The organism is Dyella sp. 333MFSha (assembly GCF_900102405.1).
GTDB lineage: Bacteria > Pseudomonadota > Gammaproteobacteria > Xanthomonadales > Rhodanobacteraceae > Luteibacter > Luteibacter mycovicinus.
This window is the reverse complement of the sequence record NZ_FNBR01000004.1, coordinates 2,501-60,171: the sequence shown is the minus strand read 5'-3', so window position 1 is coordinate 60,171 and position 57,671 is coordinate 2,501. Positions and strand designations below refer to the sequence as shown.

40 protein-coding genes and 1 riboswitch (2 of these 41 running past the window's edge) are annotated in these 57,671 nt (G+C 65.5%); of the genes, 23 read left to right on the top strand and 17 right to left on the bottom strand.

Annotated elements, in window-relative coordinates; genetic code table 11:
* From BLT40_RS15280 to BLT40_RS15265, 4 genes are all read left to right on the top strand, one after another.
* Positions 1-247 carry the final stretch of a RelA/SpoT family protein gene (locus BLT40_RS15280; RefSeq protein ID WP_051944027.1) on the top strand. The gene continues 1,940 nt to the left of window position 1, outside the view, so only the last 247 of its 2,187 coding nucleotides appear in the window; its start codon lies off the left edge, out of view; it ends in the stop codon at positions 245-247.
* Between the two features lie 130 nt (positions 248-377).
* On the top strand, positions 378-761 hold the full coding sequence (locus BLT40_RS15275) for a RidA family protein (RefSeq protein ID WP_036116206.1): 384 nt from the start codon (positions 378-380) through the stop codon (positions 759-761).
* A 31-nt stretch (positions 762-792) separates the two neighbouring features.
* Positions 793-2,898, top strand: a complete 2,106-nt coding sequence (gene recG / locus BLT40_RS15270) for an ATP-dependent DNA helicase RecG (protein WP_090354956.1) — start codon at positions 793-795, stop codon at positions 2,896-2,898.
* 47 nt (positions 2,899-2,945) lie between these two features.
* On the top strand, positions 2,946-5,543 hold the full coding sequence (locus BLT40_RS15265) for a glycoside hydrolase family 31 protein (RefSeq protein ID WP_090354676.1): 2,598 nt from the start codon (positions 2,946-2,948) through the stop codon (positions 5,541-5,543).
* Between the two features lie 8 nt (positions 5,544-5,551).
* Here the strand turns inward: BLT40_RS15265 and BLT40_RS15260 are convergent, their stop codons facing one another.
* Complete coding sequence (locus tag BLT40_RS15260) at positions 5,552-6,544, bottom strand: mitochondrial fission ELM1 family protein (RefSeq protein ID WP_255364031.1); 993 nt, start codon at positions 6,542-6,544, stop codon at positions 5,552-5,554.
* A gap of 98 nt (positions 6,545-6,642) precedes the next feature.
* Here BLT40_RS15260 and BLT40_RS15255 point away from each other — a divergent pair, with 98 nt between their 5' ends.
* The 6 genes from BLT40_RS15255 (at position 6,643) to BLT40_RS15230 (ending at position 11,476) form a co-directional block, all read left to right on the top strand.
* A complete protein-coding gene (locus BLT40_RS15255) occupies positions 6,643-7,236 on the top strand; it encodes a malonic semialdehyde reductase (protein ID WP_079520584.1) in 594 nt (197 codons plus the stop codon).
* Positions 7,237-7,306: 70 nt separating this feature from the next.
* The gene (locus BLT40_RS15250) at positions 7,307-7,897 is read left to right on the top strand and encodes a YceI family protein (protein WP_079520583.1); all 591 of its coding nucleotides are present in this window, start codon (positions 7,307-7,309) and stop codon (positions 7,895-7,897) included.
* Between the two features lie 107 nt (positions 7,898-8,004).
* Entirely contained in the window at positions 8,005-8,211 is a 207-nt protein-coding gene (locus BLT40_RS15245; protein ID WP_036116202.1) for a zinc-finger domain-containing protein, read from the top strand.
* Positions 8,212-8,272: 61 nt separating this feature from the next.
* Positions 8,273-9,412, top strand: coding sequence for a glycosyltransferase (locus tag BLT40_RS15240; RefSeq protein WP_036116201.1), 1,140 nt, complete (start codon positions 8,273-8,275; stop codon positions 9,410-9,412).
* The gene (locus tag BLT40_RS15235; RefSeq protein ID WP_176809193.1) at positions 9,409-10,689 is read left to right on the top strand and encodes an O-antigen ligase family protein; all 1,281 of its coding nucleotides are present in this window, start codon (positions 9,409-9,411) and stop codon (positions 10,687-10,689) included. The genes BLT40_RS15240 and BLT40_RS15235 overlap by 4 nt, the downstream gene beginning before the upstream one ends.
* Positions 10,679-11,476, top strand: a complete 798-nt coding sequence (locus BLT40_RS15230; RefSeq protein ID WP_090354674.1) for a glycosyltransferase family 2 protein — start codon at positions 10,679-10,681, stop codon at positions 11,474-11,476. Before BLT40_RS15235 ends, BLT40_RS15230 begins: the two co-directional genes overlap by 11 nt.
* Here the strand turns inward: BLT40_RS15230 and BLT40_RS15225 are convergent.
* A complete protein-coding gene (locus BLT40_RS15225) occupies positions 11,420-12,337 on the bottom strand; it encodes a VirK/YbjX family protein (RefSeq protein WP_090354672.1) in 918 nt (305 codons plus the stop codon). The two genes, BLT40_RS15230 and BLT40_RS15225, sit on opposite strands and share 57 nt — an antisense overlap.
* A gap of 246 nt (positions 12,338-12,583) precedes the next feature.
* Entirely contained in the window at positions 12,584-13,501 is a 918-nt protein-coding gene (gene lpxL / locus BLT40_RS15220) for an LpxL/LpxP family Kdo(2)-lipid IV(A) lauroyl/palmitoleoyl acyltransferase (protein WP_036116199.1), read from the bottom strand.
* A gap of 80 nt (positions 13,502-13,581) precedes the next feature.
* Here lpxL and waaA point away from each other — a divergent pair, with 80 nt between their 5' ends.
* Positions 13,582-14,847, top strand: a complete 1,266-nt coding sequence (gene waaA, locus BLT40_RS15215) for a lipid IV(A) 3-deoxy-D-manno-octulosonic acid transferase (RefSeq protein ID WP_036118482.1) — start codon at positions 13,582-13,584, stop codon at positions 14,845-14,847.
* A gap of 4 nt (positions 14,848-14,851) precedes the next feature.
* Here the strand turns inward: waaA and BLT40_RS15210 are convergent, their stop codons facing one another.
* The 3 genes from BLT40_RS15210 to BLT40_RS15200 form a co-directional block, all read right to left on the bottom strand.
* On the bottom strand, positions 14,852-15,445 hold the full coding sequence (locus BLT40_RS15210) for a hypothetical protein (RefSeq protein ID WP_043692059.1): 594 nt from the start codon (positions 15,443-15,445) through the stop codon (positions 14,852-14,854).
* A 167-nt stretch (positions 15,446-15,612) separates the two neighbouring features.
* Positions 15,613-16,965 (bottom strand): TolC family outer membrane protein, encoded by a 1,353-nt coding sequence (locus BLT40_RS15205; protein ID WP_043692061.1) that lies wholly within the window; start codon positions 16,963-16,965, stop codon positions 15,613-15,615.
* A 34-nt stretch (positions 16,966-16,999) separates the two neighbouring features.
* Complete coding sequence (locus tag BLT40_RS15200; protein WP_079520578.1) at positions 17,000-17,659, bottom strand: protein-L-isoaspartate O-methyltransferase family protein; 660 nt, start codon at positions 17,657-17,659, stop codon at positions 17,000-17,002.
* 360 nt (positions 17,660-18,019) lie between these two features.
* Between BLT40_RS15200 and BLT40_RS15195 the strand changes: the two genes are divergently transcribed.
* The 4 genes from BLT40_RS15195 to BLT40_RS15180 all read left to right on the top strand — a co-directional run bounded on the left by BLT40_RS15195 (position 18,020) and on the right by BLT40_RS15180 (position 22,531).
* Positions 18,020-18,685, top strand: a complete 666-nt coding sequence (locus BLT40_RS15195; RefSeq protein WP_090354670.1) for a TetR/AcrR family transcriptional regulator — start codon at positions 18,020-18,022, stop codon at positions 18,683-18,685.
* Positions 18,686-18,720: 35 nt separating this feature from the next.
* Positions 18,721-18,819: riboswitch (TPP riboswitch) on the top strand.
* 76 nt (positions 18,820-18,895) lie between these two features.
* Positions 18,896-20,743: a phosphomethylpyrimidine synthase ThiC gene (thiC, locus tag BLT40_RS15190; RefSeq protein WP_090354668.1), complete on the top strand. Its 1,848-nt coding sequence runs from the start codon at positions 18,896-18,898 to the stop codon at positions 20,741-20,743.
* 131 nt (positions 20,744-20,874) lie between these two features.
* A complete protein-coding gene (locus tag BLT40_RS15185) occupies positions 20,875-21,465 on the top strand; it encodes a ferritin-like domain-containing protein (protein WP_079520575.1) in 591 nt (196 codons plus the stop codon).
* Positions 21,466-21,511: 46 nt separating this feature from the next.
* Positions 21,512-22,531, top strand: coding sequence for a DUF2333 family protein (locus BLT40_RS15180; RefSeq protein WP_090354666.1), 1,020 nt, complete (start codon positions 21,512-21,514; stop codon positions 22,529-22,531).
* Positions 22,532-22,618: 87 nt separating this feature from the next.
* On the opposite strand, the gene ppa is transcribed toward BLT40_RS15180, so the two are convergent.
* From ppa to BLT40_RS15140, 8 genes are all read right to left on the bottom strand, one after another.
* Positions 22,619-23,152, bottom strand: a complete 534-nt coding sequence (gene ppa, locus BLT40_RS15175; RefSeq protein WP_079520573.1) for an inorganic diphosphatase — start codon at positions 23,150-23,152, stop codon at positions 22,619-22,621.
* A 62-nt stretch (positions 23,153-23,214) separates the two neighbouring features.
* Entirely contained in the window at positions 23,215-25,341 is a 2,127-nt protein-coding gene (locus BLT40_RS15170; RefSeq protein WP_090354664.1) for a prolyl oligopeptidase family serine peptidase, read from the bottom strand.
* A gap of 233 nt (positions 25,342-25,574) precedes the next feature.
* The gene (locus BLT40_RS15165; protein WP_079520571.1) at positions 25,575-27,623 is read right to left on the bottom strand and encodes a sodium-translocating pyrophosphatase; all 2,049 of its coding nucleotides are present in this window, start codon (positions 27,621-27,623) and stop codon (positions 25,575-25,577) included.
* A gap of 90 nt (positions 27,624-27,713) precedes the next feature.
* Entirely contained in the window at positions 27,714-35,189 is a 7,476-nt protein-coding gene (locus BLT40_RS15160) for a SpvB/TcaC N-terminal domain-containing protein (RefSeq protein ID WP_090354662.1), read from the bottom strand.
* A gap of 10 nt (positions 35,190-35,199) precedes the next feature.
* Entirely contained in the window at positions 35,200-42,495 is a 7,296-nt protein-coding gene (locus BLT40_RS15155) for a SpvB/TcaC N-terminal domain-containing protein (protein WP_090354659.1), read from the bottom strand.
* Between the two features lie 81 nt (positions 42,496-42,576).
* A complete protein-coding gene (locus BLT40_RS15150; protein ID WP_090354628.1) occupies positions 42,577-42,957 on the bottom strand; it encodes an RcnB family protein in 381 nt (126 codons plus the stop codon).
* 24 nt (positions 42,958-42,981) lie between these two features.
* Positions 42,982-43,407 (bottom strand): RcnB family protein, encoded by a 426-nt coding sequence (locus tag BLT40_RS15145; protein ID WP_079520567.1) that lies wholly within the window; start codon positions 43,405-43,407, stop codon positions 42,982-42,984.
* A 149-nt stretch (positions 43,408-43,556) separates the two neighbouring features.
* Positions 43,557-44,843: an amidohydrolase family protein gene (locus tag BLT40_RS15140; RefSeq protein WP_090354625.1), complete on the bottom strand. Its 1,287-nt coding sequence runs from the start codon at positions 44,841-44,843 to the stop codon at positions 43,557-43,559.
* A gap of 115 nt (positions 44,844-44,958) precedes the next feature.
* Between BLT40_RS15140 and BLT40_RS15135 the strand changes: the two genes are divergently transcribed.
* Entirely contained in the window at positions 44,959-46,173 is a 1,215-nt protein-coding gene (locus BLT40_RS15135; RefSeq protein WP_036116172.1) for a putative DNA modification/repair radical SAM protein, read from the top strand.
* A 2-nt stretch (positions 46,174-46,175) separates the two neighbouring features.
* Entirely contained in the window at positions 46,176-47,594 is a 1,419-nt protein-coding gene (locus BLT40_RS15130; RefSeq protein ID WP_090354622.1) for a UdgX family uracil-DNA binding protein, read from the top strand.
* A 203-nt stretch (positions 47,595-47,797) separates the two neighbouring features.
* Here the strand turns inward: BLT40_RS15130 and BLT40_RS15125 are convergent, their stop codons facing one another.
* On the bottom strand, positions 47,798-49,054 hold the full coding sequence (locus tag BLT40_RS15125) for a 6-phosphofructokinase (protein WP_090354619.1): 1,257 nt from the start codon (positions 49,052-49,054) through the stop codon (positions 47,798-47,800).
* 176 nt (positions 49,055-49,230) lie between these two features.
* Between BLT40_RS15125 and BLT40_RS15120 the strand changes: the two genes are divergently transcribed.
* The 6 genes from BLT40_RS15120 to BLT40_RS15095 all read left to right on the top strand — a co-directional run bounded on the left by BLT40_RS15120 (position 49,231) and on the right by BLT40_RS15095 (position 55,771).
* A complete protein-coding gene (locus BLT40_RS15120; protein WP_079520563.1) occupies positions 49,231-49,815 on the top strand; it encodes an adenylate kinase in 585 nt (194 codons plus the stop codon).
* Positions 49,816-49,820: 5 nt separating this feature from the next.
* A complete protein-coding gene (gene mpl, locus BLT40_RS15115; protein WP_090354616.1) occupies positions 49,821-51,179 on the top strand; it encodes a UDP-N-acetylmuramate:L-alanyl-gamma-D-glutamyl-meso-diaminopimelate ligase in 1,359 nt (452 codons plus the stop codon).
* A 10-nt stretch (positions 51,180-51,189) separates the two neighbouring features.
* Positions 51,190-51,792 carry an LON peptidase substrate-binding domain-containing protein gene (locus tag BLT40_RS15110; RefSeq protein ID WP_090354613.1) on the top strand — a complete coding sequence of 201 codons (603 nt, stop codon included), beginning with the start codon at positions 51,190-51,192 and terminating at the stop codon, positions 51,790-51,792.
* 11 nt (positions 51,793-51,803) lie between these two features.
* The gene (locus BLT40_RS15105; RefSeq protein ID WP_090354611.1) at positions 51,804-52,619 is read left to right on the top strand and encodes an SDR family oxidoreductase; all 816 of its coding nucleotides are present in this window, start codon (positions 51,804-51,806) and stop codon (positions 52,617-52,619) included.
* A 213-nt stretch (positions 52,620-52,832) separates the two neighbouring features.
* Complete coding sequence (locus BLT40_RS15100) at positions 52,833-54,170, top strand: sigma-54 interaction domain-containing protein (RefSeq protein WP_090354608.1); 1,338 nt, start codon at positions 52,833-52,835, stop codon at positions 54,168-54,170.
* A 353-nt stretch (positions 54,171-54,523) separates the two neighbouring features.
* Positions 54,524-55,771 (top strand): acetylornithine/succinylornithine family transaminase, encoded by a 1,248-nt coding sequence (locus tag BLT40_RS15095; protein WP_079520558.1) that lies wholly within the window; start codon positions 54,524-54,526, stop codon positions 55,769-55,771.
* A gap of 161 nt (positions 55,772-55,932) precedes the next feature.
* On the opposite strand, the gene hemL is transcribed toward BLT40_RS15095, so the two are convergent.
* Together hemL and thiE are read right to left on the bottom strand one after the other, a co-directional pair.
* Positions 55,933-57,210, bottom strand: coding sequence for a glutamate-1-semialdehyde 2,1-aminomutase (hemL, locus tag BLT40_RS15090; RefSeq protein WP_079520557.1), 1,278 nt, complete (start codon positions 57,208-57,210; stop codon positions 55,933-55,935).
* Positions 57,207-57,671, bottom strand: the 3' portion of a protein-coding gene (gene thiE, locus BLT40_RS15085; protein WP_090354605.1) for a thiamine phosphate synthase. It continues 183 nt past the right edge of the window; only the last 465 of its 648 coding nucleotides appear in the window; the start codon falls outside the window, past its right edge; its stop codon occupies positions 57,207-57,209. Before thiE ends, hemL begins: the two co-directional genes overlap by 4 nt.

Below are 57,671 nucleotides of genomic sequence, written 5' to 3'. Positions count from 1 at the left end.
GTCGGGCGACTACCGTGCCGAACTGCGCATCGAGGTGCTCAATCGTCCCGGCGTCCTCGCCACGGTGGCCGCGGCCATCGCCGACGCCAGCTCGAACATCGAGAACGTCGAATACATCGAGCGCGACAGCACGGCGGCCACGCTGCTCTTCGCCATCGAGGTCAAGGGGCGCAAGCATCTTGCCGACGTCATGCGCCGGGTCAGGCGCACGGGTGTAGTCAGCGGCGTATACCGCCACCCCTTGTAGGAGCGCGCCCTGCGCGCGATCGGCTCACCGTGGGTGAGCTTTCGCACGCTGCGCGCTCCTGCCCGTGGCTTCAGGTAGCTAGCGTGGCGCGGCGTAGATAGACTGCTGTGAATTCATCGAGGATGTATCCATGACCCGCAGCACCATCGCCACCGATAAGGCTCCGTCGGCCATCGGCCCGTACTCGCAGGCCGTGCGCGCCGGCAACACGGTGTATTTCTCAGGACAGATTCCGCTCGACCCGGCCACCGGCAATCTCGTCGAGGGCGACATCACCGTGCAGACGCGTCGCGTCTTCGACAACCTGGTCGCGGTGGCGGAAGCCGCGGGCGGCAAACTGGCCGACATCGTCCGCGTGGGCATCTACGTCACCGATCTGGGCGACTTCGCCGCGGTGAACGCCGTCATGGCCGAATACTTCCAGCAGCCGTACCCGGCGCGCTCGACGATCCAGGTCTCGGCGCTGCCCAAGGCGGCAACGGTCGAAGTCGACGCGATCCTCGTCCTGCCGTAAGGGCGTCGTCATTCCCGTGGCCCGTCGCGCATTGCCGATCACCGCTGCCGTTCCGGTGGCGGACCCCGGGCGTGCACCGCTGACATCGCTCGGCGGCGTCGGGCCGGCGCTTGCCGAGACCTTGCGCAAGCTCGGCCTTCGCGAAGTGCAGGATCTCTGGTTCCATCTGCCTTTGCGTTACGAGGACCGCACCACGGTCGTGCCGATCGCCGACCTGCGCCCGGGCGATCGCGCGCAGGTCGAGGGTGTCATCGAGCATGTCGAGCGCGGCTTTCGCTTTCGTCCGCAACTCAAGGTGATCATCGGCGACGACTCCGGTCGTCCGTTGTTGCTGCGCTTCTTCCACTTTCGCAAGTCGCAGGTCGATCAGCTGCCGAAGGGCGCGCGCCTGCTGTGCTTCGGTGAAGTGCGCCAGGGCCCACAAGGACTGGAGATCGTCCATCCGCAGTACCAGCGCATCGAGACCGACGAACCCGTCCTGATGGACGAGCGGCTGACCCCGGTGTATCCGACGACGGAAGGACTCGGGCCGCGCCGCCTCGCCAGCGTCATCGCCCGTGCGCTGGCGCACCTGCCAACCGACGACCGTCTGGAACTGATTCCGGAGGAGATCGGCCGGCCGGCGGGGCTGACGTCGCTGCGCGACGCGTTGTCCTACGTGCATCGCCCGCCTACGGATGTCGATCTGCGGCAGCTGGAGGAAGGGCGGCATCCGGCGCAACAGCGGCTCGCCTTCGAGGAGTTGCTGACCCAGCACCTGACGTTGCGCCGAATGCGTGCGGCGGTGAAAGAACGCAAGGCGCCCGCGCTGAAAAGCGCCGGGACACTGAAAGATCGTCTGCTCGCCGCGCTTCCGTTCGCGCTGACCCGTGCGCAGACGCGCGTGTCGAAGGAAGTCGCACGCGACCTGTCGCGTGCCCATCCCATGCTGCGACTCGTGCAGGGCGATGTCGGCAGTGGCAAGACGGTCGTTGCCGCGCTGGCCGCGGTCGCCGCCGTCGAGAGCGGTTACCAGGTCGCCCTGATGGCTCCGACCGAACTGCTTGCCGAGCAGCATCTGCGTAACTTCCGTGCATGGCTCGAGCCCCTCGGTCTCGAAGTGGAATGGATGGCCGGCAAGGTGCAGGGCAAGGCGCGCAAGAGCGCGCTGTCACGCGCGGCGGAGGGTCACGCGCATGTCGTGGTCGGCACGCACGCGCTGATGCAGGAAGGCGTCGCGTTCAGGAAGCTCGGCCTGGTGATCGTCGACGAGCAGCACCGCTTCGGTGTGCATCAGCGGCTCGCTCTGCGCGACAAGGGCGCCGAAGGCTCGCTCATTCCGCACCAGCTCGTACTTACCGCCACACCGATCCCGCGCACGCTGGCGATGAGCGCGTACGCCGATCTCGACGTCTCGTCCATCGACGAACTGCCACCCGGACGCACGCCGGTGCAGACTGTCGCCATCTCGAACGAGCGTCGCTACGAGGTCATGGAGCGGATCCATGCGGCCTGCATGCAGGGCAGGCAGGTCTACTGGGTCTGCACGTTGATCGAAGAGTCCGAGCAGCTGAACGCGCAAGCCGCCGAGGTGGCGCACGCGGAGCTGACGACGGGCCTTCCCGATCTGGCCGTGGGGCTGATTCATGGACGCATGAAGCCGAAGGAGAAACAGGCGGTGATGGATGCGTTCAAGGCCGGCGAACTTGCCGTGCTGGTCGCCACCACCGTCATCGAGGTGGGCGTCGACGTGCCCAACGCCAGCCTCATGGTCATCGAGAACAGTGAGCGCCTCGGTCTCGCCCAGCTGCATCAGCTGCGCGGGCGCGTGGGTCGTGGCGCCATCGCATCCAATTGCGTGCTGCTCTATCAGACACCGCTGTCGCGTCTGGCGAAAGAGCGACTACAGGTGATGCGTGAGACCAACGACGGGTTTCGCATCGCCGAAAAGGATCTGGAACTGCGTGGCCCCGGTGAAGTACTGGGCACGCGTCAGACGGGCCAGCTGCAGTTCCGCATAGCCGACCTCACCCGTGACGGTCATCTCATGCCCGAAGTGCAGCGGGTCGCCGAAGCAATGATGAAAGATCATCCCGCGCGTTGTGAGAGGCTCATCGCACGCTGGGTCGGCGACGCGGCGCGTTACGTCGACGCCTGACGGACTCATGCTAGAGTCGGAGCTTCCTTTAAGGGGAGGCAGGGTGCATGAGAGTGATCCGGGCTGCCGTCGCGTTCGCGACGTTTGTTGTCGCCGTCGCATCGTCATCGGCGCACGCCGATCCCGTCACCAGCGGCGAGGCTCGCTTCACGGTCCTGACGCCCCGCGTCATTCGCATGGAATATTCGCCCTCGAAACAGTTCGAGGACGCGCCTTCGCTGGTCTTCGCAACACGCGGTAACGCAGGCGACGTTCCCGCGAAGGTCTCCCATGAAAAGGGCTGGCTCGTCATTCGCACCGACTTGCTGACGCTGCGCTACAAAGAGGGTTCCGGCCCGTTCGGTGCCGACAACCTGACGGTCGAATCGAAGCAGCTCAAGCCGGCCATCGCCTGGCACCCCGGCCTGAAGGAAACACGAAATCTCGGCGGTACGGCGCGCACGCTCGATCAGGTCGATGGCGACCGTCATGCGTCCGACAACACGCCGCTGGATCTCGGCGACGGCTTGCTCTCACGCGACGGCTGGCACGTCGTCGACGACACGGGAAGCTTCGTCTTTGGCGATGAGAAGCTGCCGTGGGTGCACCGTCGCGCCTGCCAGGCATGCACCGACTGGACGTTCTTCGGCTACGGCCACGACTACGTCGCCGCGCTGGGTGATTTCACGAAAATCGCCGGCCGCGAGCCGTTGCCGCCGCGCTATGCCTTCGGTTACTGGTGGTCGCGTTACTGGAATTACAGTGACAGCGAGATCCGCGACGTGGCGGCGGACTTCGCGCGCTACGGCATTCCGCTGGATGTCCTCGTGATCGATATGGACTGGCACACGACGCCAGGTCTCGCCTCCGGTTCGGACAAACGGGACATCGCGGGCCAGACGCCGGGCTGGACGGGCTTCTCCTGGAACCGAAGCCTGTTTCCCGACCCGCAACGGCTGCTCCGTTGGCTTGGCGACCAGGGCCTGAGGATCACGCTGAACCTGCACCCCGCCTCGGGCATGCTTCCCCACGAGGATGCGTACGGCCGATTCATGGATGCGATGAAGGCCGACCGCGCCCATCCGCTGCCTTTCGAAGCCGCGGACGCGAGCTACATGTCGGCACTCTTCAGCACGGTGCTCGATCCCCTGCAGGCGATGGGCGTGAGCTTCTGGTGGCTGGACTGGCAGCAATGGCGCGAATCGAAAGCCATGCCGGGACTGAGCAACACCTGGTGGCTCAACCATGTGTTCTTCACCCACATGCAGCAGACCAGCGACAAGCGTGCGCTGATCTATCACCGCTGGGGCGGACTGGGAAACCACCGCTACCAGATCGGCTTCTCGGGCGACTCGATCATCTCGTGGGGTTCGCTGGCGTTCCAGCCGCGCTTCACGTCGACCGCGTCCAACGTGCTTTATGGCTACTGGAGCCACGACCTCGGCGGTCACACCTTCCGCGACGAAAGCGATCCGAAGACGCGCCGGGTCGATCCGGAACTCTACGTGCGCTGGATGCAGTTCGGTGCGTACAGCCCGATCATGCGCACACACACCACGAAGAACCCGAACCTGCGCAAGGAGCCCTGGCGGTTCGCGCCTGCGGAATTCGACGCTTTGCGCGACACGGTGCTGACACGTTACCGCTTGCTGCCGTACACCTACACGATGGGTCGCAAGGCGTTCGACACGGGCGTGTCGCTGGTCAGGCCGCTGTACTACGCATGGCCGGAAGACGACCAGTCCTACGCGAGCGGCGCCGAATACATGTTCGGCGACGACCTGCTGGTGGATCCGGTAACGGCCGCCGCGGGCAGCGACGGTTTCGCCAGCCAGGAGACCTGGTTGCCGAGAGGCGACTGGTTCGACACGACCCGCGGTCGCTCGTTGCATGGTGAGCGTGCGCTGGCGGGCCGCTACCGGCTCGATGAGGTACCGGTCTTCGCGCGTGCCGGCGCTATCGTGCCGACCAATACGAATACGATGGTCAGCGTGTCCCACGACACGGGTGCGCGGACCTTGCTCGTCTACCCGGGCGGCAATCAATCGGCCACGCTGTACGAAGACGCGGGCGACGACGAAGCCTACCGGGGCACGGCGTTCGCTCGCACGGCTCTCGCGACCGAGCGGACGAAGCAGGGCGTACGCCTGAAAATCGCGGCGCGCGACGGTACGTATCCCGGCATGCCGACGTCACGGACGTGGTCCGTGGCCTTCGTCGCCGTCGCAATGCCATCGAAGGTGACGGTGGACGGCGTGGCGCTTCCGCGGGCGGATGACGACAAGCCCGGCACCTGGCGGCTCACCGGACGCGACCTGACGCTGCATGTGACGCTGCCGGAGCACGACTTCGCCCATCCGCAGGTGGTCGACGTGACGTGGCCCACCGATGCACCCGATGTCGACGGTCTGGTCGGACAGATGCGCGATGTGCGCGATGCGGTGGCCTGGCTGAAGGGGCACTGGGAGGACTTCGGCGGTATCCCCGACGAGCTTTCGGCGGCGGCGCAGGCGGACCTGCTGATCGACTACCATCCCGACCGGTTCAGGGACGAAGTGGCGGCCTTCCGCAACCGGGTAGCGAAGCTCGACGCGGCACTCGCCGCCGCGCCGATGTCGGACGAGCTGAAGGCAGGGTTCCGGGCGCGGCTGAAACCCAGGCCGTAGGACGGGGACTATCGGGCCGGGGATGCAGGCAGTCCGAGGTGCTTGCGTACCTCGTCCGCGATCGTCGCCGTCTCCCGCAGCGGTGCCTGCCGCTCCGGTGTCACCGCATCGATGTCATGCAGCCGTCCCGCCGCTCGCAGCTCTGCATGAAATCGCCCCAGCTTCGCATCCAGCGGCGCCGTCACGACGGTATGCACCGGCGCCCCGGTGGCGCAGGCCTCGCACAACATATTGACCGAGTCGGGTGTGACCACGAGACGGTCGGCCCACGCCAGGATGCCGGGATACGGATTGGGGCCGTCGGCGCTGCCCGTCCAGATCACGCCCGGCCAGTCGGCGAAGGCGTCGCGAAGCACCGGCAGGAGCGCAGGCGGCGTGCGTCGCGAGGCGGCGACCATGACCGAGCCGCCATCCGTCGCAAGTCGCCGGCGAACGGCGGAGACGAAGGCATCGGCCGCCTTGCCGTCGAGCGGCGCGCCACGCCGGTCGCCGCCGACCAGCACCCCCAGGCGTGGGCCGGGAAGGTCGGCCAGGCCGGCAAACGCCTCGCGCCCGTCGGCGAGCCAGGCGTCATCGATGGGATGCAGCGACCCGATCGGACGGAGCACGTTGTCGCCGGTCAGTTCGTCATGCTTCGGCGCGATGACCAGGTCCCAGTGATGCGGGGCCAGGCGTGGATCGAGCAACTGCACCGACAGCGTGCGGCCCGCCGACCAGCGACGGATCTGCCGGGTCGCCCAGGCGGCCGTGCGTCCGCAGCCGATGACCAGCGAAGGCCATGGCGGCAGCAGGTTCTGGTTGGTCGGCCCAAGCGCCAGACGCGCGCCCGGCAGCAGGCGCGGGGCCGCCCACGACCACGGGGCGCGCAGCTCGATGGTGATCTCGCGGATCGACGGCGTGAGAGCTTCGGCCAGTGCCAGCGCCTGGCGGCGGTTGCCGGCCGCGCCGTCGGTCACGACCCAGCAAAGGTCACGATCGATGATTGTTGTCGAATTCGGCACAGTTCGTTCCTTGTCCGACCGGTCCACACAGGGCGTCGCGACGCTTACACTGTCGGGATGCCGGGCCTCCGGCGTTCCATCACTGTACAAGGATATCCATGAGCGCTCCGTTGTCCGATGCATCGCTTGACCAGCTCTTCCTCACCGCGCGCACCTACAACGCCTGGCTGCCGAAGGAAGTAACCGACGAGCAGATCCACCGGCTGTACGAGCTGGCGAAGTTCGGCCCCACCGCCGCCAACTCCTCGCCGATGCGCGTCATCTTCATCAAGTCGCAGGACGCCAAGGCGCGTCTGAAGCCGTACCTGGCCGAGAACAACGCCGAGAAGACCATGTCGGCCCCGGTCACGGCCATCGTCGCGACCGACTTCGCGTTCTACGAGCACCTGCCCAAGCTGTTCCCGCATGCGGACGCACGCAGCTGGTTCGTCGGCAACGAAGACATGATCCAGTCCTCCGGCTCGCGCAACGGTTCGCTGCAGGGCGCCTACCTGATCATGGCGGCCCGCGCGCTCGGGCTCGACTGCGGTCCGATGTCCGGTTTCGACCAGGCGGGCGTGGATGCCGAGTTCTTCGCCGGTACCCACGTCAAGTCCAATTTTCTCATCAACATCGGCTACGGCGATCCGGACAAGAACCTGTTCGGCCGCCTGCCGCGTCTGGACTTCGACGAAGCCGCCCAGATCGCCTGACCCCTTTCCCGCGGTGACCCTCCGGTCCCGCCGTCACACGCCGTACCCACCTCACTGCTGGAGAAACACCATGCGCGCCCTCCGTTACGTTGCCCTCGCCGGCCTGCTCGCCACCGCCGGCACCGCCGCCGCCGCCCCGGTGACCTACAAGCTCGACCCGACCCACACCATGGTCCTGTTCAGCTGGAATCACTTCGGGTTCTCCAATCCGACCGCCGACCTCAATCAGGTCGACGGCACCCTTGTCTACGACGAAGCCGCACCGACCAAGGCCACCGTCGAAGTGACCCTGCCGCTGTCCGGTCTGGACACCTTCGTGCCCAAGCTCGACGAGCACCTGAAGTCGGCGGATTTCCTCGATGCCGCCAAGTTCCCGAACGTCACCTTCAAGAGCACCAAGGTGGTCTCGGCCGGCAAGGACAAGCTCAAGGTCACCGGTGACCTCACCGTCCATGGTGTGACCAAGCCGGTCACCCTCGACGCCACCCTGAACAAGGTCGGCCCGCACCCGATGATGAAGGTGCAGTCGATCGGCTTCGACGCCACCGCCACCATCAAGCGCTCGGACTTCGGCGTCGGTGCGTACGTCCCGAACGTGTCGGACGAAATCAAGATCCGCATCACGACCGAAGGCCACGACGCTTCGGCTGACAAGAAGTAATCGTTCCGGCTTTAACTGCCGTGAAAAACCCGCGCCGGCAACGGCGCGGGTTTTCTTTTTTGTTACCATCGCAGGTCTCGGTTTACCGTTTCGCCCGGAGTTTCCCCATGCGACCCAATCCCGCGGCAGCGCCGCTGATCCCGGCGAACGCCGAAAACCGTTACGAAGTGACGCGAGCCGACCTTCCGCTGTCCTGCCCGATGCCGGGCATGTACCTGTGGAACTCGCACCCGCGGGTCTACCTGTCCATCGAGGACGACGGTGGCACCTCGAAGTGCATGTACTGTGGCGCGACCTACGTCCTGAAAGACTGAACGGCCCCCTGCGGGCACGTTTCGTGCTTCGCCTGCGTCATCACACTCACCGGAACCACCCATGGCCACCGTCTCCCCGCACCGGACGATGACCGTCGTACAGCTGATCCCCTCGCTCCATTCGGGCGGGGCCGAACGCTCGACCCTGGAAATCGCGCGGGCGCTGGTGGCTGCGGGGCATCGGTCGGTGGTGGTCTCGGCGGGCGGACGCCTGGTGGCTCAGCTGGAGGCCGAAGGCAGCGAGCACATCGCCCTGCCCATTGGTCGCAAATCCCTGGGTACCCTGTTCACGGTAGGCAAGCTGCGCCGCATCCTGCGCGAACTGAAGCCCGATATCGTGCACGCCCGCTCGCGGCTGCCGGCATGGATCGGCTGGTGGGCGATGCGTGGGGTCAAGCCCCGTCCGCACTTCGTCACGACCGTGCACGGGCTGAACAGTCCGGGTCGTTACAGCGCGATCCTGCTCCGCGGGGAGCGGGTCATCGTGGTCTCGCAGACCCTGCGTGACTACGTGCTGCGCCACTACCCCGACGATATCGAGACCGCGCGCATCGCCGTGGTGCCGCGTGGCATCGACACCGAGGCGTTTCCCTACGGTTACCGTCCCGACGACAGCTGGCAGCGGGCGTTCTTCGAGCAATACCCGCAACTGGCTGGCGCGCCTCTGCTGACCCTGCCGGGCCGTGGTACCCGCCTGAAAGGTCATGCCGACGCGATCGAACTGATCGCTGACCTTCAACAGCGCGCCATCGATGCGCGCCTGCTGCTGCTCGGCGCGGACGAGCCGGGGCGCGAGGCGTATGTCGCCGAGCTGCGTCAGCTCATTCATGCGCGCGGCCTCGACGACCGTGTGGTGATCTCGCCGGCGCGATCGGACGTGCGCGATGTCTACGCCCTGTCCGATCTCGTCCTGCAGCTGTCGGTCCGGCCGGAGTCGTTCGGCCGTACGGTGGTCGAGGCGCTGGCCTTGTGCCGCCCCGTCATGGGTTACGCGCACGGTGGGGTCGGCGAGCTCCTGGCCGAGCTCTATCCCGCGGGCCGCGTACCGCTGGGCGATCGCGAACGCCTGGTCGAGCGCGCCGCCGAACTCCTGCGTTTCGCGCCGCCGATCCCGCCGCCGCGCAGCTACCGCCTCGTCGACATGCAGTCGGCCACGCTCGCCTTGTATGCCGAGCTGGTCGAAGGCACCCCGGCCGCGTGAGCTCGCGCGGGCCCGGTGCGCTGCTGAAAGCGGGGCTGGCCTCGCCGCTCCTGCCGATCTGGCTGGTGCCCGCGTTGCTGCCACTGGGGCGCAGTGCCGAGGTGGGCGTGTTTCTCGCACTCGTCGGATCAATACTGCTCGTCGTGCGCGAGCCGACGGCGATTCGCCATCATCCCGGTGCGCGGCTGTTTCTCTGGTTGTTCGCCGCCTACGCGGGCGCCGCGCTCGTCTCCGTCGTCGACGCCGTCTCGCCCGCGAAGAGCTGGGGCACGCTGGCGGGCATCCTCCGGTTCGCTCCGCTGGGTGTGTACACGTGTTTCGCCATGCGCCGGCCAGGGAAGGTGCGCGCCATGTGGTTCGCCACCGCAGCGGTCGTCGCGCTCTGGGTCGCCGATGCCTGGGTGCAGGCGCTGACCGGTTATGGCCTCGCGGGCGCCTCCGATCCCGCGCGACTGTCCGGCATCTTCGGGGCGACCAACCTGAAGCTCGGTCCCGCGGTGTCCGCGCTGGCGCCGTTCCTTCTCTGGGCCGGGCGCGAGCGCTGGGGACGCCGGGGCCTGATCCTTACGTTCCTGCTGGCGCTCGGGCCGGTGTTGCTTTCCGGTTCGCGCGCCTCGTGGGTCTGCTATGCACTCGTAGCCCTGGCGTTCCTCTGGCGTGAGGCGGGTACGTTCCGTCGCTTCGCCGTGGCCTGCCTGGGCATGGGCGCGGTCGTGCTTCTGGTCGGCGCACTGGCATGGCAGGTATCGCCGCGATTCCGCGACCGGGTGGCGCATACCTTGCCCGCCCTCACCGGTACCAGCGCGGGGCTGGACGCCGCGCTGACCGGGCGTCTCGATATCTGGAGGACGTCGCTGCGCCTCTATGCGGCGCATCCCATCAACGGCGTGGGCGTCCGCGGCTTCCGCGTGGCCTATCCATCGGTCGCGTCGCCCGGAGACCACTTCCTGACCATCGAGAAATGCGGCGATGGGGAGGGTGCCTGCCATCCTCATCAGGTCGTGCTCGAGGCCGCCACCGAGACCGGAACCCTCGGCCTCCTCGCGTGGCTTGCGGCCACCGTGCTGGCCGTCCGCGTCTGGTGGAAAGCCGGTCCCGTGGCGCGCGAGCGTGCATTCCCCGCCAGCGTGGCGCTGTTTGCGATCTTCTTCCCCCTGAATACGCACATGGCCTTCTATTCGGCATGGTGGGGTCTGCTCACCGCGTGGCTGTTCGCCGTGTGGTGCGCGGCGCTGCTCGTCGATCTGCCGGACCTGGAACCGTCCCGTGGCGCGTGAGCCGCTGTCGGTCGTCGTGACCACGTTCAACAGCGCGGCGACGATCGGCGCCTGTCTCGCCTCCGTCCGTTTTGCCGACGACATCGTCGTGCTGGATTCCGGATCGACCGATGAGACGCGCGACATTGCCGCGTCGCATGGGGCGCGGGTGAGCATTCAGCCGTTCGCCGGCTACAGCGCACAGAAGCAGGCGGCGATCGATCTCGCCGTCCATCGCTGGGTATTGCTGCTGGACTCGGACGAGGCGCTGCCCGCCATCGCCGCCGAGCGGGTGAGGGCGGCGCTCGTCACGCCGGATGTCGCGGGTTTCGAGATGCTCCGTCGCGAGTGGGTGTTCTGGCGCTGGCAGCCCGGTCGCGCGCGCCTGAATCACTATGTGCGTCTGTTCGACCGCACGCGCGCCGGCATGAGCGGTCACGAAGTACACGAAAGTGTCCTGGTGCGCGGGCCGGTGCGGCGCCTCGATGCCATCATCGATCACTATGGCGAGCGCGATATCGACGGGCGGGTCGACAAGGCCAACCGTTACTCGACGTTGCAGGTGCGCGACCGGCAGACGCGCGAGCCGCGGATGCTTCGTCTGCGGATGGTGGTCTATCCCACCATCGCTTTTGCCCGGTACTACTTCTGGCGCGGTCACTGGCGGGGCGGCTGGGCGGGCTTCATCGCCGCCCGGGTCCACGCTTTCTATGCGTTTCTGAAGTACGCGAAGCTGTACGAGCGCCGCGTATCAGGCGGCCAGCGGCAGGACCACGGCGCGTTCGAATCCGAACGCCCTGAGGACTAGATCGCAGGCTTCGTGACGCAGCGCTTCGCGCCGACGGAACTCACTGCGTCGCTTGCTTTCGACCTCGGTTTCGCAACGCACGGGCTCGTGAGGGGCCATGGCGTAGAAGCCCTCGCTGGTCTCCTGTCCACCGGACTCGCGCCAGAAGCCGTTGTAGTCGGCCTTTACCTTGTCGGCGATGCCCGCGAAGACGTGAGCCTCATTCGATATCCCGAGGACGCGTTCCACCTCGAAAGCCTCGGCGAGCGAACGGATCAGCGACAGCAGGAGGTTCTTAGGACGCAGGCCATGGCACTGCCGCGTGAGTTCGCGCACGGCTTCCAGCCCGGCGTGGTTGGGCGCGCCCTGCAGGCAGCCGATGGCGATGGCCTTGCCGCCGTCGACGAAGGAGAACGCCGCATAGGAGATCTGCATGCCCTGGTGATCGACCAGCGAGAGCGTCATCTCACCCTCGCGGGCGCGTCGGAACGGCGCCTTGAGCATCAGCGAGAGAGCCTCACCGTTACGCAGGAGCACCTTGCCAAGCAAGACCTGGCGCTCGCGGTACAGCACGTGGAACAGCGTCCGGGGGAACCGGGCAAGGGCGAATTCGTAATGCTCGCGCAGCACCTTCAGCCGGCGCTCGCGATTCCAGGCCTTGCTGATATAGCGGTGCTGGTAGCGCTCGGTGAGGATGGTGTCGATCGACGAGACGCCGGCCATCGGCGGTGTCTCCAGGAAGGCCAGCCATGCGTCGTGCTCCCGCCAGTGCGCCACACTGCGGCCGACATAGTTGAGTACCGCATTGACCACGTGCGACCGCTTGCGGTGCCACGCGCTGCGGCCGCGCAACGAACGCGCGAAACGAAAGATCGACTGCATGGGAAGGTCCGTCTTGAGGGGTGACGACGGACGTTCTACGCGCGTGTTTTTTCGCGAAGCTTTCGTTGTTTATGACGAAAGGTTCGGCATTTCGTCAGCGTATACCGCAAGAAAGGTAGGAGAAACTCCCATGAAAGAAGTATCCAGGGCAGCTATCCGTCTGGGCCCACCGCGCACCTGTAGGAGCGAACCCTGTTCGCGAAAAGCCAACGAAGCAAAGAAGCCGCACCACCCCGTCGCTACCGCCTAATAAATCTTCGGCTCACCCGGCGGCCGCGTCTTGAACCGCTTATGCACCCACAGGTATTGCTCAGGTGCCTCACGCGCCATCTGTTCGATCTGCGCATTCACCCGCTCGGTGTCGCGTGCGGCATCGTCGCTGGGAAAATCCTCAAGCGGCGCGCCAAGGCGCATGGCGTAGCCCGCGTCTCCCGGCAGGCGCCGGTGGTAGAACGGAATCACCAGCGCGTTGGAGAGGCGCGCCAGGTGATGCGTGGCCGTGATGGTCGCGGCCGGCACGCCGAAGAACGGCACGAAGACGTTGTCCTTGCTGCGCATGTCCTGGTCGGGCGCATACCAGAGCGTGCCGCCGGCCTTCAGGTAGCGCACGGTACCGCGGATATCGTCCTTGTCGAACATCGCATCCGCGTAGTGCAGGCGCGAGCGCAGCACCGCGAATTCGAACACCTCCGAATCCATGCGGCGGTACATGCCCGCGATGCGGATGCGCGAGGAGACGAGGCGCGCGCTCAGTTCGAGATGCGAGAAGTGTCCGCCGACCAGAAGTACGCCACGGCCGGCGGCGCGTGCGGCTTCGAGGTGTTCCAGCCCGTCGACGGTGACGGGGACCTTCGCGATCGCGCGATCCGAGCCCATCCAGCCCAGTGCGAATTCGGCCAGCATCATGCCGACGTCGCACAGATTGGCCCGAACCAGCGCCTTCTGTGCCGCCGGATCCAGCTCCGGAAAGCAGAGGGCGATGTTGGTCGCGGCGATGCGCCGCCGTTCGGGGTTCAGGTGCAGGGCCAGGCGGCCCGCCATGCGTCCGAGGCGCATCAGCCAGCGGAAGGGCAGGTGGGCGATAAGCCAGATGAAGCCGACGCCGAGCCACGCCGGCCAGTGGCGGGGCGTAAGAAGCTGGCGCGTCAGGGTAGGGCGGGTCATACCGGGCATGTCCGCCCATTGTAGCGAATGGGCGCGGCTATACTGACCGGTCACGGGTCAACCCAGGGAATCGCGTGCTGCTGCGCCTGCTCTACAACTTCGCGATGTACCTGTTTACACCGCTGGTGATGCTGCGTCTGATGGCGCGTGGCATGCGCTACGGCGACTACCACGTGCGCTGGCGCGAGCGCTTCGGTCGCTTCCGCGAACCGCGCCTCGCCGGCTGCCTCTGGGTGCACGCGGTCTCGGTAGGTGAGGTCAATGCCGCGGAACCCCTGGTGAAAGCGCTGATGGAAGCCTACCCGCAGGCGCCGATGCTGGTCACCACGGTGACCCCGACCGGCTCCGAACGCGTGCGTCAGCTGTTCGGCAGCAGCGTCCACAGCGTGTACCTGCCGTACGACCTGCCGTTCGCCGTGAAGCGCTTCCTGCGCAGTACGCGCCCGCGGCTGGCGATCATCGTCGAAACGGAAATCTGGCCGAACCTGTATTTCGCCTGCCGCAAGCACGGCATTCCGCTGCTGATCGCCAATGCCCGGTTGTCCGAGCGATCGCTGCGCGGCTACGCGCGCATGAGCTCCCTCGTCCGCCGCGCCCTGCGCTGCGTCAGTCATATCGCCGCACAGTCCCGCACCGATGCCGCGCGCTATCGGCTGCTCGGTGCGGAGCCCAGCCAGCTCACGGTCTGCGGCAACCTCAAGTTCGACATGCCGGTGCCGGACACGGCGTTGCAGGCGGGGCTGGCCATGCGCGAGGCATGGGGCACGGGGCGTCCGGTCTGGATCGCCGCCAGCACGCACGAAGGCGAGGAAATGTGCGTCCTCGAGGCTCACCTCGCGGTGATGCGCCGTCTGCCGGATGCGCTGCTGCTGATCGCGCCCCGTCATCCTGAGCGGTTCAAGGCCGTCGAAGCATCCGTCCGCAGCCTGGGCTTCCAGGTGGGAACGCGCAGCGGCGATGACATTCCCGGTCATTCCACGCAGTGCTTCGTCATCGATTCGATGGGCGAACTGCTGCGTTTCTTCGCGTCGGCCGATGTCGCCTTCGTCGGTGGCAGCCTGGTGTCCATCGGTGGACACAACGTCCTGGAGCCCGCCGCACTGAACAAGCCGGTGCTTGTCGGGCCTTATACGTACAACTTCGAGGAAATCACGCAGGCCCTGCTCGATGAAGGCGGCGGTCAGCGGGTGAAGGACGGCGACGAGCTGGGCGAGCAGGTGCTGGCCCTGCTTCGGGACAAGGACCGCCGGGAGATCATGGGAAACCGCGCTCGCCACGTCTTCGACAGCGAGCGCGGGTCTGTGGGCAAGGTGATGGCGCTGGTGGATACCCTGCTTCAGGAGTGACGGGTCAGTCCCTCTGGTTCCCGGCGTCGAGGCCGGAATTGCAGGCGAACCGGGCTTCCACCTGCGGCGTCGCGTTGGGCCGGTTGTCGACATGAGTGCTCATGAAGCGAACGCGGCGAGCCTGGTCCAGGCACGTCTTGTATACCAGTTCGCGGACGGCCCGATAGGCCGCGTGCGGCTCGCCGCTCGCCTGGGCAAGCCCCGTCGACGGACCCAGGCCATCACCGGTGACGATCGCCGCCGCGGGCATCGGGCCCTCCTTGATCCGGTCGGCGAAGGGATCCTCGGCAACGCGGCAGGTGGCATAGGCGTTCACCCGTACGCCGCCTTCGCGCGTGTCGTAATAACTGCGCTTGAATCCGTCGTGGTACTCGGTGACGTAGCCGCCGCGCACATCGCAGTTGTCCATGGCGCTGGTCCAGACCGTGGCATATGGCGCAACGACGTCGCCGAGAACACCTTTGGCCCGGACGTCGTATTCGAACGACGTGGCGCTCGCGTATTCGACCACCTTGAGCCGGTGGTTCGTCGGGGAGGCCGGCGACGCATGGGCTAAGCCAGTGGTCGCCAGCAGGCCGACGATGATAAATCCCTTCATGGTTCTTCCTTGGTTCCGAGGCCCGGTTGGGCCCGGCCATCTTCGTCGGGCGGCAGGTTCGTCGGAGTCAGCGCCGCCCGTGCGATCGTGTAGGGCGTGTCCGCCAAAGAGCAAAAAAAACGGGCCGCGAGGGCCCGTTTCTTAGTCTTCCCCCGAAAGGAAAGTCGTTACTGCAGCAGCGCGTTGATCGCCTCGAGGTCCTTCACATCCACGGTCCCGGCCGTCTGCTTGAGCAGCAGCTTGTCGAGAATGAACTGATGGCGGGCCTGCGAGTAGTCGCTGAGCGACGAGGTCAGGTTCTGCTGGGCGATCAGCACGTCGACGATGGTGCGCGTGCCGACTTCGAAGCCGGCCTGCGTCGCGTCGCGCGCGCTTTCCGAAGAGGCGACGGCGGCCTTGGTGGCCTCCACCTTGCTGATACCGGCGACCACCGAGCGGTAGTAGTTCAGCGTGTCGCGGACGACCTGACGACGGGTGCTTTCCAGGGAGTCCTGGGCGGCATCGCGCTGGTAGATCGACTGACGAACGCGTGACTGCGTGGCGCCGCCGGAGAAGATCGGCACGCTGAGCGTCAGGCCGACGCTGGTGCCGCCGCGACCGTTGCCCGAGACACGGTTCAGGGCGTCCGTCGCCGGGCTGCCCGCATTCTGCGTCCAGGAGGTGCTCTTGCTGTAACCGGCACTCGCGTCGATGGTCGGCAGATGACTCGCGCGGGCGGAGGAAATGCTGTGCTCCGCCGAGTCGACGTTGTACTGCGACGCGAGGATGCTCGGGTTGCTCTTGACCGCTTCGGCGACCCAGGCCTTCGGATCGTTGGGCGACGGGGCGTCCATGGGCAGGTCTTCGCGAAGTTTCTTCAGATTGTCCGCCGGCTTGCCGGTGATCTGGGTCAGTGCTTCACGCGAATCCGCCAGGGTGTTCTCGGCGGTGATGACGGCGGCGACCGAGGTGTCGTGCTGGGCCTTGGCGTCCTGCACGTCGGTGATCGCGGACAGGCCGACGTCGAAACGCTGCTGGGCCTGCTCGAGCTGACGAGCGAGCGCCTGCTCGTTGGCCTTGGCGAAGGTCAGGGCGTCGTCGTTGGTCAGGACCTGAAAATAGGCCGTGGCCACGCGCGTGGAGAGCTGCTGCAAAGCGGCTTCGTACGTGGCGTCCTGTGCCTGCGACGACGACTTGGCGGCCTTCAGATCGGCGTACCTGCTGAAGTCGAGCACGCTCTGGGTGACCGTGGCCGACTCGCTGCGCGTGCGGGTATGCCCGAGGTCCGTGCCCGTGGTCGTGTCGCGATCGGGACCATTCTGATCCGTCTGGGTGATGCCCAGCTGCGCGCTGATCTGCGGGAGCAGCAACGCACGGCTCTGTACGACGGTTTCACCCGTGGCGAGACGGGTGGAATCGGCCTGCGACAGCACCGGGTCGTTGGCCCGGGCCTGACGGTAGGCGTCGAGCAGGTCTTCAGCGTGGCTCGCGAACGGCGTCGCGGCCAGTGCCAGCGCGACGGTGAGCAGCTTCAAGCGCATGGTTTCGCCTCGTGGGTGATGGGAGATCTTTGGGTCAAAGCACGAAGCGCTTCACCGGCGCGGCATGCGCCAGGTAAGGAAGGTCCGTTTCAAACAGCGATTCCTCGCGATAGCGGCCTTCACCCTCGTGGGTGAGGAGGACCGCCGTCTGCGCGGGGGAATCGCCGCGTACGACGAACATGCGCCCGCCCGGCTTGAGCCAGCGCACGAATTTTTCGGGAACCGCATGGACGGCGCCCGTCACCACGACGGCATCGAAAACGCCCGTCGGCTGGTAGCCGTTGACGGCTTCGGCGGTTTCCACCGTGGCGTTGACCACCGAGGCGGCGGCCAGGCGCCCGCGGGCGGCGTCGACGAAGTCGGCGTGCATGTCGATGCTGGTGACCTTGCCGGCGAGGCGGGCGAGGCAAGCGGTCAGGAAGCCCGAGCCGGTACCGATTTCCAGTACCTCATCGGTCTTCTTCAGTTCCAGCGCCTGTAACACGCGGCCCTCGACGACCGGCTTCATCATCACTTCGCCGTGGCCCAGCGGGAGGGTCAGGTCGGCGAAGGCGACGTTCCGGTGGGACGGCGCGACGAAATCTTCGCGACGGACGCCCTTCAGCGTCTCCAGGACGTCGGCATCGAGGACTTCCCAGGGACGAACCTGGTTCTCGACCATGTTCTGACGTGCCTGCTCGAAATTCATCGCCATGGTTTTGGATCCCGTACGAAAAGCTGAAAAAGGTTCGAAAGGATAAGCGCTTAGCGCCCGTTTTCCCAATGGTGCCAAGGCTGCGGGTGCGCCACCGCCCGAGCTAAGTGCCGGAAGTCACCGGACCGGGCTGACGGAAGTCATGCCCGACCGTGCCTTCACTCGCTGGCGCCTGAACGATCGATGGCGCAAGCCCCTGAACGCCTTGGGTTTACCCGGGCAGTGGCCCCACTTCATTGTAATCCGTCGCGCAGCGCTTCCGTCGCACCGCCACCCTGAGGCCCACATCTCAGGAGTGGTGGAAATAACTGAACCGCTGCGTATAATAAAGTCATAATTTCTGTTTGTGAAGGTGCAGCCATGAACGCCAGCCCGAAAATGAAGAGCCAGGGCCCGGGGCGTCCCAAGGACATGGAGAAGCGCGCGGCTATCCTGGATGCCGCCAAGGCGCTCTTCACGCAGGGCGGCTTCGCGGGTACGAGCATGGATGCGGTCGCGGCCTCCGCGGGCGTTTCCAAACTCACCGTGTACAGCCACTTCGGCGACAAGGACAACCTTTTCCGCGAGGTGATCCGCGCGCACGTGCAGGAGCGCCTGCCGGACGACCTCTTCGACTTCAGCCCGGGTGCGGACATCCGCGTCACGCTGACCAACATCGCCAGCCGCCATGCGGCGATGGAGACCAATACCGAGTCCGTCGGCACGTTCCGCGCGATCCTGTCCGACTGTCAGTCGGGCGGTAATCCGCGTTTCGGTCGTCTGGTCTGGGAGGAGGGCCCGGCACGTATGCACAAGCTGGTGATGCGCCTGCTCGAGGGCGCCACCTCGCGTGGTCAGCTCGATATCGTCGACGTCTCCCGTGCGACCACGCAGTTCCTCGCGCTGCTCAAGGGCGACCTGCTCATCCGGCGCCTGTTCGGCTGCGAAGACTGCGCCGTGCAGTTCGGTGAGGAGGTCAAGGCCAATGCCCTGGCGGCCGTCGACATGTTCCTCCGCGCCTATGAGCCGCGCTCGCCCAAGGGCTGAGCGCTCGCTTCCCGCCCCGCTTCGTGGTTGAATCGGCCTCGAAGCGGGGGTGCCCAAGCAATTGCGCGGGCTGAGAGAGTCCCTTCGAACCTGATCCGGTCCGTACCGGCGTAGGAAGCTTCGTCCACGACAGGCAACGTGCGTCCATGCACGGGGCACGGCGTGGCGGCGCCGTCCGCTTCTCCCTTATCCGCAAGGTACGAGAAGCCGATGAATGCCAGTCCCACCGATCTTGCCCGCGCCGCGCGCGAGCTTTCCACCTCCGTCACCACGCCGATCGCCGGCTCGCGCAAGATCCACATCGGCGGCAGCCGGGCGGACGTTCGCGTCGCCATGCGTGAGATCGCACAGTCGGCCACGCCCACGCTGTTCGGGGGAGAGGCGAATCCGCCCATCGTCGTCTACGACACCTCGGGGCCTTATACGGATCCGGCGCACACGGTCGACCTGGCCGCGGGGTTGCCTGCACTGAGGGCAGGCTGGATCGAGGAGCGGGGTGACGTCGAGCGTCTCGATGGACTGTCCTCGGCGTTCGGCCGCTCGCGCGTGCACGACTCCCGGCTCGATGCCTTCCGCTTCGGCAGCACGCGTCTGCCGCTTCGGGCGAAGGCTGGCGCCAACGTCACCCAGATGCACTACGCGCGCCGCGGAATCGTCACGCCGGAAATGGAATACATCGCGATCCGCGAGAACCAGCGCATCGAGGCGCTGGCCGACAGTGCCCTGCGCACGCAGCATCCTGGGGAAGCGTTCGGCGCCGCTTTGCCCGGGCACATCACGCCGGCGTTCGTGCGCGATGAAGTCGCACGCGGCCGCGCCATCATTCCGGCCAACATCAACCATCCCGAAGCCGAGCCGATGATCATCGGCCGTCATTTCCTGACCAAGATCAACGCCAACATCGGCAACAGCGCGGTCAGCTCCGGCATCGCGGAAGAAGTCGAGAAGCTGGTCTGGGCGATCCGCTGGGGAGCCGACAACGTCATGGACCTTTCCACGGGGAAGCACATCCACGAGACGCGCGAGTGGATCATCCGCAACTCGCCCGTGCCCATCGGGACCGTGCCCATTTACCAGGCGCTCGAAAAGGTCGGCGGCGTGGCCGAGGAACTCACGTGGGACATCTTCCGCGACACGCTGATCGAGCAGGCGGAGCAGGGCGTCGACTATTTCACGATCCACGCGGGCGTCCTGCTCCGCTTCGTGCCCCTCACCGCGAAGCGCGTCACCGGCATCGTTTCCCGGGGCGGGTCGATCATGGCCAAGTGGTGCCTCGCCCATCATCGCGAGAACTTCCTCTACACGCACTTCGAGGACATCTGCGAAATCATGAAGGCGTACGACGTGTCCTTCAGTCTCGGCGATGGCCTGCGTCCCGGTTGCGTCGCGGATGCCAACGACGCGGCGCAGTTCGGCGAGCTGGACACACTGGGCGAACTGACGAAGCTGGCCTGGAAGCACGACGTGCAGACCATGATCGAAGGCCCCGGCCACGTACCGATGCAGCTGATCAGGGAGAACATGGAACGTCAGCTGGAGAAGTGCCACGAGGCGCCGTTCTACACGCTGGGCCCGCTCACCACCGATATCGCGCCCGGCTACGACCACATCACCAGTGCGATCGGCGCCGCGATGATCGGCTGGTTCGGCACGGCGATGCTCTGCTATGTAACGCCCAAGGAACACCTCGGTCTGCCCAATCGTCAGGACGTGCGCGACGGCATCATTGCCTACAAGATCGCCGCCCACGCGGCCGATCTCGCCAAGGGGCATCCGGGGGCGCAGGTGCGCGACAACGCGCTGTCGAAGGCGCGTTTCGAATTTCGCTGGGACGATCAGTTCAACCTGGGGCTGGATCCGGACAAGGCCCGCGAATTCCACGACGAGACGATGCCGAAAGACGCACACAAGTCGGCACATTTCTGTTCGATGTGCGGTCCGAAGTTCTGCTCGATGAAAATCACCCAGGACGTGCGCGATTTTGTCGCGGAGCAGGGCATGGCGGAAAAAAGCATGGAGTTCGTCGCGCAAGGCGCCGAGGTGTACCGAAAGGCGTGACGGCATGGCCGGGAGCCTGCGCCGGCAGGCCCCGAGCCTATGGCGCACCCCATAACCTTCACCCCGCCTTCCCGGCGGGGCCCTTAACGTCTCCGGCCATACCTAAACCCACTCTCCCAGGAGACCAGGCCATGGCCAGCACGAAGCCTTTCATCAGCGATATTGAGAACATCCGTAAGCGTGCGCGTCAGCACATCGACGACGGCGCGGTGACCGCCGGCTATCGCGCCGATCGCGAAACGGTGATCAAACTGCTCAATGAAGCCCTCGCGACGGAGATCGTCTGCGTGCTTCGCTACAAGTTCCATTACTACATGGCACCGGGCATTCACTCGCAGAGCGTCAAGTCGGAATTCCTGGAGCATGCCAACGAGGAGCAGGCCCACGCCGATCGCATCGCCGAGCGCATTACCCAGCTCGACGGTACGCCCAATTTCAATCCGGAAGGCCTGCTTTCCCGCAGCCACGCGGATTACGTGGAAGGCACCACGCTGGTCGACATGATCAAGGAAGACCTGATCGCCGAGCGCATCGCCATCGACAGCTACCGTGAGATAGTCACGTATATCGGCGACGACGACCCGACCACGCGCCGCATCATGGAAGACATCCTCGCGCAGGAAGAAGAGCACGCCGAGGACATGGCGACGCTGCTGGAGAATCTCGGCGCCAAGGGCGAGCCGACGACGACCTGGGAACCCTCGAACCCCTCCGCGCACTGATTGGGTAAGCTAGGCGCTCACGTTCGCGACGATAAGGAAAGACATCATGAATGCGACCGCCTCACCCGCCCCGGCTCCCCGTCGGCGCAACCCTGTCGGACTCCTGGTCGCCGTGCCGGTCGCGATCCTGATCCTCGTCATCCTGTTCTTCATGTGGTGGTGGGACAAGGAGCCGGAACAGTTCGACCCGGTCACCGTCACCACGGCGCACATGAAAGACATTGGCAGGCCCCTGAGCACCGGTGCCGTCACCACGTACACGTTGATCCGCTCCGTCGACACCCTGATGGACAAGCGCGGTGGCTACCTCAGCAACGACAAGATGCCGCCGGGCGTGTTCATGGACAACATGCCCAACTGGGAATTCGGTTCGCTGACCGCGTCGCGCGACCTGTCGCGCGCGTTGCGCAACGATCTCAGCCGTTCGCAGACGCAGTCCACCGAGGACAAGGATCTGGGCGAGGCCGACCCGCTGCTCAACAGCCCCAACGATCGCTGGTTGCTGCCGAGTTCGGAATCGCAGTATGCCAAGGCGGTGGACGACCTCGAGAAATACCTCGGCCGCCTGAGCGATGCGGAGGACGCCAACGCGCATTTCTATGCACGGGCGGACAACCTCGCGGATTATCTGCAGACGGTCTCGGCGCGGCTGGGCTCGCTCTCACAGCGGCTGTCGGCCGCCGCGGGACAGCTGAAAGTGGATGCGGCTCCCAACGCCGACGTCAGCGGCAACGCCGGCCCGGCACGGGCGGTGTACGTCAAGACGCCCTGGAACAAGATCGACGACAACTTCTACGAAGCGCGCGGTTATACGTGGGCGTTGCTTGAGCAGCTCAAGGCCATCCGCCACGACTTCGCGCCGATCCTGCGCAGCAAGAACGCGGATGCCAGTCTGCAGCAGGTGATTCGTGAGCTGGAGGAGTCGCAGAAGGCGCTCGGCAGCCCGGTGGTGCTCAATGGTTCGCCGTTCGGATTCTTCGCCAACCACTCGCTGGTGATGGCGAATTACATCTCGCGGGCGAATGCCGCGATTATCGATCTGCGCGGGCTGTTGAACCGCGGGTAACCAAAACGATGCAGGAGCGCGCCTTGCGCGCGAATCTGAAACATCGCGCGCAAGGCGCGCTCCTGCATATGTTGCCGACCGTCGTGCTTAGTGGTCGGCCTTGTACCGATCCATACCCGCCAGGATCTCGGACTTCGCCTCAGCGGCGCCGACCCAGCCGTCGACCTTGACCCACTTGCCCTTCTCCAGATCCTTGTAGTGCTCGAAGAAGTGGCCGATGCGCTCCAGCCAGTGGCCGGAAACCTGTTCGATGTCCTTGATGTGCGCGTAGCCCGCGAACACCTTCTCCACCGGAACCACGACGAGCTTCTCGTCGGCGCCGGCTTCGTCGGTCATCTTCAGCATGCCGACCGGGTGGCAGCGGATCACCGAGCCCGGGACCAGCGACAGCGGCAGGATCACCAGGGCGTCCAGCGGGTCGCCGTCTCCGCCAAGGGTGCCCGGCACGTAGCCGTAGTTGCACGGGTAGCGCATCGGGGTGGAGAGGATGCGGTCGACGAAGATCGCGCCGCTTTCCTTGTCCACTTCGTACTTGACCGGCTCGGCGTCCTTGGGGATTTCGATGATGACGTTGATTTCGTCCGGCACATTCTTGCCGGCGGGAACGAGATGCAGACCCATGGGATTCCTTGACGATTCAGTGGGGTAGAAGAACGGCCGGGTAGCATAAAGCCTTTTGCGGCCTATTTCAGGTGGTCCCAGAGGTACGTATAGCTCAGTGCGTTCATGAAGGCCGACTGCTTGTTGTCCGCCGCCGCGCCGTGTCCACCCTCGAGGTTCTCGTACAAAGCCGCGTCGAAACCCATCGCCTGCATGCGGGCCGCCATCTTGCGGGCATGCACGGGGCCCACGCGGTCGTCGCGGGTGGACGTGGTGAACAGCACCGCCGGGTAATGCGTGCCCTTGTGCAGGTTGTGGTACGGCGAGAAGGTCTGGATGTACTTCCACTCCTCCGGCTTGTCCGGGTCGCCGTATTCCGCCATCCACGAGGCGCCGGCCGACATATGCGTATAGCGCCTCATGTCGAGCAGGGCGACCTGGCTGACCACCGCGCCGTACAGCTGGGGGTAACGGGTCAGCATATTGCCGGCCAGGAGGCCGCCGTTGCTGCCGCCCATCATGCCCAGATGCTTCGGGCTGGTGATCTTGCGGTCGATCAGGTCCTGCGAGACCGCCGCGAAATCCTCATAGGCGCGGGGACGATTGGCCTTGACGGCCGCCTGATGCCAGCGTGGGCCGTATTCGCCGCCGCCACGGATATTGGCCACGACGTAGACGCCACCCTTTTCCAGCCAGGCGCGGCCGACGCCGCCCGAGTACATCGGCTGCAGCGAAATCTCGAAACCGCCGTAACCGTAGACCAGCGTCGGGTTGCTCCCGTCGGCCTTCATCCCGTTCGGCGCGATCTCGAAGTAGGGCACCTTCGTGCCGTCCTTCGAGGTGGCGAAGTGCTGGCTCACGGTGAACTTCGAGCCGTCGAAGAAGGCCGGGCTGTGCTTGATCGCCTGGCCTTCGCCCTGACCGATCACGCCGTAATAGAGCGTCGTGGGCTGGGTATAGCCCGACACGGTGAGGAAGTACTCGTCGCTCTCATCCGCATCGATGCCGCCAGCCTGCACCGTGCTCAGCGCCGGTGCTCCGCCCAGGGGTTCGCTCTTCCACGGGCCCTTGTCGGCCGGCGTCAGCACCTGGATCTGGCTGACCACGTCACGCATCACATTGAGGATCAGGTGATGGCGCGTCCACGAGTGGCCGGCCAGCGAGCTGTGCTCATCGGGGGTGAACAGCACGGTGAGGTCGCGCTTGCCGGCCATGAAGTCATCGAACTTCGCCGCGAGCAGCGCACCGGACGGGTACGTTTTCCCTCCGACCGTCCACGCCGTACGCAACTCGATCAGCAGCCATTCGCGTTCGATGTCGGTTTCGGCGTCGTTCGGCACATCGATCTTGCTCAGCTTGCCGTCCTTGCCGCGCAGGAACACTTCCGAGTTGTAGAACTCGAGCGAGCGCTGTACGAAATCGCGCTGGAATCCCGGCGTCTGGTCGCGGTACGCCGAGATGGACATGTCCTTGGGCGTGCCCTCGTAAACCACCGTTGCCGACGACAGCGGGGTGCCGCGCTTCCATTCCTTCACGATGCGCGGGTAGCTGGATTCGGTCATGGAGCCGGGGCCGAAGTCCGTGGCGACGAAGAGATGGTCGTCGTCGACCCAGCTGACCAGTGTTTTCGCCTCCGGCAGGGTGAAGCCGTCCTTGATGAACGTCCGGGTCGAAAGGTCGAATTCGCGGACGACGTCGGCATCGGCACCGCCGCGCGACAGCGACACCAGGCAGCGGCGGTTCGCCGGACGCAGGCATTGCGCGCCGTGCCAGACCCAGTTTTCCTTCTCGGCCGCCGACAAGGCGTCCAGATCGATCACGGTCTCCCAGGCCGGCTTGTCCTTGCGGTATTCCGCCAGGGTGGTGCGGCGCCAGAGGCCCTTGGGATGCTGCTTGTCGCGCCAGAAATTGTAGAAATGATCGCCGATCTTGCTGACCATCGGGATCTTCGCATCGGAGTCCAGCACCTCGAGGATGCGTGCCTCCAGCGTCTTGAAGTCCGCGCCTTCCGCGTAGCGGCTGACGGTCTTCGCGTTTTCCTGCCTGACCCATGCGAGCGGCTTCGCGCCGTCGATGTCGTCGAGCCAGAGGTTTTCGTCGTCGCCGGCGGCCTGAGTGGCGGCGGCGGAGGAAGTCTTGGGAGTGTCGTGGGCGTGGGTCATGCCACTGAAAGTAAGGGCGATGGCCAGCGCAATCCAGCGTCGGTGCATGGGGTCGGGTCCGTTTGCTAGCGGTTCCCTGACATTAGCTTACGGAAGGCGGGGTCCGGGGCATGACTTGTGGGCTAGCGGGTGCCAGTCCGACGCTGAGGCCGCCGGGCTTTCGCCAGCATGGCTGGCTCCCCCCCGGAGCTGGGTACCCCTGGCTCTGGCCCCCACGCGAGCTGGGTATCCCTGCTCGGGTAGGAGCCAGCCCTGCTGGCGATGCTCCTCGCCCGGAAGCCCTACAACAGGGGAATCAACAACAGAGCCACGATATTGATGATCTTGATCAGCGGATTCACCGCCGGTCCGGCCGTGTCCTTGTACGGATCGCCCACGGTATCTCCCGTGACCGCCGCCTTATGCGCATCGGAGCCCTTACCCCCGAAGTGCCCGTCCTCGATGTACTTCTTCGCGTTATCCCAGGCGCCGCCGCCCGTCGTCATCGAGATCGCGACGAACAGGCCGGTCACGATGGTGCCGATCAGCACACCACCCAGTGCCTGCGCGCCGGCTTCGGGACCGCCCAGCCACTTGAAGCCGAAAATCACCACCACCGGCACCAGTACCGGCAACAGTGACGGCACCAGCATCTCGCGGATGGCCGAACGGGTCAGCATGTCCACCGCCCGCGAATAATCGGGGCGCGTCGTACCTTCCATGATCCCGGCGATCTCGCGGAACTGCCGCCGCACTTCTTCGACTACCGCTCCCGCCGCCCGGCCCACGGCCTCCATCGCCATCGCGGCGAACAGGTAAGGGATCAGGCCGCCGATCAGCAGACCGATGATGACGTAGTGGTTGGACAGGTCGAAACGCACCTCCGTGCCGCCGAAGTGCAGGTTGAGGTTGTGCGTGTAGTCGGCGAACAGCACCAGCGCGGCGAGGCCGGCCGAGCCGATCGCGTACCCCTTGGTCACCGCCTTGGTCGTGTTGCCCACGGCGTCCAGCGGGTCGGTGACACCGCGTACTTCGGCGGGCAGTTCGGCCATCTCGGCGATGCCGCCGGCGTTATCGGTGATCGGGCCATAGGCATCCAGCGCCACGATCATGCCGGTCATGCTCAGCATCGCGGTGGCCGCGATGGCGATGCCGTACAGACCCGCGAGCGTGTGCGCTCCCCAGATCGCCGCACATACCGCCAGCACGGGCAAGGCCGTCGATTTCATCGACACACCCAGACCGGCGATGATGTTGGTCGCATGGCCGGTAGTCGACGACTGTGCCACGTGACGCACGGGGCGATATTCGGTCGCCGTGTAGTACTCGGTGATCACGACCATCGCGCCCGTCAGCACCAGCCCGATGACGGCGCAGCCGAAGATCCGGTTGGCACCGTAGGAGGAGTCGGCCATCAGCGATTGCGTGATCGGCCAGAATGCGATGGCCGCAAGCAGCGCCGAGACGAACACGCCGGCATACAGCGCATTCATGATCTTGCCGCCGCGTGTCTTGACAAAGAACGTGCCGATCACCGAGGCGACGATCGACGCACCGCCGAGCACCAGCGGATACAGCACGCCCGATGGTCCGACCTCCGTGGCCATGACGCCGCCCAGCAGCATCGTGGCGATCAGCGTGACCGCATAGGTTTCGAACAGATCGGCGGCCATGCCGGCGCAGTCGCCGACGTTGTCACCGACGTTGTCCGCGATGACCGCGGGATTGCGCGGATCGTCCTCGGGAATGCCGGCCTCGACCTTGCCGACCAGGTCCGCGCCCACGTCGGCACCCTTGGTGAAGATGCCGCCGCCCAGACGCGCGAAGATCGAGATCAGCGACGACCCGAAAGCGAAGCCGACGAGGGCGTGCAGCGCATGCGTGCGCTCGTAGCCCATGTGCAGCAATACGCCGTAGTAGCCAGCGACCCCGAGCAGGCCGAGGCCCACCACCAGCATGCCGGTGACCGCGCCGCCCCGGAAAGCCACTGCGAGGGCGGAAGAAAGGCCGCTTCTGGCGGCCTCGGCGGTTCGCACGTTGGCCCGAACGGACACGTTCATGCCGATATAACCGGTCGCCCCCGAGAGAAGCGCCCCCAACGCGAAGCCGATCGCGGTTCCCCAGTCGAGGAAGATGCCGATGAGCAGGAAAAGGACGATGCCGACGACACCGATGGTGGCGTACTGGCGGTTGAGGTAGGCGCGGGCGCCTTCCTGGATCGCCGCGGCGATCTCCTGCATTCGTTCGTTGCCCGGCGATCTGGCCAGAACCCAGCTGACCGAAAATGCGCCATACAGAATCGCAACGACCGCACATGCCAGCGCGATCCATAAACCGTACTGCTGCAGCATCGAAGCCTCCCCGAATTGTAGGAGCCCGCCAAGGGCCCGGGCCGAGTATAGGCAGGGGAGGTGGCGGAAGGTGTTGTGCGCTGCGCCACGTCATGTCGGTCCGAAGTCCAGCTTTCTCGCGGCGGATCGGGGGGACGACGGGCGTACCGGCTTCGTCGGCCGGCCAGGCGCCTGCTGTGCGGATGATGGACGAGGCGGTGTCAGATCCCACCCTGATGCGGGTGGTGTGCCGCCGGCACCGCGACCTAATGGAAGATCCGCGCTGGTGAATACATCCAGCCCCTGACGTGATCCTGTGTGAGACAGCTTGCGCGGGCTGGTATCCGAGAACGAACCCGGGGAATCATGCAAGGAAGCTTGACTTCCCTGCCACGACGACGCGCTGCTCAGACTCCCCTGGCTGCTGAAGCTGCTTCGCGAGCTGTTGCTCGGCGTGCGAACCGCCATGAAATCGTCCTGGGGTGCGCGCAGGGGCGCCGTATGGGGCGCGTCCGCTGCCGACGAAATGCGCCCGGTGTGGATGATCGCGCCGGGACCCGCAGTCATGTCGCCGCTCAGCAGCCCGTCGCAGTTGTAGCAGGCGACAAATTTGTTCTCGTCGATGGCGGACCGGATGCGCGCCGTACGTTCGTCGGGAGTCAGCTTGTCGAGGCCGCTGAGCCGCTCGCTGACTTTGCTGAGCTGACTGGTGAAGAGGACGATGTGGTCGGCGTCTCCACCCGCTTCATCCAGCGCTGCCAGAGCAGCGCTGTGTGCGAGAGTTTCCGCATGGGCTCCCGGCACGCCATCCTGTTTCATCAGTGGCCGTACGTAGGTCACGTCTCCCGACTGTTGTATCGCATGTACTGCAAGATGTCTGTCCATATGCTGAGCGAAGTCCTCGTGCATCCTGGGCGGCGTGGCGGGGCGAGGCGTATCGCCGTAGGGCTTTATCGACGGCGCTTCCGCTGCCCGGCCGTCTACGCCACGCTTCAGCGCTTCCGGATCCGAGACGTAAAACTGGCGAGCCAGCGAAATGTCCACATTCGGGTTTGTCTGGTGTTCGGGATCGAACCGCGTATATCCGTTCTCGACGCTGCCATGGATCAGCGGCGACAAACCGGGAAATGCCGAGGCGGTGTTCCTGTAATAAACGGGCGCCTGGAGATTGACGTACCCGGTGCGGCCGAAGCCCGCTCCGTAGCCTACGGTTGTGCCCGCCTTTCTCGGGTGCGGCTGTTCCATCGCCGGAACGGTGAACGTGTATGGTTTGCCCGAATGCGAACTGGGCGCCACCTGGTTTTTGATGGGTGACTTGCTGGGCAACTCTGCCTGTCCCCCGGGAATGTAGTATCCGGACAAAGCGACGTGACCACTGAGCGCTTTCCGCCCTCCCTTCGAGGTGAACGGGCTGACGAACCCGGTTGACGCGGTCAAAAACGCCTCATATGCGGCACGCACGTCGGGACGCGCGTTGATTTTCTGCTCGGCGTCGTCCCGCAGCGTTCTTGATGCATCGCTCATGACCGGTTCGAACAGGGGAATGACGCCCGACGCTGGACCCACATCCATGGGTTCGTCATCGCCAGCCATGCCGTCGAGATCGGTATGGGTCGAAGGATTTCCGCGCACCAGCGTGTAGCGATTCATACCGCCGGTGTCGCCGGCGGGGTCGGAACTTGCCCAGCGTCCGAGCCAGGGCAGGAGGGAGCGCGCGCCATAGTCGTAGAGACCCGTATCGTCGCGTGGATTGCCCGCGTAACGTCGTGGCTTGAGGTCGTCGTCTTCTTTGCTGGCGGCCCACCGTTGTGCGGTGGTTCCATACGGGTAGTAGCGTTCTGCCGTAATCAGCGTGCCGTGCGTGTCGACGATGAATGATTCGGCAAGCTGCTCGTCATCCAGTTCCCAGCTTATCGCCGCGCCCGTCGGTGTCGCTATCGCGTGGATACCGATCGAACCGACCGAGCAGTCGACGATATCTCGTGACGCGCCACTTCCACGTCGCCGTTCGAGTGCGCCGTCGCGTCTGATTTCCCCTGAAGCGTCCCCCTGTGACCATCGTGTCCGTCGTCGTCTGCCGTTACCGCCATAGAGGTGCACTTCATGTCGGTTGCGTGCATCCGCGGCGTCGGCCGTGTGAAGACGCCCTTCGTCATTCCAGGTCAGCGTGAGGCCGTCGCTACCGGAGACTTGCTGGTGCCCGGCCTCGTCGAAGTACATGTCGACGAGATCGGGATCGACGGTCAGCGTGTCCACCACGGCACGGTTCGAAACCCTCGCGATCGTCATGCGAAGCACGTCGCTGCTGGCCCCTTGCGCGGTATGTCGCACAACGACGAGATTGTCATTGGCGTCGTAGGTGTACGTGCGTTCGTAAGGGCGGCCGTCCGTCAGGTCTCCTGAGGTGCCCAGCGGCGGCAGCGTGCCGTCATTAACGGCGAGTGGGTGTGCGTCACCTGTGGCGCGGCTCAGCCGATACAGGCTGTCGTAGGCGAAGGTCGTCTCTCCCAGTGTGCTGGAGCAGGCAAGCACATTGCCGACCCGGTCGACGACACGCTGACGTTGATGGACGACGATTCCCGCTTCACGCTCGGTCCTCGTCGAAAGCAATTCGCCGGACACCTCATCATAGGCCCATGACTTCGTCATGTCCGCTCCCAGGCGAGCACTTACCATTCTGCCCCATGCATCGCGGATGATCGACGAAATGATGGGCTGCTCGGGTCCCGTCGAGCACCGCAGGGTCGCCGTCGTGAGCCTCCCGTCGAGACCGTACCGATAGGATCGGCAATGGCCGGACGCATCGGTAATCGCCGTGACCGAGCCCAGGGCATCGACCTCGGTCGATACCGTCGACACCTCCGGTTCCAGCAGGGCGTCCCAGTTGCCACCGTCACGCCAGTCCACGATGTCGGCGGCGATAAGCCGCGACGTCTGTCGGGTTGCTACTCCCTGCAGGGACACATGCTCGGTGTCCTCACGCCCCGCCGTCTGATACACGCGCTGTGCCGCCATGGCGAGGTTATCGCCTTCCCGCGATGTCGCCGGTGTCGTGTAGAAGACGCGGGCGACGACACGTCCCTGGGCGGCATCCCCTGTCGCGCATCGGATGGGACGGAGCCCACTGTCGTAAGTCGTCCGGTACGATATCGCGCGCGCATCCCGCTGCCAGAGCATCTGCCCGCAGTCGCCATGCAGGCGCCAGGTCTCCCCCGCGTCTGCGCTCCAGCTTCGTCCGCCACCGAGCCGCGTCGGATAGATTCTGACGGGCGTGCCATCCGGCATGGAACGGGCATCGCACACCGATGCGATCCGCCCGCTGTCGTCTACGATGGCGCGATCCATCAGCAAAGTGGATGTTCCGGTGCTTTCGTCCCGGAGATAGCGCCCTCGGCGGATGAGGCCGCCGCCCGGTGCCACGGCCAGCATCCAGGGTGTCGAGGGCACCAGTGCGGGAGTGTCCCCTGCGGAGGCTGTCCGGTTGGCATCGTCCTCTGTCAGGTACCAGTTGCGATAGTGCGTCCTGTGGCACGTGTTCGCAGCGGTAATCGTTTCCGTCAGTCGGCCCCGGCCATCCCAGACGTACCTGTCGAATGACCGGCCCGCTGACGGCGCGGAAAAGCGCCAGTCTGCCGCGGCGCAGGGACGCCACATGCGGAGCAACGCGCCATCGGGATGCCACGATGCGGTTGATGTGATACACCACGATGCACCGTCGATCGCCTCGGTAGCGGCCGCTACCTGCAGAATGCGTCCCTGACCGTCGATATGCGTCACCTTGCGAAGAATTTGCTGGTCGGGGTCGGCGGGATAACGGTCAGCCATCAGGTGCACGATAGGTACCGGGCTGCGCATAGTTTCTTGCCGGTCCCATGCGGAGTCGTCCACGACCCACACGTTCGCCATGCCACCCAGCGCGGCGGCGGGGTCGGCAAGGCAGGCTTCGCTGTCCATCGTCCGCGGTGCGTCATCGAGCGATATGGCAGCAAATGAACGTTCGACGATGCCATCGGCCCCATCGCGTTCCTTGCCCTGAATGCTGTCGGCGCGTACCGCGCCGAAGGCGTCCATCACGACACTCCGGGTGATGCCATTGGCATCGACGGATTTCCAGGGGCGCATGCGGCGATAATCGATCTCGACCGAAGCGTGCCAGCCGAGCGCATCCGTTTCGCCCACCGCAAAGAGATCGTGCGCGTCGTAGTCGTATTGCGTCCACCCTGCGCTGAGCCCTGGCGACGTCCGGAGGACGCGGTGGAAGTGCTCGATGCCGTCGTATTCGGTCCGGGACGTGACAAAGGCCAGCAGGGATTCACCCTCGGAAAGAAGCCGACTGTGCATCGGTACATATCCTCCTTCCTGCAGAATCGCATCACGTGTCTCCAGGGAAAGAACCTGCCCGAACTCATCAAGTGCCGCGGTCTCCATGGCGGCGCGCGTCGCGGAGGCAAGCAGCGGTGGAAAGCGAGGTTCGGTGATGTGAGCGTAGTCGTCGTAATGCGCGCACGAGAGTGACAACAGCCGCCGCGGCGATCCCGTTTCCGCATGATCCGGTGCTTCGAACCACTCGGCGTGCATGTCCTGGCAGGAAAGTTCGTCGCGGGCGAGGACATAATGCTGCGACCGGTGCTCGCCGGGAATGTTCAGGCACCATATGTCGTTTCCCGTCAGGTGCCATCGCATGTCGAGCGATTCGTCCACCGCATGGTGTGCCTGTTGCTCATCTCGCGAGGCGTGCCAAAAGGCCGCATCGTCCGGATCGTCGGGCGCGACGCCATCGGCGCGGGCGCAGCCGATCGCTATCGAGCGACGCGGGAAGCCGAAGGCATCGTGATTCAGAAAGATCGCTTGCATCCTTCGCGGATCGGCAGGCGAATCGCCGAAGCTCTCATCGACATGTTCGAGGAGGATGACAGCCATCGATCCGACGTTCGCGCTGCCTTCCGATCCGTCGGCGGCGTCGGCGTCGGTAACGCGTATGAGGTAGCGGAACGCCCGCCGCGAATCCAGTCGAAATGACGGTCCATCCATGACGTAGGTGTCCGTCCGCAGAAGCGAACCGGCCAGTGCACGCTGCATCGTGGTACGGGCTGGATGGTCGGGTGCCAGTATTTCATCGCGGTCGCTATCGGCCAGCCACCGGGTGGTCCTTGTGCCGACGTTGACGATGGCCGCTTCATCGACGGCCGCATCGCCCACGGCGAACCATGCGCACTGGCGCCGCGCGGGCAGTTCGCCGTCGCGCACCGTTGCGTCGACTGTCGTTTCGACCTGCTGGAATCCACGTTGCCGGGCTTCACCAGCGTCATAGTGCCAATGCCGGTAGGACATCTCGCGCCACGCCTCGCTTCCTGCGATGTCGTCGATGCGCGTAATGCGTTTGGCGACGGTCATTCCTGGCGGCGGGGCGTCGTTGGCGGTATCGGGCGAATGCGGCGCGTCGAGCCACTCCTGCGCGGCCTGACGCCAGGCGATGCGGGTTCGGCTGCCACGATGATTGTCAGTCGCATGGATGCGCAAGGCATGTGGCTCGCCCAGCTGTATCGCCCAATGCGCGGAGGTGTGTCGCGAAGCGCCCTGGTCGACGATGAGCGTCGTATTGCCACGACCGTGAATGTCCCCGACGTGAAAGCGCCAGCGCGGATCCAGGCGTCGTCCGTCCGGCCACGAACGAGCGATGGCAGCGTCGAAGCCGTGCCCCGAGCGGTTGAGAAAGATCAGTAGCGACGACCGACCCGCATACAGCATGTCGACAAGGCCGTCCCCGTCGATATCGACGACGAACAACCGATCCGGATCCAGTCGCTCGCCTACGTCTATCTGCCCCAGTGACAGGGCGCGAGCGAATCGACCGGCTCCCCTGTCGGCCCATACGGTGAGTTCACCCCCCGACGAGACGGTCAGCACATCGTTCGATCCGACGGCGAGGACGCTGCGCAGGCCGAGCCATGTCGTGGGATCGCCGTCCAGCGGAAGCGCGTCTTCGCCATGGGCTACGAACCGGGCTCGTCCCGGCCGGGGACTCGCGGCGTCGGGATACACGCAGACGCCGTGCCGTTGAAGCGTAACGAGGGCAGCGTATCCGCTGCGATCGATGTCCACCCAGTGCCCCTGATGCCCCCGGACCTCCGTATGTGAAGCCTGGGCGGGCTGAAAGGGCGACCAACGTACGCCGCTGGTCAGCGCGTAGCGGCCGACGACCGGTCCGAAGTTCAGGCCCCACGCGGGATATCGCGGATCCTCCCTGTCGACGAACTGCCAGGGGCTGGCTCCGTGAAACCGGATGCCGGAGGTGCCTGGGCGGTTGGTCGACGGGACGGTGAGGGGCTTCGGTGCGTCGTACGCCACGCCGTCGTCGCTACCCGCCTGCCGGCGAGCAGCGCTGTAAATCCATCCGGTCGTCGCCCGCCAGAGGAGGCCAGGGATACCGCCACCCTCCATATCGACGTATGCCATGCCGTCCGCGCTCGCCATCGGCGGCAGAACCACGTTGCCTACGCAGCCCTGTGCAGGATCGAAGTCGGTCCAGCTGAACGTGACCGGTGGGATCGACTGAGGCGCGGCTCCCCTGGCGTACGCTGTCCATCCACATCGCACGAGCAGCGAGAAACGCTTCGATACGTCGTACGTCAGCAGCAGTCGCCGCACGAGCACGGGGTCGGGGCCCAGCTCGGGGATATGGTGAAACATCAACACCTGACGACAGAGGCGATGCGTCCGGCACTCGAAGCCATAGGTCGTATCGCTGACCGGGTCGTCGCGCACGGGCCACGGCTTCGTCGCCTCGTACGATGGGACCGAGGCTTCGTCGAAGGATCTCGATCCATAGTCGAACAGCAGTTCAAAGAAGGACGGCTCCACGGATGGTCCGGTTTCACGCCACGCAAGAAGCGTCTCGCTTCCCGACGGGTTGCCGTAACGGACGCGGGAAAGGTAGCGGGCAGCATGGCGGTCCCGGTCGTCCTCAGGTACGCCGTAGCCGTCTTCAGGCGCATATTCATACGTGGCACGCGCACCGACCGCCGTGAGTGATTCCTGAATGTGCCACTCGGCTACGTGATCGGGCGCGGCAGGGTCGCAAAGTCGCGCATCGGGCCGCTTGCCGTAGACATGGACGCTGCCATCGGGCTCGAACAGCAGCCAGAAACCGGGGTCGTCGCCGCTCGACCAGCGTTCGAACCGGCAGAGGCTTCGATCAACGCGAGGTACGTAGCGACGCACCGTGTAGGTCGTCGGCAGGGGCTGACCCCTGAATGTTCCGGTCGTGCGAATGCCGGCCGGACACAGCGGCTCGTTGTCGGGACCAAGACAAATGTCGGATCCGTCGAAGCGAGGCAACCCGTGTGAGGGGTCGATACGGAAACACGAAAGCGCCAGGTTCCAGCCCACGCCGAACAGGCCATTTCTCCGGCTGCCCCCATAGACAAGGGACAGGCCCGGCGCGCCTCGGGCATCGGTGACGGGCAGCGGCAGCGTCATGCTTGCGGTTCCGCTGTTATCCGGGCCCGCCCAATCGAGCACGACAGGCGGTTCGACAATGGGGCCGCCAAGCGGCTGGTCTCGCACTACTCCCCATCCCTGGGTCATGTCGTGCTCCTCATGAATCGCCCGGTGCCATCCATACAGAGCTGGCGGATGACAAGCGTGATGAACTTCGACGTGTTCGGGCAGAGTCCGTCGGTGACATCGGGCTCCCGCCGCTGCCGATCGATCCCAGCGACGATCGGGAACTGCGAAGCGAATACCTCGATGCCGGAGTCGACGCGATGATCAGGCTGGGAGACATGGGATCGACGTCCGACCCCGTCGGTGTCGGCGGACGGCCACGGGGATCGTGTAGCTCGACCTCTCTCGCTGCACGCAGGTTAGTGTTGCCGATGGTGGCGATGTGTCCTCGAATATGCGGGTGCGGCACGCGCGTCATGGTCATATGCTGCTGGTAGTGGATGCGCCAGCGATCCGTATATTCCATGAACGCAAAGCCTGAAATATATTCCGTGCCCAGATTGTTCCGGGCGAGGCGACCTCCTCCGCGGTAGTCGGGCCTTGCTTCGAAAGCATAGTGCGCGTAGCTCATCATGCCCGCGACACCGAACCCTGGCAGGGGCTCCGTCGCGTCGGGCTGGACGTGCCGGTTGAATTCCTCGTATTCGTGACCGCCTGACACATGGAAGATCCGGTACGTGCTCTCATCGGTTTGCCATGCCACGAGTGAGCAGCCACTGAAATCCGGGGTGAGAAGCACGCGTGGCTGGGTGCCGTCCGGATGAGCGGGTATAACGGTGCTGCCGCCCTGTGCGACGAAATACGCCTGGAAGCTGTGCCGAGGGTCCAGCCGTAAGTGATCGCCGCTCTGGAGTTGAGGATTGGATCCGAATACCTCGCTCGATCGAGCGATTGTCAGCACACTCGTCTCGGCCAGGCCTGCGCGCGTGGACGGGTCGGTGATTTCGGGGGGGACGGGCGCGCGCGTGACGGTCGATTGCACCATGACGAAGTTGTCTATACCAGCGTCGCCCGAGGCGTGCAGGATCCTCGGCCGACCGCCAGATGGCAACATCTCAATGTTGGACAGCGGAGTCGCGTTCCAGCTGCGGAACGAAAAAGTGGACCGCGCTGCTGGCCATGACATTGTCGCGGCGCCGGTGACCTGTTGAATGGGTGAGGTGCCGTCGATCGCTACGCCTCTGACCGGGTTACGCTCGCCTCTTTCTGTGGGTACCTGTCTGAGCATCCTCGGTGGCCGCCCGACTCGCCCGACTCGTCCGCGCGCAGGGCGGGTTTCCGCCGGCCGCCTGGTGTTTTCGCGACCATGCCCCGTCGGAACCGGCACCCGGCCGTCGGCATCACGGAGGGAGAGCGGCGCATTGCGAACCATGCGATAGCGGTTGCTGCCATCGATATCGCCGGCGGGGTCAGGGCTGGTCCACCGGTGCTGCCAGGGCATGTAATAGCGCGCACCGTAGTCGTAGAGGCCGGTGGAATCCCGTGTTTCACCGGAATACCGGCAGTCGTCCTGCTGCGCGTCGTTTGCCGTGCGTGCTGCATGGATCGACGTTCCGCCGAAGGGATAGTATTCCTCGAAGAGTGTGACGCCACCGGCCTGATCGAGCACGGTCGATGCGTGCAGGGGATGCGCCTCCAGATGAAATCGCATCTCCAGCGAAGATGCGTCGCCGATGCGGTAGGCGAAGCGGGCAACGCTGTCAGCCGCATACATCGTAGCCACCGATCGCGTGCTGCCGCCGCCCGAATGCAGCTCCAGACCCGGCAGGTAAACCACGCGCGCCGACCCCTCCCGCTTTCGGAGCCTGCGGCCGTCAGCTGCGTAGGTGTAATGTTCCGGCGTCGGTGCGACGACCTCCTGGAGACGGCCCTGCACGTTCCAGAGCAACGCTGGGCCAGTGGGCGCGAGCGCCAGCATATGCCCCGCGCCGTCGAAGCGCGCATCGACATCCTCCGGACGTAGCCCCGGCTCAGCCGGCACCGAGCGATTGGAAAGGGGGGCGATGGTCATGTGTTGCGTATAGCTGGCACTCTCGTCTCCCTCCACCGAATGCATGATGCTCGTGATATTGCCGTTGGCGTCGTAGTCGAAGGCTCGCGAGTAAGCGCGCGGAAGAGTTTCGCCGGCATCGGGAGGCAGTGTCAGCGGAGGTGGGAGATCGGGCCCGCGTCCGGCAGCGTCCTGCTCGCGGCCGGTGGCTTCGACAAGTTGACCCGTGCTGTCATAGCGGAACGACCGGTGAGTCGTTTCACTTCCGGCGAAAGGAGCGCTCGCGTCGTCGATGCGGATCACCGTCCCGGCAGGATCGTAACGAAACGTACGGTCCACGACGATCCGGCCGTCGGGCATGACCGCGCGAGTTCTCGTGAGGCGACCATCTCTGGCATCGTGGTCTTGTGTGCACAGGATTTCTCCCGGCCCGACGCGGGACGCGAGCAGGCCATCGGCTTCGTAGCGGAGACTCGTCGCCACGTCGTAATCGCCACCACCTGCCGCGTTGGCGACGAAGGATGCGGCAGCCAGCCGCCCTGCGACGTCGTACGCGAATTGCCTCGCGTTGCCTTGCGCGTCGATCAGCGCAAGAGGCTGCCCCAGGGCATCGTACTGCGCCGTGGTCAGATAGGCGGTGCTTTCGAGTTGGCCGCCGTCTCCGCTTGCGGGCCAGTCGGCCTCGTCGCTAACGATGATCCGGCGCTCCGTCGCCTGGACTTCACCGGTGAGTGCCGCACGCGAAACCACCTCGCTTCCTCCCGCATCGAACGTGGCGGCGGGAAAACCCGCCAGATTGGCCTCGCGCCGTGCGATGGAGGGCGTCGTGTAATCGACGCGCATCACCCGGCGAACCTCCCCGGTTTCGCCGCTGCGCGAGTGCACGTCCGTGAGACGGCCTGCCCGGTCGCGAAGAAAGACATGCTCGTGGCCCAGAGCGTCGCGGATCCAGAGATCATCACCGGTGTCGGCGCCAACCCGCCACCATTCCCCGGCATCCGCGCTCCACGAACGCGTGCCGCCGAGATGTGCGGACTCACGGCGCACAGCTTCGTCGCGCCCCACCGAGCGGGCGTCGTAGTGACGCAAGGTGCGGCCGGCGGCGTCCGCGTCACGCCTCGTCAGCTGAAGAACGGGCGCGTCGGTGACGCTGCGGCGAAGATATCGACACTCCCTCATCGGCCGCCCGTTTGTGCCGATGGCGATCAGTGACGGGGAGCCCGGATGCACCGACATATCGCTTTCGGCGGTGGCGTTTTCGTCTTCGTCAACGGTGTACCACGCGTGATAGCTGACCCGACGGATTCGCCCGACACCATCGGTTACGTGAATGATGCGATCGAGCGCGTCGTATCCGATGTGGGTAGCCGGTCCGGTGTTTCCGGCCGTGAAGCGCCAATCCGCGGATGTGTGCGCACGGCAGATCTGCAGCGCTTCTCCGGAGCCCGGCGCCGGTATGCGGGTGTGCTTCACCCAGTCAGCCGCGGTGTCCGTCGCGCTGCGCTGCGCCGTGCAGACGACCCGGCCCAGCCCGTCCCGGTGCCAGACGGTCTGTTGTACCTGCGAGGCGGGATCCCCGGGATAACGGTCCGCGGTAAGTCTCACGACATGCGCCGGCGCTTCCGATGCGTAACGGAACACTTCCGCGACGTTCCCCAGTGTGCTTTTCGCCGCGGCGAGTGCGGCAGACGGTCGTCTGTCCAAGGGGACGGACCAGTCTTCGAGCGATTCAAATCCGACCTCGACGCTGCGCCCGCCGCTGTCGTGCTCGCTACCGTGAAAACTGGTGGCCAGCACTCGACCCGATGCATCGAACGCCGTCTCATGCACGTTGTCATTCGCGTCCACGACCCGCCGGGGCAGGAGTGCCCGGTAGTCGTAGCTTGCCTCCATGTGCAAATCGCCGGGACAGGTCCAGCCCGTTACGAATAAGCCGGCCTCATCGCGTACGAAGGTGACGGCATCTGTCGTCGCGCAGGCCGCATGGCGGATAACGGCGAAGCAGTCGTCCTCTGAAGCGTAGTCGCACAGGTCGTGCTCAGTCGCCTGCAATGACTCGTTGTCGCCGAGCAGTGATGCGACGAGGGGGCGCCAACCACCGCGCGCGAGATGTTCGTCCAGCGCAGTCGGGTCCAGTACCAGGCGGCATTCGGCCAGAGCCTCCTCATCCATGCCGGCGATAAGCATCGATCGTGGAAGCGGGGGAAAGGCCGGCGGTACCGCCGGATCCGATGCGTAAACTACCCGGGTAAGTGTGACCAGCCGGACGTCATCGTTGGGCGCGAATGTCGGGTCCCGCGCGAACGTCTCATAACGCATGTCATGTTCGCTCAGGTTGTCATTTGCGACGAACGAGGCATGCACCCGCGTTTCGGATGGCACCCTGAGGCAGTACGCGTCGGGATCGGTGAGGTGCCACCAGGTTCGTCGTGTAAGGGTGACGTGATGACGCTCCTGGCTCCTGTCGTGTGAGTCTTCCCAAAGCCTCTGTTTTTCCGGCTGGCTATACGGTGAAGCTGCGTTGCGTCGTGAACACGCGATCTCGATAACGAGGCCAGGGCAGCCGTGTACGTCGTTGTCGAGGGCGAAGCTGTGCAGGCGACGGGGGTCGACAGGGCTGTCCTCATAGTCGTAGGTCAGTATTTCGATCGGCAGGCACGACGAGGTGGCGGGGGATCCATCGTCTTCCTGACGTAGTTGCCTGACGAGATAGCGCCATTCCACTACCTTCAGGGGCGTGCTCCGCACCGAGGTGTCGGTTACGGTAAACACTTCGTAACGTCGTTCGAGACCTGCCAGTGAGCGCCATCGATCCCCATCGGGGAAAGGGTCCGCAGGATCCATGATCACGTCGCCGTTTCCCGTCCAGCGGCTGAAGAGGTCCGGTCCCACACCGATGGCTTGAGCATCCGATACATCGAAGCCATCTCGACGGCTGTCGATATCCGCGTTCCCGACGTAGTTCCAGCGACGCGTCAGGACGTCGGATGTGAGGCCCGGCATCGCGGTACGCTGTTCACGGCGCTCCTGGCGAAAGGCGAAGCCGCGCATGCGGCGATCGATCGGATCGTAGTAGCCGTCCCTCCATTCGAAAGAGATGCGGTGCGAGGTTTGAAACGTGGCATCGAACGTTTCGATCATGCTTGTGGTGAGCAACGGGAACGGCAGGTGTGACGTCACGCACCTGCCCGCTGCCTTGTCATCCAGTGTGGTGTGTCCCGACGCCCGGTAAGTGACAGCGGTGGACGCCCCCCGATGATTGTCGGTGCCGCAGATGCGATGGGGTGGCACGTGGAAGAAGTCCATGCGCCAATGCCGTGGCTTGAGGCGGTTACCGACGTGCGGCAGGGAGATGATCGCGCTGATGCCGTCGCCGCGCGCAGGCGCGAACGATACGGTCCACGTGCGCTCGTAGCGTTGGCCGTCGGGCCACGCGTACGCGATGGCGGGTGCAAAACCGTGTCCCGAAAGATTGCGATACCAAAGAAGCGCCTTGCTGTCGCAGTAGAGGATGTCGGCTACGCCCTTGCCCTCGATGTCCGCGAAATGCAGGCGTGATCGCTCCAGTGCAACGCCGGGCAGATCGATCGTTCCGACATGGACGGCTTGCCCGAAATGGCCGTAGCCCAGGCCAGGCCAGCACTCCACGATGCCATCTTCATTGACGCGGACGAGCTGAGCCGTCCCTTTGCAAAGGACCGGTGCAAAGCCGACGTAGGTATTCGGGGAGGCCGCGAGTGGCAGCCCGTCGCTCTCGTGTGCGACTTTCCTTGCCCGGCCATACCCATGTCGATTCCGCGGCCACCAGATGACGGCATGGCTGGAGATCAGAAGCATGTCCATCTGCCCCGCACCGGTAAGATCGGCCCACTGAACGTCGTGATGCCGGAAATCCATCGGAATCGATGGGAACGGTTGGAAGGCCGACCAGGTCCGATCGGAGCGCAGTGTGAAATAGCCGCGCAGTGCGGGATCGGCGACGATCCATGACAAGGCCCCGTCGGCGGTCACGTCCGCCAGCATCCGCCGCGCGGGCACGGCCGGCGGCGCACCGACGAAGACAGCCCCCTGGCTTGGGTGAACACTCGCATCGAAGCCTCTGATCGATGGCTGGATTGCCAGTGCCACCGGCGTGCCGTAGGTGATGGCATCCTCGCCACCTGTTGCGCGAACCGGCTCGCGGTAGGTCCATGTCTCGCACTCGCGGTTGAGAATGCCGGGAATGCCGTCGCCGTAGAGGTCGATCAGTGTTGCGCGGTATCCATCGTCGACGCCGGACGCACTGTCCAGGGGATGTGCGCTCGCATCGGCAGAATCGAAATCCGTCCAGGCGATATCCACCCGGGGCGATCGTTCGACGTCACCCTGCGCGCCGTAAGCCAGCGTTTGCAGCGAAGTCATACGGGTCAACCACGGCTGTTCGTCGTATTCGAACAGGACGCGCCGTACCAGCACGGGGTCGGGGCCGAGGGCGGGCAGTCGGTGGTATATCAGGAGCTGCCGGCAGAGACGAAGAGTGCGATGCTCGAAGCCATAGTCGACATCGCAAAAGGGATCCCGGCGTGTGGACCATGGACGGTCCTCGGCATAGGGTGGCCCAATGTCCGGGTCGAGCGTGCGTTGGCCGTAATCGAAAATCGCTTCAAAATAGAAGGTCAGCGGCTGTACGGGGGGTACGAACGCGAATGGCGCGAGGCTGCCTCGCCGATGCCCGTAGCGGATGTGGGAGAGGTATCGGGCGGCACATGTGTCGCGAGTGTCGGCGACGCCGTGGCCGTCCTCCGCGCGATAGCTGTAGACCGCATGCTCGCCGCGGGCCGTGACGCTCTCGCAAAGGAACCAGACGGCGATGTCGGACGGCCTGGCGGCCTTACGGAGTGTTGTCGTGTCGTCGTGGCCGTAGACGGCTATCGAGCCGTCAGCGGCATGTACGACCCAGAGGGGTGTCTTTCCTTCGGCACTCCACTGTTCCATCCGGTCCGACCGTGAGTCGACTCGCGGTCGATACCGGACCGCTTTCCAGATATGCGGCAGCGCGATGCCGCCGATTTGGTCGACGGTGCGCGAGTCTGTGGCGACCAGGCGCTCGCCATCCGGACCGACGTAGCCATCCGAATCGTCAAACCGGGGCACGCCCTCGGTGGTGTCTCGTCGAATGGAGGGAACGGGGACGTGGAAGCCCAGACCGAACACACCGTTGCCCGCATCGCTGCCGTAAAAGAGGGCCAGTGAGGGCGAGGCGTCGCGCCAGCGCGACAGAGGAAGAGGCAGCCTCAGTACCGAGGACCCAGTGCTCGAGGCGGACCAGTCAAGGCCCTCCGGCGGCGTATCCACGCCCCCGACTACAGGGGTAGTCAGGCAGGCATACGGATCTGTCTGATAGTTGACGACGTCCATGTGAAAACCCCCGGGCCATCGTGGCCCAGGGGCAGTGTCGCGCCTGGATCGTTATCGAACCGTGAGCAACGCGTGCACCCTTTACTGCGACAGAATCTCCGCGATCACACCCGTCGTGATGGCGACCAGCAGCAGATCGTTGTTATCGGCGCGCACCCAGTGATAGCCACGTGGCGGCTCACGCAGGTGACGTTCGCGATAATCGTTCACGACGACCACACGACCGTCATAGCGGTGACCGCGCTCCCAGTGGCCGCCCGGGCGCGGGTGCCAGTCGGCATGACGATCGTCGTGGCGGTCGTCCCGATGGTCGCGATGGTCGTCGCGGTGGTCGTCGCGGTGATCGTTGCGATTGTCGTGATCGTCGTGGTGCCAGTCCTGCGGTGCCGGTGCAAAGGCGAAAGCCGGAGCGATCGCGCCAGCCGCGGCGATGCAGAACACTATTCTGGTAAGCATCTTCATGAGCGAGTCTCCGGTAAGCGTGCTTTAGCGCGTAGCGATGTCGAGGATGATGCCGGTCGCCACAGCGACGAGCAGAAAATCGTTGTTCTCGCGGACCCAGTGGTAGCCTCGCGGCGGCGGGCGCAGGCGGTAGCTGCCGTAGTCGTACACGACGACGTTGCGACCGGCGTAGCGGTGCCCGCGCTCCCAGTGGCCGTAGTACCGCGGCGGGGGCGGACGGTAGTAGTGATCCGGCCCGTGGTGATACCCGCCGTAGTAGCGCGGCGGCGGCGGGGGCGGCGGACGGTGACCGTGCCAGCCGTTGTCATGATGCCAGTCGCCACGGTCATGGCCGCGATCGTGCCCACGGTAGTCACCATGACGATCGTGATCGCGGTGGTCGTCGGCGAACGCAGCGGTCGTGGCGACCATGGCGAGCGCGGCAAAAGCGGTACGAAGCATCATTTTCATAGCCTGTCTCCTGGACGATCGTCTCGCCGTAACTTGCTACGGCCGATCGACGATTCGGATGCTATGAAGGGAAAGCTGAACGCAAAGTCTTACATTTTGAAAGGTTCACGAAAGCGTTCACTGTCGCGACAGCTATTGAACCGGTCGGTTCAGGAAATCGATCCCGGCCGGAACTCAAGTGTCAGATTTGACGGGCGTTCCGTCAGGAAGAGCGACGAATGCCGTTCAGGTGCGCGGGCAAGGATTTTTCCGCCCCGAACGACCAGAAGACGGGCCGCTTTCAGCCGGATGGCCTCGAAGGCGTCCCCCGCCTGCAGTAAAACGAAGTCCGCACGGTGGCCCGGCTGAATCCCGTAGCCTTCCAGCCCGAGGACGCGCGCAGCGTTGACCGTCACCGCGTCGAAGCAATGTGCGACGCCCCGTGTCGAGGTCATCTGCGCCACATGCAGGCCCATGTGTGCCACTTCCAGCATGTCGCCGGAGCCCATGCCGTACCAGGGATCCATCACGCAGTCGTGGCCGAACGCGACATTGACGCCCGCATCGAGCAACTCGGGGACGCGCGTCATGCCGCGACGCTTCGGGTAGGTGTCGTGCCGGCCCTGCAGGGTGATGTTGATGAGCGGATTGGCGATGGCATGCACGCCCGCCTCGGCGATCAGCGGCACCAGCTTGGACACGTAGTAGTTGTCCATCGAATGCATCGAGGTGAGATGCGATCCGGTGACGCGATCCTGCAGGCCCGTGCGCACCGTTTCCGCCGCAAGCGTCTCGATATGCCGTGACAGCGGGTCGTCGGATTCGTCGCAATGCATATCCACCCGCAGGCCACGCTCGGCGGCGAGTTCGCACAGCCAGCGGACGGATGCCGCGCCGTCGGCCATCGTGCGTTCGAAGTGCGGAATGCCGCCGACCACGTCCACACCCATGTCGAGGGCGCGGACCAGGTTGGCCTTCGCGGTCGGTGAACGGAGCACCCCGTCCTGTGGGAAAGCGACCAGTTCGAGATGCAGGTAGGGCGCGACGCGGCGCTTCACCTCCAGCAGGGCCTCGGTCGCCAGCAGGCGGTCGTCACAGATATCGACGTGGCTGCGGATGGCGAGCAGGCCCTGGGCCACCGCCATGTCGCAGTAGGCCATGGCGCGGTCGACCAGCGCCTGCTGCGTGAGGTCGGGCTTGAGTTCGCCCCACAGTGCGATGCCTTCGAGCAGGGTGCCGGAGGCGTTGAGGCGCGGCAGGCCCAGCGACAGCGTCGCATCCATGTGGAAATGCGCGTCGACGAACGGCGGGCTGACCAGACGGCCCTGCGCGTCGATCTCTTCGACGCCTTTTGCCGGAAGCGCCGGCTGGATCGCTGCGAATCGTCCGCCCTCGATGCCGATGTCGACGTCCTTGCGGCCGTCGGGAAGCGTGGCGTGACGGATGATGAGGTCCATGGTGGGTGCCGGTGTTTAAAGCAGGGATGATAACGGGCGGGTCGCTGGCGGGGTAATCGCTCGATCGGCGGCCTTCACGCAGGCCCGGCCCGGTTTTGGCACCATCACTTCCCCCATGAAGCTTTCCGACAAACTCGCCATCCTCGCCGACGCCGCGAAGTACGACGCGTCCTGCTCATCCAGCGGTGGCAAAGGCCGCAACTCGCTGAAAAGCGGGGGCATCGGCTCGACCGAAGGTATGGGCATCTGTCATGCGTACGCGCCGGACGGCCGCTGTATATCGCTGCTGAAGATCCTGCTCACCAATTTCTGCGTCTACGACTGCGTGTACTGCGTCAACCGGCGCAGCAGCAATGTGCCCCGAGCGCGCTTCACGGCCGAGGAAGTGGTCAATCTCACCCTCGAGTTCTACCGGCGCAATTACATCGAAGGCCTGTTTCTCTCGTCAGGCATCATCCAGTCGCCCGACTACACGATGGAGCAGCTGGTCCGCGTGGCACGTACGCTGCGCACCGAGCACAAGTTCGGCGGCTACATCCACCTCAAGACCATTCCCGACGCGTCACCTGAACTCATCGACGCCGCCGGTCGCTGGGCGGATCGCCTGAGCATCAACGTCGAGATGCCGACCGAAGGCGGCTTGAAGTCGCTGGCGCCGGAGAAACACCTGGGTGACATCCGCAGCGCGATGGGTCGCCTGCGCCTGTCCATCGACGAAGCCAAGGCGGAGAAGAAGGCGCCTCGCTTCGCGCCTGCCGGTCAGAGCACGCAGATGATCGTCGGTGCCGACGATGCCAGCGACCGCGACGTGCTCTCGGCCAGCACCAACCTGTATACGAATTACCGGCTGCGTCGCGTCTACTATTCGGCCTTCAGCCCGATCCCCGACGCGTCGAAGATCCTGCCGCTGAAGCCACCGCCGCTGGTACGCGAGCATCGCCTCTACCAGGCGGACTGGCTGATGCGCTTCTACGGCTTCGGCGCCGATGAGATCGCGCCGCCGGGCGACGACGGCATGCTGTCGCTCGACGTCGATCCGAAGCTGGCCTGGGCGCTTCGCCACCGCGATCAGTTCCCCGTCGATGTGAACCGCGCGCCACGCGAGACCTTGCTGCGCGTGCCTGGCCTTGGCGTCAAGACGGTCGACAAGATGATCGCGATGCGCGGGCACCGGCGTATCCGCTACGACGATCTCATTCGCCTGCGCGTGCCGGTGAAGAAAGTGGCACCCTTCGTCGAGACGGTCGATCACCGCCCGCGCGGGGATCACGAGAGCGTCGCGCTTCGCCGCGATCTGCGCGAGCCCTCGCAGCCGGATCTTTTCGGCTGATCATGCGCGTCGTTACGCTGGACGATCCGTCGGACTTCGACGAGTGGCGTGGCAAGGCCCGGGCACTGTTACTGGCCGACATCGAACCGTCCGAAGTGGACTGGGAGGGCGGCGGCACCGGCGGGTTGTTCGCCGGCGACAACGCGATTCCTCCGCCTGTGCGCACCAGCGTTCCCGCCGTCCCCCGCGACTTTCTGAATGTCGCCAGCGCCGTGCTGGCGCATACCGACAGGCGTCGCCACGCGACGCTCTACCGCATGCTGTGGCGGCTGGCGCACGGTGAGAAAGCCTTGCTGCGCATCGCTACCGACGACGATGTCGCCTGGGCGCACACCTGCGTCAAGCAGGTCAGCCGCGACATGCACAAGATGAAGGCGTTCGTGCGCTTTCGTGAAGTCCGGCATGGGGAGGACACGGTCTACGTCGCCTGGTTCGAGCCGTCGTACGACATCGTCAAACGCGTCGCGCCATTTTTCGTGCGCCGCTTCACCGGCATGCACTGGTCCCTGCTGACGCCGTCACGCACGGCGCACTGGAATGGCGAGACGCTGTCGTTCGGGCCGGGTGCGAGCAGGGCGGATGCACCCACCGACGATGCGCTCGAAGATCTCTGGCGTACGTACTACGCGAGCATCTTCAATCCGGCCCGCTTGAAAGTGGATGCGATGCGTCGCGAGATGCCGGTGAAGTACTGGAAGAACCTGCCGGAAGCGAAGCTCATTCCGGGCCTGGTCCGCGACGCGTTACCGAGGATGCAGGCGATGGTCGACAAACAGCCGACGATTCCGAAGAAGAAAATCACGCCGCTTCAGAAAGCGGTCGCGGCGGCGCCCGAAGGCAGTATCACGGCGTTGCGCGCGCAGGCCCGTGAATGCCGCGCCTGCGACCTGTGGAAGCCTGCGACGCAGACGGTCTTCGGCGAAGGCCCGGTGCACGCGAAGGTGGTGGTGATCGGCGAGCAGCCGGGCGATCAGGAAGATCTGGCCGGAAAGCCGTTCGTCGGGCCAGCCGGCAAACTGTTCGACCGCGCGCTGGAAGAGGCGGGGATCGAGCGCGACCTGCTGTATGTCACCAATACGGTGAAGCACTTCAAGTTCGAGCCGCGCGGGAAGGTGCGGCTGCACAAGCGCGCCAACGCGGAGGAGCAGGCCGCGTGCCGGCCCTGGCTCGCGGCCGAGATTGATCGTGTCCAGCCCGAGGCCCTGGTCTGCCTAGGCGCCATGGCGGCTCAGGCGGTGTTCGGTTCGTCGTTCCGCCTGATGGCGCAACGTGGCGAGTGGATCGACCTGCCCGATGGACGGAAGGCGATGGCCACGGTGCACCCGTCGTATCTGCTGCGCTTGCCGGATGCCGAGGCGAGAGAGGCGGGGTATGCGGAGTTCGTGCGGGATCTGGGGTTGATGCGGGGGGTGTTGGGCTGATGTCCGAGCATCGCGCGCAGGCGCGCTCCTACATGTGCACGGTGACCCACATGCCCGCGGTGACCTGCATGCCCGCGGTCGGAGCATCGCGCGCAGGCGCGCTCCTACATGTGCACGGTGATCTTGTAGGAGCGCGCCTGCGCGCGACCCACACCGCGACGACCGCCGGCGCGCCCCGCGCGCCGCCGGCCCGACGCGACACGTCACCCAGGCTTGAACTTCCTCAGCTTCTTCGGCACCGAAGCATTCTTCAGCGTCACATACATCGGCAGCCCATCGTCGCCATAGGGCGGGGGCACCTCGCCCACGATCAGCGGCGCCAGATACCGTCGCGCCGCCGCGGTGATTCCAAAGCCATCCTTCGACATGAAGTTCTTCGGCATCTTCTTCTCGTGATTGGCGATCTTGTCCAGCGGTGCCGCTTCGATCTTCCACTTATACGGCTCATCGGACACACGCACGATCACCGGCATGATCGCGTTGAGCCCCTCGGCGGCGTACTCCACCGCCTTCTTGCCCACCGCGTACGCCTGATCGACGTCCGTCTTGGATGCGACATGCCGTGCCGAGCGCTGCAGGTAGTCGGGCAACGCCCAGTGATACTTGTAGCCCAGCTTCTCGCGAACGAGAGCCGCCAGCACCGGTGCCGCACCGCCGAGCTGCGCATGGCCGAACGCATCGCGCGCGCCGGACTCGGCCAGGAACGTGCCCTCCTTGTTCTTCACCCCCTCGGATACCACGACGGTGCAGTAGCCGACCTTCTCGACCGTGGCCTGCACCCTGGCCAGGAAGGCCTCGGGGTCGAACACGTTCTCCGGGAACAGGATGACGTGCGGTGCATCGTTGGGTCCCGAGCCCGCCAGCCCGGCGGCCGCGGCGATCCAGCCCGCGTGGCGGCCCATGACCTCGATGATGAACACCTTGGTCGAGGTGTCGGCCATGGAGGCGACGTCCAGGCTCGCTTCGCGGACGGCGATGGCGGTGTACTTGGCCACGGAGCCGAAGCCCGGGCAGGTGTCGGTCACCACCAGGTCGTTGTCGATGGTTTTCGGCACGCCGATGCAGTTGACCTCGTAGCCGAGTGCCTGGCCGATCCTGGAGACCTTGTTGGCCGTGTCCGCCGAGTCGTTGCCGCCGTTGTAAAGGAAGGTACGGATGTCGTGCGCCTTGAAGACCTCGATCAGGCGCTCGTATTCGGCGCGGTTCTCTTCGAGCGACTTGAGTTTGTAGCGGCAGGAGCCGAAGGCGCCGCCCGGGGTGTGCTTCAGCGCGGCGATGTTCGCCTTGGCTTCCCTGGTCGTGTCGATCAGCTCCTCGCGCAGTGCGCCGAGGATCCCGTTGCGCGCGGCATAGACGGGGATGCCCTTGTCCCGGGCGGTCTCGATGACGCCGGCGGCGGTGGCGTTGATGACGGCGGAGACGCCGCCCGACTGGGCGTAGAGGATTTTGCCGGCGGCCATGCTTCGGGTCCTTCTGCGGGAGCGGAGCAGGCAGGGTAACGCGACCCACGTCAAACCGCCCTACACCTGCGACATGTCGCCTGTTTGACGGCGTGGCGCCCCGCCCGTTACCTTGAGACCCATTTTCTTGTGTCCGGCGGCGGGGTTACCCCGCATGTCCGACGAACGGAGCATCAATGCGACTCGTGCTATTCGGCGCCCCCGGCTCCGGTAAAGGTACTCAGGCCACCCGCCTCAAGGAGCGCCTCGGCGTGCCGCACATCTCCACCGGCGATCTTCTGCGCGGTGAGATTAAGGCAGGCACCGAGCTCGGCCTCAAGGCCAAGGGCCTGATGGACGCCGGTCAGCTGCTGCCCGACGACATCATGCTCGGCATCATCGAGCACCGTCTGGGCGAGCCGGACGCCGGGCCGGGCTTCATCCTCGACGGCTACCCTCGCAATCTGGCCCAGGCCGACGCGCTGGACACCGTGCTGGCCCGTATCGGCCAGCCGCTGGACGTGGTGGTCAAGCTCGAGGTGCCCGACGCGGCCATCATCGGTCGCTGCGAAGTCCGTTTCGAGAAGGAAGGCCGTCCCGACGACAACCCGGACACGGTCAAGAAGCGTCTCGGCATCTATGCCGACCAGACCGCTCCGGTAGCCGACTTCTACAAGCAGCGCGGCAAGCTGCAGGTCGTCGACGGCGTCGGCGAACTCGACGAGGTCACCCAGCGCGTGCTGGATGTGCTGCCCGGTGGCGTCAAGGCCGCCAGCGCCTGACCCCCGTGCGCGTCCATATCCTCGGTATCTGCGGCACCTTCATGGGAGGAGTCGCCGCGCTGGCGCGTGAGCTCGGCCTGACGGTCGAGGGTTCGGACGCCAACGTCTACCCGCCCATGAGCACCCAGCTCGAGCAGCTCGGCATCGGTCTGATGCAGGGGTACAAGGCGGCGTACCTGCAGCCCGCGCCCGATCTGGTGGTGGTGGGCAACGCGATGACGCGCGGCAACCCGGCCGTCGAGTACATGCTCGACGCGGGCCTGCGTTATATCTCCGGCCCGCAATGGCTGGGCGAGACGCTGCTGGGCGGACGCGAGGTGCTGGCTGTCGCCGGCACCCACGGCAAGACCACGACCACCAGCTTGCTGGCGCATCTGCTCGAAGCCGCGGGGCAGTCGCCCGGGTTCCTGATCGGAGGTGTCCCGGGCAACTTCGACGTGTCCGCGCGGCGTGGCACCGGTAAGCCCTTCGTCATCGAAGCGGACGAGTACGACTCGGCGTTCTTCGACAAGCGCTCCAAGTTCGTCCATTACCGCCCGCGCATCGCCATTCTCAACAACCTCGAATACGACCACGCGGATATCTTCCCGGACGTGGCCGCCATCCAGCGCCAGTTCCACCATCTCGTGCGGACGGTGCCCGGCAATGGCCGGCTGATCGTCAACGCCGAGGATCCGTATCTGGCCGAGGTGCTGGCCATGGGTGCGTGGACGCCGGTGGAGACCTTCGGCATCGACGCGGGCGACTGGCGTGCCGAGCTGATCGCCGCCGACGGTTCGCACTTCCGTGTGCGCCGTGGTGACACCGTGCTCGGCGAGATTCGCTGGGGTTCGCTCGGGCGTCACAACGTGATGAACGCGCTGGCCGCGCTGGCGGCAGCCACCGCCGCCGGTGCCGATCCCGTGGCGTTGCTGCCGGCCTTCGCCGATTTCGCCAGTGCCCGGCGGCGGATGGAGCTGATCGGCCAGGCAAAGGGCGTCACCGTTTACGACGACTTCGCCCATCACCCGACCGCCATCGCCACGACGCTGGCCGGCCTTCGCGCCAAAGTCGGTAAGGGTCGCATCGTCGTGGCACTCGAACCGCGCTCCAATTCGATGCGTCTCGGCGCGCATGCCGATGCGCTGGCGCCTTCGCTCGCCGATGCGGACCGTGTGGTGTTCCTGCATCGTCCCGAGCTGGCCTGGGACGCGGGCAAGGTGACCGGCGCACTCGGTGGCCGCGGAACCACCGCCTCCACCGTGGATGCCCTGATAGACGCACTGGTGGCCGAAGCGGCGGACGGCGACCAGGTCGTCTTCATGTCCAACGGTGGTTTCGAAGGAGCGCCCCGGCGCTTCTTCAACGCGCTGGACGCAGGTTAGACTCAGGGGCATGGCTGCCACCACGCCCGCACCCGATCTGCCGTTGTTTCCCCTGTCGAACGTCCTCTTTCCGGGCGGTCACCTGCAGCTGCGCATCTTCGAACCGCGCTACATCGACCTCGTACGCGAATGCTCGCGGACCGGTCGCGCGTTCGGCGTCTGCATGATTCTCGAGGGCCGTGAGGCGGGACAGCCCGCGGTGCCCGCCGCCGTCGGCACGCTGGCCACCATCACCGACTTTCATACCAGTGAGGACGGCCTGCTCGGCATCGTCGCACAGGGCGGTCAGCGCTTTCGCGTCACCCGCACGCGCGTGCGTTCGGATGGCCAGGTGCGCGGGGACATCGCCCCGTGGGTCGACGAACCGAAGATGGAACTGCCGGCGGAATTCGGCTTGCTCGCGACGATCCTGGAGCGACTCGCCGATCAGATGATGCCGCCGTGGCGTCATGACATGGCCGAGCGCGCCGACGATGCGAGCTGGGTCGGTTTTCGCCTTTCCGAACTGTTGCCGCTGGATCCGAACGAATGCCAGCACATGCTCGAACTCGACGATCCGCTGCAACGCCTGGCCGAATTGCGTGACATCCTCCCGCGCTTCCAGCGCGCCTAAGGGTTACCACCATGACATCGCTGAAGGGCAAGACGCTGTTCATCACCGGCGCGTCGCGCGGTATTGGCCTGGCGATCGCGAAGCGCGCGGCCCGTGACGGCGCCAACATCGTCATCGCGGCCAAGAGCAGCGTGGCCAATCCGAAGCTGCCGGGTACCATCCACAGCGCAGCCGCCGAGATCGAAGCGGAAGGTGGCGTGGCGCTGCCGCTGAAAGTGGACATCCGTGAGGAAGCCGAGGTGCGCATGGCGGCGGCTACGGCGGCCGAGCGCTTCGGCGGCATCGACATCGTGGTGAACAACGCCAGCGCGATCTGGCTCAAGGGTGTCGAAGACACGCCGATGAAACGCTTCGACCTGATGCACGAGGTGAACACCCGCGGCACGTTCCTGGTGACGCAGGCCTGCCTGCCGTACCTGAAAGAAGCCGCGAATCCGCACGTGCTGATGCTGTCGCCTCCGCCTAGCATCGACCCGACGTGGTACGCGCCGCATGTGGCCTACACGATCGCCAAGTTCGGCATGAGCCTTTGTGTCCTGGGTATGGCGCCCGAGTTCGCGCCGATGGGTATCGCCGTCAATGCCTTGTGGCCCCGGACGGTGATCGCCACGGCGGCCATCGCCATGATCGATGGCGTCCGCCCGCAGAACTGCCGCACGCCCGCGATCGTGGCAGATGCGGCGCATGCCATCCTGACGCAGCCTTCCCGTGATTACACCGGGCACTTCGTCATCGATGAAGACATCCTTCGCGAGCAGGGTGTCACCGACTTCGACCGCTACGCCGTGGTGCCCGGCGAACCGCTGCTGCCCGATTTGTTTCTGTAGCTACCGCGACAGCTATTCCGCGGCGTCACGAGAGCTAGCCCGTTTGGCGTATGGCCGCTTCCGGCAGGCAGCGGTACCGTCTCTCCCTGTCGCCGCCGGCTGACAACCGAGTGGCGATGTGGGGCTTGTCGGCCAGCAGGGGGTGCCGGCGGCGGGTCCGGTCATGAATCCGCGAGAGCCGGCAGCAGGCCACGTATCGTGTGAGGAGCAGGCATGTCGCGCGGGGAAATGACGGGTCGCTGTGTCGTCTGGGTGGGCAGGCCGAGCGTCGAGGAACACTTTGGTCTGATCCGGGCGGGATGGCGTACGTTGGTGGCCGATCCCGGTCGTGTGGGCGGCGACCTGCCCGAATGCGGCGAGACGGCCGTCGCCGTGGTCGACCTGCGTTCGGCGGCTCCTGAAGCCCTGAAACTCCTGCGCGAACTGCAGCGGTCGCATCCCGGCATGCCCTGGATCGGGCTCACCGGTCCACACACGCCCTCCAGCGACCCTGCCGTCCGGCTCGCCTTGCCCTGCGCGCTCGAACTCATCGACGGTGCGTCGTCGTTCGCCGCCCTGCGCCAGGCGCTGCTCAGGGTGCCGTATGAGGGTGGTCTCGATCCGCCGGACGAGCGCCCCACCGTAATGACCGGCGACAGCCCGGCCATTCGCGCACTGTCACAGAACATTCGAAAATTCGCGCCGGTCGAACTCCCGCTCCTCATTACGGGCGAGACAGGCACCGGCAAGGAAATGGCCGCCCGCGCCCTGCATCAACTCTCCGGCCGTCACGGAAAGCCGTTCGCCGCGATCAATTGCGGTGCGCTGCCGGCCAACCTGGTCCAGTCGGAATTGTTCGGGCACGAGCGCGGTGCCTTCACCGGCGCGACGGCACGGCGTATCGGCCATTTCGAGGCGGCGGACGGCGGCACCGTATTTCTCGATGAGATCGGCGACCTTCCGCTGGATGCCCAGACCAATCTGCTGCGTGTGCTTCAGGAAGGAACGATCGATCGCGTCGGCAGCTGTCAGTCCGTGCATGTCGACGTCCGTGTGCTGGCCGCCACTCATGTGGACCTGGAAAAGGCCGTCGCCCAGGGCCGTTTCCGCGAGGACCTGTTCTACCGGCTCAACGTGCTCCGGCTGCGAATGCCGCCCCTGCGGGAGCGCGCCGGCGATATCGAGCTGCTCGCCCAGCATTTCCTCGACGCGTTCCGCGAAACCTATGGCACGCGCGCACGCGCCTTCAGTACCGCCGCGCGCAAGGCGATGAACGGCTTCCCGTGGCCGGGCAATGTCCGTGAGCTGATGAACCGCGTGCAGCGCGCCGCCGTCATCGCCGACGACGCCCTCATTACGCCCGAGGATCTCGAGCTGACGCCGGACGCGCCCGGCGGCGACCGGGACAGCCTCGGCAGCGCCCGGACCTCGGCCGAGCGCGAGGCGATCGTCGATTGTCTGCGTGCCAGCGCGTTCAACATCAGCGAATGCGCACGCCGTCTGCGTGTCTCCCGCGTCACCGTCTATCGCCTGTGCAAGAAGCACCAGCTGGCGCTCGACCAGCTGCGTTGATCCGTCAGCGGAGTGAAGAAAACTCCCGGTCCTCTGGGGGACCGGGAGTTCCCATTCGTCGCTCGGCTTGGCAGGGTCGTCGGGCGAACGAACATCGCGGGCTTCACAGGGCCTTGTCCCACAGGCAGCAAACGCCGTGCCACGTGGCAGGTGCTTTGATTCGCAAGGACTTTCCCATCGAGCTGCGGCGCGTGGCCGTTCAGCTGCTGAAGCGCCGTGTCACAGAGTCGTTGCACGCGCGGTACAGCCGATCATACGATGCGGGTTCGATGTCGGACCGCAGAGCGTACCGTGCGATTCCATCCGTATCTGTAAGGGTTCCGGCGCTGCGGCCGGGCCCGGGAGTTCGTTCCATGTCCTCGCATCCTGTCGATTCCTCCGATCTCATCGGCCTCGGCAAGCGCTACTGGCTGTCCGTTTATCGTCCACGCGACGTCGTCCTCGACCATGGCAAGGGCTCCCGCGTCTGGGATACCGAAGGCCGCGATTACCTCGATTTCGGTGCGGGCATCGCCGTCAATGCGCTGGGTCATCAGGACCCGGACCTCGTCGCCGCGCTGACTACGCAGGCCGGCAAGCTCTGGCACGCCAGCAATGTCTTCTGGACCGAGCCGCCGCTGCGCCTGGCCGAAGAACTGATCGAGCACGCCCCGTTCGCCGAGCGGGTCTTTCTCTGCAACTCCGGTACGGAGGCCAACGAGGCCGCCATCAAGCTGGTGCGCAAGTGGGCCACGTCGAAGGGCCGCCCGCCGGAAGAGCGCGTCATCATCACCTTCAAGGGCTCGTTTCACGGGCGCACGCTCGCGTCGGTGACGGCTACGGCGCAGCCGAAATACCAGGAAGGTTACGAGCCGTTGCCCGGTGGTTTCCGCTATGTGGCCTTCAACGACGTGCCCGCACTGGAAGAAGCGTTTGCGCAGGGTGGCGTGTCGGCGGTGATGCTGGAGCCGATTCAGGGCGAGGGCGGTGTCATGCCGGCCGAACCCGGTTTCCTCAAGGCCGTACGCGAGCTCTGCGACAAGCACGACGCCTTGCTGGTGCTGGATGAAATCCAGTCCGGCATGGGTCGGACGGGCACGCTGTTCGCCCACGCGCACGACCATGTCACGCCCGACATCGTCACGCTGGCCAAGGCGCTGGGCGCGGGCTTCCCGATCGGTGCGATGCTGGTCGGCCCCAAGGTCGCCGACATCATGCAGTTCGGTGCGCATGGCACCACGTTCGGCGGCAATCCGATGGCCGCCGCGGTGGCCCGCGTCGCGCTGAAGAAGATCTCGTCGCCCGCCGTGCTGCTCAACGTCGAACGCCAGGCCAACGACATCCGCGCCGGACTCAACAAGCTCAACCACGACCTGCACCTCTTCTCGGAAGTCCGTGGGCGTGGCCTGATGATCGGTGCGGTGCTCGGTGATGCCTATAAGGGCCGGGCGGGTGAAATCCTCGACCTTGCCGCCGCGCATGGTTTGCTGATTCTGCAAGCCGGCCCGGATGTGCTGCGCATCGTCCCGCCGTTGACCATCACCGACGAAGAAACCGCGGAAGGCCTCGAACGCCTCAGCGCGGCACTGCACGCCTTCACCAAGGAAGCACAGGTCGCGTGAGCGATCCTGTCGATCCGGCCGGCCTTGCCGCCCGGATCGACGATGCTCTGCTCCGGCAGGAGCCAGCCCGCTGGCGAACCCTCACCCCGGCAAAAAACGAGTGAAGGCGTGCCCCGCATTTAACGCCAGACACGGCCTCTTCATGCGTTGCTCCGCAAACATCACAGCGAAGCAAACACCTCACCTGCCACCGCCACCGTCCCCGCGATGACATCATCATCGTGCGCGCTGGACACAAACCCCGCCTCGAACGCCGACGGCGCCAGATACACCCCACGCTCCAGCATCCCGTGGAAGAAGCGGTTGAATGCGTCGACATCCGCCTTGGTCGCCTGCGCATAGCTCTCGACGGTTTCGTCCGTAAAGAACAACCCGAACATCCCACCCACGCGATTGACGCTGAAAGGCACACCGGCACGTTTCGCCGCGCCCAGGATGCCGTCGGTCAGCTTCACGGTGCGCGCCGCCAGATCGTCATGGAAGCCCGGCGCCTGGATCAGTTCAAGCATCGCCAGGCCGGCAGCCATCGCCACCGGATTACCCGACAAGGTGCCCGCCTGATAGATCGGGCCTGCAGGAGCGATCTGCTCCATCAGGTCGCGGCGGCCACCATAGGCACCGACCGGCATGCCGCCCCCGATGATCTTGCCGAAGCAGGTCAGGTCCGGCGTGATGCCGTAGTGCGCCTGCGCGCCGCCGAGAGCCACGCGAAAGCCGGTCATGACTTCGTCGAAAATCAGCAGCACGCCATGCTCGGTGCACAGGTCGCGCAAGGCCTGAAGGTAGCCTTCCTTCGGCGGAATGCAATTCATGTTGCCGGCGACCGGCTCGATGATTAGGGCGGCGATTTCCTTGCCTTCCTGTGTAAAGAGCAGGCGGGCGGCATCGATGTCGTTATAGGGGAGGGTGAGCGTAAGGTCGGCCGACGCCTTGGGCACGCCCGGCGAGGTCGGCACGCCGAAGGTCAGCGCGCCCGAACCGGCCTTCACCAGAAAGCTGTCGCCGTGGCCGTGGTAGCAGCCTTCGAACTTGACGATCTTCGAGCGGCCAGTCGCACCACGCGCCAGGCGGATCGCGGACATCGTGGCTTCCGTACCCGAGTTGACCATGCGCACCATGTCGATCGACGGCACCAGGCCGACGATGGTCTCGGCCATCGTGACCTCGGCGGGGCAGGGCGTGCCGAACGACAGGCCGTTCTTCACGGCGCGCTCGACGGCCTCGCGCACGGCCGGATGGTTGTGGCCGACGACCATGGGACCCCAGGAGCCGACGTAATCGATGTAGCGCTTGCCCTCGACGTCCCAGAGGAAGGGACCGTCAGCCCGGGCGGTGAAGAACGGCTCGCCCCCGACTGACCGGAAGGCGCGCACGGGCGAATTGACGCCGCCGGGCAGCAGTTTGCGGGCGCGGGCGAAGAGTTCCTGGTTGCTGGTCATTGAATGATTCCGGGACGTGAGTCGAAAAGATCGGCGAAGCGGCGCGTCGCGGCCTGGATATCGGGCGCGGCGAAAACGGCGGAGACCACGGCAAGGTAGTCGGCACCCGCTTCGATAAGGACCCGTCCATTGTCGGGGGTGATCCCGCCAATCGCCACGACCGGCAGGCCCAGGAGGGCGACCTGCGTCAAAAGGTCGTGCGGGGCGACCGGGGCATGCGGCTTGGTGGTCGACGGGTACATGGCGCCGAAAGCCAGGTAGTCCGCCCCCTCTCCCGCCAGTTGCTTCGCCCGCTCGAGGGATCCGTAACAGGAGACACCGATGATGGCGTCCGGGCCCAGTTCCGCGCGGGCTTCGGCGATCGACACATCCTCGCGGCCCAGATGCACCCCGCCGCCGGTGGCCAGGGCGAGCGGGACGTCGTCATTCACGATAAAGGGCACGTCGTGGAGGGCGCACAG

Bases quoted from the DNA above. Each gene is read 5' to 3' on its own strand.
- BLT40_RS15275 (WP_036116206.1), top strand. From the start codon at position 378: ATGACCCGCAGCACCATCGCCACCGATAAGGCTCCGTCGGCCATCGGC.
- BLT40_RS15265 (WP_090354676.1), top strand. From the start codon at position 2,946: ATGAGAGTGATCCGGGCTGCCGTCGCGTTCGCGACGTTTGTTGTCGCC.
- BLT40_RS15255 (WP_079520584.1), top strand. From the start codon at position 6,643: ATGAGCGCTCCGTTGTCCGATGCATCGCTTGACCAGCTCTTCCTCACC.
- BLT40_RS15250 (WP_079520583.1), top strand. From the start codon at position 7,307: ATGCGCGCCCTCCGTTACGTTGCCCTCGCCGGCCTGCTCGCCACCGCC.
- BLT40_RS15245 (WP_036116202.1), top strand. From the start codon at position 8,005: ATGCGACCCAATCCCGCGGCAGCGCCGCTGATCCCGGCGAACGCCGAA.
- BLT40_RS15240 (WP_036116201.1), top strand. From the start codon at position 8,273: ATGGCCACCGTCTCCCCGCACCGGACGATGACCGTCGTACAGCTGATC.
- BLT40_RS15225 (WP_090354672.1), bottom strand. From the start codon at position 12,337: ATGCAGTCGATCTTTCGTTTCGCGCGTTCGTTGCGCGGCCGCAGCGCG.
- lpxL (WP_036116199.1), bottom strand. From the start codon at position 13,501: ATGACCCGCCCTACCCTGACGCGCCAGCTTCTTACGCCCCGCCACTGG.
- BLT40_RS15210 (WP_043692059.1), bottom strand. From the start codon at position 15,445: ATGAAGGGATTTATCATCGTCGGCCTGCTGGCGACCACTGGCTTAGCC.
- BLT40_RS15205 (WP_043692061.1), bottom strand. From the start codon at position 16,965: ATGCGCTTGAAGCTGCTCACCGTCGCGCTGGCACTGGCCGCGACGCCG.
- BLT40_RS15200 (WP_079520578.1), bottom strand. From the start codon at position 17,659: ATGGCGATGAATTTCGAGCAGGCACGTCAGAACATGGTCGAGAACCAG.
- BLT40_RS15195 (WP_090354670.1), top strand. From the start codon at position 18,020: ATGAACGCCAGCCCGAAAATGAAGAGCCAGGGCCCGGGGCGTCCCAAG.
- thiC (WP_090354668.1), top strand. From the start codon at position 18,896: ATGAATGCCAGTCCCACCGATCTTGCCCGCGCCGCGCGCGAGCTTTCC.
- BLT40_RS15185 (WP_079520575.1), top strand. From the start codon at position 20,875: ATGGCCAGCACGAAGCCTTTCATCAGCGATATTGAGAACATCCGTAAG.
- BLT40_RS15180 (WP_090354666.1), top strand. From the start codon at position 21,512: ATGAATGCGACCGCCTCACCCGCCCCGGCTCCCCGTCGGCGCAACCCT.
- ppa (WP_079520573.1), bottom strand. From the start codon at position 23,152: ATGGGTCTGCATCTCGTTCCCGCCGGCAAGAATGTGCCGGACGAAATC.
- BLT40_RS15170 (WP_090354664.1), bottom strand. From the start codon at position 25,341: ATGCACCGACGCTGGATTGCGCTGGCCATCGCCCTTACTTTCAGTGGC.
- BLT40_RS15165 (WP_079520571.1), bottom strand. From the start codon at position 27,623: ATGCTGCAGCAGTACGGTTTATGGATCGCGCTGGCATGTGCGGTCGTT.
- BLT40_RS15160 (WP_090354662.1), bottom strand. From the start codon at position 35,189: ATGACCCAGGGATGGGGAGTAGTGCGAGACCAGCCGCTTGGCGGCCCC.
- BLT40_RS15155 (WP_090354659.1), bottom strand. From the start codon at position 42,495: ATGGACGTCGTCAACTATCAGACAGATCCGTATGCCTGCCTGACTACC.
- BLT40_RS15150 (WP_090354628.1), bottom strand. From the start codon at position 42,957: ATGAAGATGCTTACCAGAATAGTGTTCTGCATCGCCGCGGCTGGCGCG.
- BLT40_RS15145 (WP_079520567.1), bottom strand. From the start codon at position 43,407: ATGAAAATGATGCTTCGTACCGCTTTTGCCGCGCTCGCCATGGTCGCC.
- BLT40_RS15140 (WP_090354625.1), bottom strand. From the start codon at position 44,843: ATGGACCTCATCATCCGTCACGCCACGCTTCCCGACGGCCGCAAGGAC.
- BLT40_RS15135 (WP_036116172.1), top strand. From the start codon at position 44,959: ATGAAGCTTTCCGACAAACTCGCCATCCTCGCCGACGCCGCGAAGTAC.
- BLT40_RS15130 (WP_090354622.1), top strand. From the start codon at position 46,176: ATGCGCGTCGTTACGCTGGACGATCCGTCGGACTTCGACGAGTGGCGT.
- BLT40_RS15125 (WP_090354619.1), bottom strand. From the start codon at position 49,054: ATGGCCGCCGGCAAAATCCTCTACGCCCAGTCGGGCGGCGTCTCCGCC.
- BLT40_RS15120 (WP_079520563.1), top strand. From the start codon at position 49,231: ATGCGACTCGTGCTATTCGGCGCCCCCGGCTCCGGTAAAGGTACTCAG.
- BLT40_RS15110 (WP_090354613.1), top strand. From the start codon at position 51,190: ATGGCTGCCACCACGCCCGCACCCGATCTGCCGTTGTTTCCCCTGTCG.
- BLT40_RS15105 (WP_090354611.1), top strand. From the start codon at position 51,804: ATGACATCGCTGAAGGGCAAGACGCTGTTCATCACCGGCGCGTCGCGC.
- BLT40_RS15100 (WP_090354608.1), top strand. From the start codon at position 52,833: ATGTCGCGCGGGGAAATGACGGGTCGCTGTGTCGTCTGGGTGGGCAGG.
- BLT40_RS15095 (WP_079520558.1), top strand. From the start codon at position 54,524: ATGTCCTCGCATCCTGTCGATTCCTCCGATCTCATCGGCCTCGGCAAG.
- hemL (WP_079520557.1), bottom strand. From the start codon at position 57,210: ATGACCAGCAACCAGGAACTCTTCGCCCGCGCCCGCAAACTGCTGCCC.